Raw genomic sequence first — 56,226 nt, 5'->3', positions numbered from 1 at the left:
CATGCCCAGGGCTTCTTCGAAAACGCCGACGACATGTTCTTCCTGAACCGTCAGGAAGTGCGCGATGCGCTCTTCGACTACGGCAATGCCTGGGCAGTCGGCGGCGAACCCATCGGCCCGGTCTACTGGCCGGAGGTCATTGCCAAGCGCAAGGCGATCCTCGCCTCGCTTGCCACCCAGCCGCCGCAGCCGGCGCTGAACAATCCGCCGGAGGTCATCACCGAGCCCTTCACGATCATGCTCTGGGGCATCACGTCGGAATCCATCGCCCGCTGGCTCGATGGCGGCAGCGACAAGTCGAAGCTCACCGGCATGGCCGCCTCGCCGGGCATTGCGGAAGGACGCGCCCGCGTCATCCGCTCGGCGGACGAACTCGATCTGATCCAAGAGGGTGAAATCCTTGTCGCGCCGGTCACGGCTCCCTCCTGGGCGCCCGTCTTCGGCAAGATCAGGGCCACCGTCACCGATATCGGCGGCATGATGAGCCATGCCGCCATCGTCTGCCGCGAATACGGCCTGCCAGCCGTCACCGGCACCGGCAACGCCTCCTCGACGATCAAGAATGGACAGATGCTGCGCGTCGATGGCGCGACGGGCGAAGTCCGGATCATCGGCTGAGCCCGGACTGAACCATGGCGGGCCGGCCTCACGCTGGCCCGTCTCCGGATACGACTGCAAGGACGAGAACCGTGAACATTTCCTTGAAGACCGGCCGCTACGACGCCGTCTGGCGCGCTGCCGAGACCTATATGCGGGCGCGCAAGAATGACGTGCATATTCCGCTCTCCTATGCCTTCGCGCGCAAGCTGCTGGAGGTCTATCCGGAGGCTGATGAGGATATCGTGTCGCTGGCCATCCTGCTCCACGATATCGGCTGGTGGTCGATCGATGCGACCGACATTTTCGAAAAGGGTTTCGGCCCGAACATGATGCAGTCGGATGTCCGCTTCCTGCATGAAAGCGAAGGCGTCCGCCTCTCCCGCGAGGTGCTGGAACAGACCGGCTGGCCGGAACATGTCATTGCCGCCGTCGGCGAAATCATCGACGGGCATGATACGCGGCCCGAGCCGCGACACCTGAACGACCGGCTGGTGCGGGATGCCGACAAGCTCTGGCGCTTCACCGTCACCGGCGTGTCGGTCGCCTGCGATTGGTTCAAGATGAACCCGCATCAATATGCCGACCGGCTGGAAGCCACCGGCCTGCAACAGCTCGAAACCGACGCCGGCCTGAAAATGGCAACCGAGGAACTGGCGCTGACGCGACAGGCGCTCCTGCTTCACCTGATCTGAACGGATGTAACCCATGGACATGTTCATCGACGGCGCTTTTGTCCCGGCGCTCACCGGCGCGCGCCAGAGCGTTACCAATCCCGCCACCGGCGATGTCATCGACACCGTACCGACCGGGACGGCAGAGGACGCGGACCGCGCCATTGCCGCCGCCGAACGCGCCTTCGAGGCCTGGAAGCGTACACCCGTCGCCGAGCGCGCCCGCCTTCAGAAAGCCGCAGCAAAGCTGATGCGCGCCGAGGCGCAGGCCATCGGCCGCACACTGACGCTGGAGCTGGGCCGTCCGCTTGCCGCCGCGATCACGGAAATCGAGCGTTCCGCCGATCTTCTCGATGTCTACGCCGAGGAAGGGTTGCGGCTTACCGCCGAAATGCCGCTCACATCCGTCGCCGGCGAAAAGATGCTGGTGACGCGCGAGCCGGTGGGCGTCGTCTTGGCGATCACGCCTTTCAATTATCCAATCACGTTGCTCACGTTCAAGCTGGGTGCCGCACTCATTGCAGGCTGCACCATGGTGGCGAAACCCGCCGAAGATACGCCGCTTTCGACACTGATGCTCGCCGATCTCTTCCACCGCGCAGGCTTTCCGGCAGGCGTCTTCAACGTGGTGACCGGTCGCGGGACCGGCATCGGCAAGGCGATGATCGAGCATCCCGTGCCGCGCAAGATTGCCTTTACAGGGGGCACCGCTGCCGGCAAGGCAATTGCGGCCGCGGCCGTCCAGACCATGAAACGCCTCACGCTGGAGCTTGGCGGCCAGAGCCCGGCCATTGTCTGTTCCGATGCCGATCTCGATACCGCCGCCGCAGCGATTGCCCGCCACGGCTTCGCCAATTCCGGCCAGTTCTGCTATCGTGTCAACCGCTGCTATGTGGAACGCGCCGTCTACGAGGATTTCCTTGCCCGGCTGAAGGCCCATGTCGATAAACTCAAAGTCGGCGACGGGTTCGATGCGTCTTGCGCCATGGGACCACTGGTCAACGAGAAGATCTATCGCAATTCCGAGCGGCAGAGCGATGACGCCCGCGAAAAGGGCGCGCGCATCCTCACCGGCGGCCAGCGGCTGACCGGCGGGCTCTACGATGGCGGCTGGTTCTTCCCCCCGACGCTGATTGCGGATGCGGATCATTCCATGCTGGTCATGACCGAAGAGACCTTCGGCCCGGTCCTCGGCATCATGCCTTTCGAGGACCGCCGCGAAGCGCTGAAACTCGCCAACCAGACGCGCTACGGCCTTGCCGGCTTCGTCTTCTCGGAAAATCTGGCGACCGCGCTCACATTGGCCGAAGGGATCGAGGCGGGCTCTGTCTGGGTCAACAACATTCACCGCTCCAGCCACACCATGCCCTTCGGCGGCATGAAGGAAAGCGGCTTCGGCCGCGAAAAGGGCCGCTTCGGCATCGAAGCCTATCTCGAATACAAGAGCATTTACCTCTCCTACAAGGAGGGCCTCTGATGAGCGGCGCGCTTCTTGATCGCGACATTCCGACCTGGCTGGCCGCGCGGCCCTACCTCGATGTGCGCTCCAACGACGAGCATACGCTGATCTCCTATCAGCTCGCCCGCGCGCTGTTGAAGCTGCGCCCGGAAGTGGACGAGGCGACGGTGCTCACCGCCATCCTCTTTCACGACGTTGGCTGGAAGATGGTTCCGGTCGACAAGCTGGCCGACTCCGTCGGCCCGAAGCCGAAATATCCGGAGCTGCAGCGCGTGCATGAGGTCGAGGGCGTCGCGATTGCACGGCCGCATCTGCTCGCACTTGCCATCCCCGGCGTCGATGTCGAGACGGTGCTGTCGATTATCGACGGGCACGATACGCGCAAGCACGCCATTTCGCCGGAAGACGAGATCGTCAAGGAGGCCGACAAGCTCTGGCGCTTCACCAGCCACGGCGTGAAGACGATCTCCGGCTGGTTCGGCACGCCGCCGAAGGAGACGGTCGCGATGTTGGAAGATTTCGTCCTGCCGCAGATGCTGACGAAGGACGGTCGCGCCATGGCGGAAGCGCTGGTGGCGCAGGGGCAGGCGATGAACTGGCTCCAAGACATGATGAAACGGGAGGGCGCGTGATGAGCGGCGATACGTTCAAGAACAAGGTGGTCGTGGTGACCGGAGCCGGCGGTGGGCTGGGCCGTACCTTCGCGCTCGCCTTCGCTGCCGAAGGCGCGATGGTCGCCGCCGCCGATCTCAATGAGGCCGGCGCGAAAGAGACGGCAGATTTGATTGCCGCCGAGGGCGGAACCGCGCTGGGGCTGGGTGTCGATGTCACCAAGGCCGCCTCGCTCGATGCTCTTGTCAATGCGGTGAAAGACTGGCGCGGCCGCATCGATGCGCTGGTCAACAATGCTGCCATCTATGCCGGGCTGAAGCGCAAGGGTTTCGAGCAGATCGCCGAGGACGAGTGGGACCGCGTCATGGCGGTCAACGTCAAGGGCGCGTGGATGGCGACGAAGGCCGTCGCGCCCGTGATGCGGGCGCAGAAATCCGGCTCGATCGTCAATATCTCGTCGGCCACCGTCATGAGCGGATCGCCGGAATGGCTGCATTACGTTTCCTCCAAGGGGGCGATCATTGCCATGACCCGCGCACTTGCCCGCGAACTTGGCGGAGACAACATCACCGTCAACGCCATCGCCCCCGGCTTCACGCTCACCGAAGCGAGCCTCGGGCTGATGGAAAACGCCGCCGAATATGGCGTGACGCGTGGCGCGCTGAAGCGTGCCTCCACGCCGGAAGACATGGCGGGCGCCGCCCTCTTCCTCGCCTCTCCGCAGGCCGCTTTCATGACGGGCCAGACCCTGATCGTCGATGGCGGCAGACAGTTTCTTTAAAGGGACAGACAATGAGCCAGGTCACATTCATCGAGCGCGACGGAACGCGCCGCATCGTCGAGGTCGTCAACGGCGAAAGCCTGATGCAGGCCGGCACCCGCGCCGGCGTGGACGGCATTATCGGCGAATGCGGCGGTTCCTGCATGTGCGCCACCTGCCATGTCTATCTGACGGATGAGGATTTCGCCCGGCTCGATCCGCCCGACGCAATGGAACAGGACGCGCTGGAATTCACCGCCAGCCATCAGCGGCCGACCAGCCGCCTCGGCTGTCAGGTCAAGCTCTCGGCGGCAACCGACGGCCTCACTGTCACCGTGGCGGAGGCCTGAGCCATGCAGCGCGGCGTGGTCATCATCGGGGCGGGTCATGGCGGCAGCCAGATCGGGTTCAGCCTGCGCCAGGACGGTTATGACGGGCCGATCCATCTCGTCAGCGACGAGCCGGACCTGCCCTATCACAAGCCCCCCCTCTCCAAGGCATATCTGAAAGATGCAAGCCAGGACGTACAGATCCTGCGGGCCGAAAAGGCCTATGCGGATGCGCGGATCGAACTGGCGCTCGGCCGCAAGGTCGAAGCGATCGACCGGCAGGCACGCGCGATCCGTTTCGCCGATGGCGCGACGCTTAGCTATGACAGATTAGTCATCGCGACCGGTGCGACCAACCGCAAGCTGACTATCGCCGGCCACGATCTCGCCGGCCTGCATTCGATCCGGACGCGTGCCGATGCGGCGCATTTGCGCGAGGCCATGCAGACCGCTGGCGACATTGTCGTCATAGGTGGCGGCTTCATCGGGCTTGAGGCGGCCGCGACCTTCGCAGCCCTCGGCAAGCGCGTAACCGTCATCGAGCTTGCCCCCTTTATCCTCGGCCGCGCCGTCTCGCCCGTTGTCGCGGCGCATGTCGATGCGGAATATCGCAAGCTCGGCATCCGCGTGCTCACCGCCACCGGGATCGAGCGGCTGGAGGACGATGCGGGCAAGGTCAAGGCCGTGCGGCTGACCGATGGGACGACCGTCCTCGCCGATCTCGTTCTCGTCGGCATCGGCGCCGTGCCGAACGATGCGCTCGCCCGAGACGCCGGCCTTGCCTGCGACAACGGCATCGTAGTCGATGAGATGCTTGCGACGACCGATCCCGCCATCTTCGCCATCGGCGATGTCGCCAATTTCCCGCATGCCCATGCCGGCCGCCGCGTGCGGCTGGAATCGGTGCAGAACGCCTCGGATCAGGCCAAGCATGTCGCCAGGACCATCATGGGCAAGCTTGAGCCCTACCGCGAAACGCCGTGGTTCTGGTCCGATCAGGGACACATGAAGCTGCAGATGGCCGGTCTCTCCTTCGGGGCTGACCGGCATGTGCGCTCCGGCGCACTGGGCGAGCCCGCCTTCTCGGTTTATCACTATGCCGGCGACCGGCTTCTGGCCGTCGATAGCGTCAACCGACCCGGTGACCACATGGTTGCCCGACGGCTGATCGCCGCAGGCATTTCGCCAAGCGACACCGATCTGGCGGAAGGTCCCGACCGGCTGAAGAGCCTGATCGGCCGATAAGCATATTTCCCTCTAACGAAGAACGGCCGCGGCGGTTTCGCCCGGCCGTTCTCTGCGTTTATCCATTTGATAATCAATCGAAATACGGAAAATCTCCGCTTCTCTTGATTCTTTTCAAGAATGATCCCGAAACCAAAGGAAAACCAAAGATAGGCGTCTAAATTGGCCCTTAGTCGTACAAGATTGCCGGGCTGAACAACCTGCCACCGCGCTTACGGAGGAGTATTCGCGGAACGGAGAGCTGTGTCCAGATCACTCTCAAGGCGCGCCCGGCATCGACGCACATGAAACGCGGCCTCGTCCTGGGGCTGCACGCTCCGTGTAAGGAGCGGCACGGATCGAACTGGGAGGTGAATTCGATGCCTAAACTGCAACGTCACGATTATTACGATGTCGCGCGCGACATGAACTGGGCGTTCACTTATGTCACGGAACAGGAAGTGTTCCCCGAAGAACTGTCGAAGAGCTTCGGCATCGAAAATACCAAATGGTGGGGCTGGGACGAGCCCTACAAGCTGACCTACCGTGAATATGTGCATAATCAGGCGGGCAAGGATGCGGGCATCTATTCGATCCGCTCCACGATTGCCCGCTCCGACATGTATGACAAGCTGGACGAGGGCTGGAAGTCGGCGGTCAAGGCGCATTATGGCGCGATCCCGATCCCGGAATATCTCGCCTCCATCGGCGAGGCCCGCATGGCCCGCTTCGGCCGCGCCGCCGCGTGGCGCAACATGGCGAGCTTCGGCACGCTTGATGAAACCCGCCACGGTCAGGCGCAGATCTACTTCCCCTATTGTCTGACCGACAAGGACCCGCAGATGGACTGGGCCCACAAGACGGTCCACACCAATGAATGGGCCGCGATTGCCGCGCGCTCCCTGTTCGACGACATGTTCACCGCCAACGATGCCGTCTCGACCGCCATCCAGCTCACCTTCACCTTCGAGACCGGCTTCACCAATCTTCAGTTCCTCGGCATGTCGGCCGATGCGCTGCATGTCGGCGATATCGAATTCGGCGCGCTGATCTCCTCGATCCAGACGGACGAGGCGCGCCATTCGCAGCAGGGCGAGCCGACGCTGAAGATCCTGATCGAGAATGGCAAGAAGGCGGAAGCACAGAAGCTGGTCGACCAGATGTTCTGGCGCTCCTGGCGCATCTTCGGCCTGCTCACCGGCTTCTCGATGGACTATTACACCCCGCTCGAACACCGCACGATGAGCTTCAAGGAGTTCATGACCGAGTGGATCTGCCGTCAGTTCGTCGATCAGTTCAAGGATCTCGGCATGGACCTTCCCTGGTATTGGGAAGAGCATTTCCTGCCCGAGCTCGAATGGTATCACCATGCCCAGCATCTCGGCGTCTGGTTCTGGCGTCCGACCGTTTGGTGGAACCCGGATGCCGGCGTCTCCGCCGACGAGCGCGACTGGCTGGAAATGAAATATCCGGGCTGGAACGACCGCTTCGGCAAGTACTGGGACGTCATCACCGAAAACGTCCGCGTCGGGCGTATCGAGAAGACCTATCCGGAAACGCTGCCGATGGTGTGCAATTGCTGCCAGCTGCCGGTTACCGGCCGCTCGGTCGGGAAGAAGCCCTTCATGCTCAATTACAAGGGCCGCCGCGTCACCTTCTGTTCGGAAGGCTGTGAATGGGTCTGGAAGAGCCAGCCGGAACGTTACGACACGCATCTCTCGGTCGTCGACCGGTTCCTCGCCGGTCATATCCAGCCGCCGAACCTCGAAGGCGCACTGAAATACATGAGCATCACGCCCGAAGTCGCCGGCAATGACGCCGACAACTATGCCTGGGCGCGGCAGATGCGCATGGCGGCTGAGTAAGCCCGAGCTTCGCGATTGTCCCGCCGCGGGAGGCGGCGGGGCGGCTCGCCTATCAATTTCATGGGAGGAATTTTCCAATGGCAATGGTCCCCTTGCAGGCCGCCTTTCACGGCGATTTTCTGGTGCAGCTCATCCCTGTCGATGACGAGGACGACATGGCGACGGTCGCCGCCAAGATCGCCCATCACGCCGTCAACCTGCGGGTTGCCGGGCGCAACCTGCCGATGGCCGTCTGGTTCAACGACAAGCAGTTGCCCGCGTCGATGAAGTTCTCGGAAAGCGGCATCGGACCGATGGATTACGTTGAGGCCGGCTATGTCGAATGATCCATTGAAATGGGTGAAGGCCACCACGCTCGACGATCTGTGGGAGGGCGATTTCATCGACGCAGAGATCGAAGGCGAACAGGTCATCGTCATCCACATGCCGGGCGGCCGCATCCGCGCCTATCAGGGCATGTGTCCGCACCAGGAAATCCTGCTGGCCGACGGCAAGATCGATTTCGACGCCAGCACGATCACCTGCTCGGCCCATGAGTGGGAATTCAGCATGGAAACCGGCAAGGGCATCAACCCCTCCGGCTGCCGGCTCTACCACTACGACGTCCGGCTCGACGGCGACGACGTGCTGATCGGCGTGCCGACCGACGGGCGGCTGCGCCGCCTCCGCCACGAAGCAGAAGAACAGGTTTAGGGGAAGACCAATGTCTGAAGAACCAGCAATGAAGCTCGTCGGTCCGATCATCCGGGGTGTGGACGATGACATCATCAATGCCGTGATCGATGCGGCGGAAGCCGACAATCCGGACCGCGAAATCTTCGTCGAGGACCGCTCGGGCTATGTCCGGGTGCAGGCGGAGAAGGCATTCGTGCTGACCCAGCGCAGCATGGTCGAAAAGCTCGGCCGGCCGTTCCGCTTGTCGGAACTCGAACCGAGCCTCGTGTCCTTCGCCGGCCGGCTGACGACCATGGATGACAAATGGGAATGGGCGCTGAAGGGCTGATAGCTGCTTCGGATGTTTGAATTTCAGCATGCCATCCGCTGAAGGAAGCGCGCGCATGCGAACGGGAGGATTGAATTATGGCAGTCGCAAAATCGCAAGGCCGGCAGCGCAAGCAGCCCTGGAGCCTCTGGACAGAGAAGCGCGTGCCCTCGGAATACGAGGCCGTGACCTTCAAGTTCCACAACCACTTCCGCAATGAGCCGGCCCCGTTCGAGCTTTCGGAAGACTGGAGCATCAACGTCTTTTACCGCACCAACCGCGAGAACTCGCCCCTCGTCGCCTCGGTCGACGACTGGGAAGGCTATCGCGACGTGCGCGCCTATACCTATCGCCGCTTCGTCGAAGAGCAGAAGGACCGCGAGGTCTATTGCGACAACCTAATCGACGAGTTCGAGGCGCGCGGTCATTACGAGAAGCTGAGCCCGGCATGGCTCGATTTCCTGCGTGACTATTATCTTCCAGTCAGGTTCCCCGGACATGCGGCGCAGATGAGCGCCGTCTATCTCGGCCAGATGGCGCCCTCCGCTTTTGTCACGAATACCTTCTATTTCCAGATGGCGAACGAGATGCGCCGCGTGCAGCGGCAGGCCTATCTGGCGCAGGTCCTGGCCATGGACACCGGCCGGCCGGAACTGGCCGAAACCGAACGCGCCCGGTTAACCTGGACCGGGACGCCCGAATGGCAGGGGCTGCGCGAACTCGTCGAGAAGCAGCTGATCGCCTATGACTTCACCGAAGCCTTCGCCTCGCGCCAGCTCGTGCTGAGACCGATCTTCGATCATCTGTTCAACACGGAATTCGCGCAGATCGCAGAGCGCAACGGCGATGGGCTCCTCTCCATGCTGCATGCCGATTTCCGCACCTATGATCAGAGCTATGCGGCGGACAATACCAAGGGCCTCGTTGCCTATGCGGTCGGCAAGGCAGAGTCGAACCGCAGCCTTCTCAAGGATACGGCCGCTCGCTGGCAGGCACTCGGCGAGAAAGCGGCCAAGGGCATTGCCGAAGGCTTTGCCAAAGCATCGGGTGCCGGCTCGGCCACCGAGATTGCGCGGCGCACGATCGACGCGCAGCAGAAGTTGCTAGCCGATTGCGGCCTTTGACGAACAGTGGCCGGCGCGCGCCGCCGGCCCATCATCTCATCTCGGGTAGACCCATGGCATTTCAGGTGACGATAGAGCCGGATGGCCGGCGCTTCGAGGCATTAGCCGGCGAAACATTGCTGGAGGCGGCGCGTCGCAACGGCGTGACGCTGCCGCATGAATGCGGCTGGGGACATTGCGGCAGTTGCAAGATCACGGTCGTCGAAGGCGAAACGGACCTGATGTTTCCCGCAGCACCGGCGCTTGGGCCGCGGGACCAGAAACTCAACCGAACTGTCGCCTGTCAGGCCATGGCCTGCAGCGATCTCGTCATCAAGCTGGCTCCCGGCGAGCCTCAGCCACTCGTGATCGCCGCCCGCCTGCAGGAGGCGGAATTGACCGCGGTGGAGGAGCTTGCGCCCGAAATCCGCCGTTTTACCTTTCGTCCGGAAGGCGGGGCAGATTTCCTGCCCGGCCAATATGCGATCCTGCATCTCGGCGAGAGGCTCCGCCGCGCCTATTCCATGTGCAATCTTCCCGATGGCGAGACCCTGCAGGTCATCTCCAAGCGCTATCCCGGCGGCGCGGGCTCGAATGCGCTGGCAGACCTTCGCCCCGGCGACCGGCTGATGCTGGAAGCGCCCTTCGGCACCTGCACGCTGAAGCCGCGCCCCGGCCGCAAGGTCTTCATCGCCGGCGGGACCGGCATTTCGCCGATCCTCTCGCTGGTGCGGCAGGCGGCACGTGACGAGGTCGATTTTGCCGCCCCCGTCGATGTCGTCTATTGCGCCCGCCGCGCCGTCGATCTCGCCGCGGGCCACGAACTGGAAGAGGCGGTCGCGCGCGTTCCCGGCGCGATCTATATCCCTTGCGTCGAGGAAGAGACAAGCATGCCGGGCCATGCAATCGGTCGAGCGCTCGATGTTCTCGCCTCGCTCTCCTACGACCCGGCCGCAACGGAATTCTACGTCGCCGGTCCGCCAGTCATGGTCAATGCCGTGAAGGCGCATCTGAAGGAGGCGGGCGTTGCCATCACCCGCATTCACTATGACAGCTTTGGCTAGAAGCACCCCCGCCGACCTGCCCGTCTGGATGCTGGCGCCCAGCCTGCGCCGGCTCGCGCACAGGACTGCGCCACGGCCGCGGCTCTCTCCCAAATGGCCCTGCCTTCAGGAAGAGGCGCAGGCCACGTCCGAGATCGTCGACGCCATGGCCGATGCGCTCGGCAAACTCCCCGGCGTCATTCCGGCTGACACGCCGCTCAACGCGCCTGGCCTCGGCTTCGGGCTCGAGGAGGAGCTCGCACGCGGTCAGCCGGAAGCCTTCGTCAGTGCACCCTGCTGGGTCAATCTGCGTCCCGATGGATCGATGCATCTGGGCTTAAGGCCCGAATGGGCACAGAAGGTCGTCAATCACGGCTGGGCGACGATCCATCCCTTTGCCCGTTACATGGCCGGCGCCGTGCCGCCGCAAAGCCTCGTCGTCTTCGCCCCGCAAAGCCGCGCCGAACTCAGTATCGCGCTGCGCATTGCCGAGGCCGCGCATGGCTATGCCATGGGCCGCATTGGCGATGTCATTTTGCCCGATACGCGGTGGTAGCAATGGAAACGGAGAGCTGCGTTGCGAGGACCGACACCGAACGAGAACAGGCAGCAACTGCACAAATCTTCACGATCCGCCTTGAGCGCCCGGATGGATCATGGACCTTCGAGGCCCCCTCCGACGAATATCTTCTCTACACCCTGATCGATGCCGGTATCGAAACGCCCTTCATCTGCGAACAGGGCTGGTGCCTTGCCTGCGCAGCCAAACTCGTCTCCGGCAAGGTCGATGACAGCGCCGCGCTCACTCGCTATCCGGAAGACGGGCAGGCCGGCTTCCTGCTTCTTTGCTCCGCCCGCCCTCTGTCCGATCTCGTTCTCCGCCAAGACATTCACGAGACACGCCGCGAGATGACCCAGCATCGCATCGGCCTGAACCAACTCGCCCGCGCCTATCCGCCGGGCAAGCGAGCCGGCTTTCGGCGCGGCCGGCGAAGGACTGCCACTCCGGCGGAGTGAGCGGCGGGTTGCAAGCGTAGGAGGAAGATTTTGCTCCACGGCTTGAAATCCGCGAAGTCTGGCGTCGCCGCCCTCCGTCCCAAATCGGACATCCCAGGCTCGGGACCTATTAATTTCGGTTGAGAAGTTATTCACATTCTCCGATCAGCAGGGCGTGAGTCTTATACGCTGCTGCCCTGGCTGACCGCCCAGCAATTCGTCGAATTCGCCCTGCAGCCGGCGAGGCTTCCGCCCGGCCGATTGCCGCGATGTCGCGCGTCATCAGATGCAGGAGTTGCCGACGAACATCTGGGTGGACCGTCAGCTGACCGTTTTCTTCGTCACGCATGATGTCGAAGAGGCCGTTTGTCTTTCCGACCGGATCGTGTTCATGAGTATCAATCCCGGCGGCATCATCGCCACCTATCATGTGGGACCTGCCCGCCCACGTCATCTTGACACGATTTCCACGCCGAAATTCATCATGCTCCAGAAGCAGGTTCTCGCCTCCATCCGGGAGGGGTCGCGCGAGACGATCCATGCTGGATTGACGTAGGACAGTTGGCGTTCTCGCCTTGAAGGGACAAGAACAGTAAGCGACGGCTAGAGTATTCGGTGAAATCCGGATCACCTGTAACGCTCTATCCATTTGTCTTTTCGAAGTCAGGACGCAAAACCGCTGACGCACTTTTGGCTCGGACGTTCTCTAGATAGTTTTGCGCACGACCACGCCCGGCTTGATCAGGACATGCTGCGTCTTGCGCCGACCTGTCATTCTGGACAGAAGCAAGTCTGCAGCAACGCGGCCCATTTCCTCCGGGTTCTGATCCACGCTGGAAAGGCCGACCAGTGGGATGGCTGCGGGTGGCGAGTTATCGTAACCGATGACCGCAATATCTTCCGGCACCCGTATGCCTAGCGACTGACATGTGCTGAGAAAAGGGATGGCATCAAGGTCCGACCACACGAACATCGCGCGTGGCCTGTCCCTCGTCTGCAGAATGGCTTTCAACACTTGGCTCCGGTCCTCGCCCGGCGGCGGCAGGCGGAGGATTCGGGCCTGGCGTTCAAGCCCTGCCTCTTTCATGACATCCAGATAGCCGGCCTCGCGCTGACGCGCGACTTCGGTTGCTGCGGCGGCGCGGGAATCGTATCCCACCATGGCGATGTCGCGATAGCCGCGATCCAGCATTGCCCGGACAGCCAGGCGCGCACCCTCTCGGTCGTCCGAGTTGACAGTGTCGTAGGTCGTCGCGTTCGGTTCGTGATGGGCGATTGTGACGATCGGGATCTGTTGGGCAAAGGTTTCCAGAAATTTCCCCCCGATGCGCGGGGCAATCACGATGACGCCGTCCATGCGATTGTCGATCATCGCCTCGATCATCGACGCCTCGATCTGATCGACGGAATGCCCGACCCCGACCAGAGCCTTGTAACCATTGTCCGACAGGTGGCCGATGACGCTCTCGATCACGGGCGGAAGGAAGGGATTGGTCAGTTCGATGACGAGAATGCCGATTGTGTAGGTGCGTCCGCGCATGCCGCGAGCGGCAAATGACGGGCGGTAGTTCAGCTTCTCGATCGAGGCTTCAACCTTTTGCCGTAGCTGGTCGCTGACCCCATAGGCATTGCGCATCACCTTTGAGACAGCAGCGACGGAAACCCCAGCATCCTTTGCGACGTGCCGTATGGTGACGCGTTCACCTGAGCCACCAACCCCTTGTTCTGTCATTTAAAAAATCCGATCTGCCGGTTCTCTGCAATACTATTCAAAAAACGGTTGCGCGGCAATCCGTTTTGTAGAATGATATACATAGAACGTTATACACAATCGGGTTTCGGGAGTGAGACCTGGGAGGCAAGACAGCATGAACATGTTTGAGGGGCGCAGCACGGCTGCGGCCGGTGAGGTTTCACACGGCGGATTTTCGCCGAAGGCCCGGATGATCGCTCCCGCCTGTGACGGTGGGCAGGGTACGGCCGGAACTTTCGTCTCGCGGGAATTCAGCGTCGAGGAGGTTTCCTCGCCGGTGCGCTTGACCATCTCGGCGCTTGGTCTCTATCGTGCCTTCATCAATGGCAAGCGCGTCGGCAACGATCTTCTGACGCCCGGCTGGACCTGCTACGACGACCGTATCGCCTTTCAGAGCTACGACGTTTCGGGCCTTCTTCAGGAGGGTGAAAACAGGATCGAAATCTGGCTCGGCGACGGCTGGTATCGCAGCCAGATCCTCTGGGCCTCCAACCCCATCTTCAATTGCTGGGGCGACAGGATTGCTGCCATTGCCGAACTGTCGACCGAAGACGGCAGCCTGCTTGCGACCGACGAGACATGGCGCAGCGGCTTCACGCCCGTCGTCCGAAGCGGCATCTATTACGGTGAGGATTTCGACGCACGGATCGTGCCGGAAGACAGTGCCGGCGTTGAAGTCCTGGAGTTCGACAAGACCCTGCTCGTTCCACATGAAGTCGAACCCGTCAAAGAACTTACTCCGTTTTCGCCGAAGGACAGCTGGACCGAGGACGATGGCAGGCAGGTCTTCGATTTCGGCCAGAATGCAGCGGCCTATATCCGCATCTGCGTCAAAGGGAGGGCCGGCGCCTCCGTTCGTGTCGAGCATTCGGAAGTTCTCGGGCCAGACCGCTTCTTCGATAACCGCAACTATCGTTCCGCCCGCGCTGAACTCATCTATACGCTGAAGGGTGACGGTGAGGAAATCCATGCCCCGCTCTTCAGCTTCATGGGCTTCCGCTATGCCCGCGTCACGCTGCCGGACGGCGTTGAGCTTGTCTCAATCCAGTCAGTTCCGATCAGCTCCGTTCCGGTGCAGGCCGGCGGTTTCACCTCCGGCGTCCCCGCAGTCAACCGGCTGGTCGAGAACTCGATCTGGTCGCAGCGCTCGAACTTCATCGAAATTCCGACCGATTGCCCGCAGCGCGACGAGCGCCTGGGCTGGACCGGCGACGCGCAGGTCTTTGCCGGCACCGCCTGCTGGTTTGCCGACAGTCAGCGTTTCCTGACCAAATATCTGCGCGACGTCATGCACGACCAGCGCCCAAATGGGGCTGTGCCGCACTTTTCGCCCGACCCGACGCGCCTGCACCCGATCGATGCGCGCGGCGATTGGGCCGGTTCTACCGGCTGGGGCGATGCCATCGTCATCATCCCCTGGCAGGTTTATCTGCACTATGGCGATGACGCGGTGCTGCGCGAATGCTTCCCCGCCATGCAGCGTTGGCTGGACTATCTCTGGGGCATCTCCGACGGCCCCGTCATCCGCCCGCCGGCCGTCTGGGGAGAGCATGGCTTCACCTTCGGCGATTGGCTGCAGCCGGTCGGCGACAACCGCAAGCCACGGCCGACGATCGCCGACGATTGCGCCGCCACGCTCTACCATTTCATCTCGACCGATCTCGCAAGCCGCATCGCCGGCATCATCGGCGATGAGGCAGCGGCGAGCCGCCTGGCGGCGCGGGCGGAGCAGATCCGCACTGCCTTCCGCCACGAGTTCTTCAGTCCGTCCGGCCGCATCGCCCACAACGACCAGACATCCTGGGCGCTGGCTTTCCTCTACGGCCTCGTTCCGTCGGAATATGCCGAGGCGGCGAAATCCTATTTCCGCCGCGTGGTGGAAGAGACCGATGGCGTCATCGGCACCGGCTTTATCGGCACCCCCGCCCTGCTTCCTGCATTGACGGAACTCGGCATGCTCGATCTTGCCGAGAAGATCTTCCTCAATCGCAAGGTTCCAGGCTGGCTCTATCAGGTCGAGCGCGGTGCCACCTCGATCTGGGAGCGCTGGGATGCGATGGCCGAGGACGGCTCGATCTACGATCCGGACATGAACAGCTACAATCACTATGCCTATGGTGCCGTCTGCCAGTGGCTCTTTGAATATGTCGCGGGCATCAAGCCAGTCGCCTCGGCTCCGGGCTTCCGCGAAATCGATCTCGATCCCGCGATCCTGCCGCAGCTTTCCCCGGTTTCAGCCTGGCACGATACGCGGCTGGGCCGCGTCGAAGCCGGCTGGTCGCTGGAGGGGAATTCGGCCACCTATCGTGTCGTACTCCCGGAAGGCGCAACGGGACGGATCGCCGCGACGGACGCCCGCAAGAATCTCTCGATTGACGGACAAGCAGTTCCCGGAGGCGAAAGCGCACGCCTTTCCGCCGGCGAACATATCATACGCTTCACGATCTGACATGAAGGCTCCGGGGAGGACACCACGCCGGAGCTCAGGTTTGAATATGGTCTTTTACAAGGAGGAAATGGCCATGAAATTTGCAAAAGGAAGTATTCTGGCAGCGGCACTTGTTGCCCTGTCATCCAGCATTGCCCATGCGGGCGTAACACTCAGCGTCCTGATCGACACCAATCCGGAGTCTATCGCGTCGCTGGATGTTCTGACCAAGGCGTACAAGGCGAAGAACCCGGATGTGTCTTTCGACGTCGAACAGCGCGCCGGAGGCTCCGAGGGCGACAATATCGTCAAGACACGCCTGGCAACCGGCGAAATGGCTGATGTCTTCGAGTATAATTCCGGCTCCCTCTTCCAGGCGCTGAAGCCGGAAAAGACGCTCGCCGACTTCTCCGACCTGAAGAGCGAAGCCAATGTTCGCGATATCTTCCGCAAGGTCGTGACCGGTTCGGATGGGAAGGTGCGCGGCATGCCCTTCGGCCCGGCCATGGGCGGCGGCATTTTCTATAACCGCAAGATCTACGCGGACCTCGGCCTCAAGGTGCCGAAGACCTGGGCCGAGTTCATGGCCAATAACGAGAAGATCAAGACCGCCGGCAAGGTGGCGGTTGCCCAGACCTACGGAGATACCTGGACCTCGCAGCTCTTCGTTCTCGCCGACTTTTACAACGTGCAGGCTCAGGTGCCGAACTTCGCCGCAGACTATACGGCTAACAAGGCGAAATATGCGACCACGCCGGCCGCCCAGCGCGGCTTCGAACATCTGGAAGAGGTGTTCAAGGCAAAGGTTTCCAATGCGGATTTTGGCGCGGCCAAGTTCAATGACGGCCTGCGCATGGTCGCCACGGGCGAGGCCGGGCACTATCCGATGCTGACCTTCGGCATCGGCACGATCCAGCAGAACTATCCCGACAACTTGAAGGACCTGGGTTTCTTCGCCCAGCCCGGCGAGGATGCCGCCAAGAACGGCCTGACCATCTGGATGCCGGCAGCGCTCTATGTTCCTGCCAAAAGCAAGAATGTCGCCGAGGCGAAGAAGTTCGTCGACTGGGTCGGCTCGAAGGAGGCCTGCGAACTGATGGCGAAAGCTGTCCCGTCGGGCCCGTATCTGATCAAGGATTGCAACCTGCCGAAGGACATTCCGCAGGCGGTTGCCGACATGCTGCCCTATTTCGACAAGGATGGCGGCACGGCTCCGGCGCTGGAATTCCTGTCGCCGATCAAGGGACCGGCGCTTGAGCAGATCACGGTCGAAGTCGGCTCCGGCATTCGCTCTGCCAAGGACGCAGCAGCACTTTACGATCAGGATGTTCAAAAGCAGGCCAAGCAGCTTGGCTTGCCAAACTGGTAACCTCCCGCCAGTGAACCCCGCCCGAAGATTGCTCCGGGCGGGGCATCAATCCGGAGCCGCAACATGTCTCGCACCAAATCACCCTATCCCTACTGGTTCATACTGCCGGCAGCCGTGATCTTCACGGTCCTGTTCCTGGTGCCGACGCTTGCCTCGTTTTGGTTCAGTCTGACGCGCTGGGACCTGTTTTCCGTCGAGTTCATCGGCATCGAGAACTATCGCCAGTTCTTCCGCGAACCGTTCCTGATCCAGGGCCTGTTCAACACCGTCGTCTATGCCGTGATGACGTCAGCCACGAAGACAGTGCTGGGTCTGCTGCTCGCGGTTCTGCTGACATCCGGGCTCTGGGGACAGGGCTTCCTCAGAACGGTCATGTTCTTTCCGGTCCTCGTCTCCACCATCGGCGTCGGCATCACCTTCACCGTGCTCATGCATCCGACGCGCGGGATCATCAATGTGGCGCTGGCGGCCATCGGCATTCACGGCCCCGGATGGCTGACCGATCCGACGCTGGCGCTCTATTCCGTCGTGCTCGTCGATGTCTGGAAGGGGATCGGGCTTGCCACGGTCATCTACATTGCCGGCCTCGCCTCGATCAGCCCGGAATATTATGAGGCCGCCCGCATCGATGGCGCAACCCGGACGCAACTTTTCTTCCGCGTCACCGTCCCGCTCGTGAAGCCGGCCACCATCACGGTCGTGACCCTCTCGCTCATCGGCGGCCTGCGCAGCTTCGATCTCATCTGGGCGATGACACGCGGCGGACCGGGCTTTTCTTCCGACGTTCTGGCGAGCGTCATCTACAAACAATATCAGGCGGGTTTCTACGGCCTCTCGACCGCCGGCAACGTCATCCTCTTCGCGCTGATCGCGGCGATCATCCTGCCGCTGACCCTGTGGTTCAACCGCAAGGAGGTCGAGCTATGAACAGCCGCCGCCAGCTCTATACGGGCCTTGCCGCCCTTGCGGCGACCCTCGTCATCTTCGTCCTGCCGTTCCTGTTCGTCTTCCTGACGGCGGCGAAGACCAAGCAGGACGCCTCGCTGCTGACCTTCACGCTGCCGCAGAAATGGCAGCTCTGGCAGAACTTCATGGACGTGGTTTCGGCACGCGACTACATGCTGCTGCTCGCCTATTTCAATTCGACCGTGATCACTGTCGCGGCGGTTGCGCTCCTTGTCCTTTTCGGTGCCATGGTAGGCTATGTCCTGCAGCGGCGCCCCTCGCGCTGGAACACTCTGATCTTTGCCTGCGTTATGATCGGCCTCATGGTGCCCCCCGCCGTTGTGCCCACCATCTGGGTGCTGCAATGGCTGGATCTGTTCAAGACGCGGACCGGCATGGTGCTGATCCAGGTCGCCTACGGCCTCGCCTTCGCCGTGCTTCTGTTTCGCAGCTTCATCGCAACAATCCCGCGCGATCTCGACGAAGCGGCAATTATCGACGGAGCGAAGCCGTGGCAGATCTTCTTCCGCGTGATCCTGCCACTCCTCAAGCCCGTGACGGTGACGGTCATCGTCGTGCAGTCGATTGCCATCTTCAACGATTTCACCAACCCGCTCTACTATCTGCCGGGCCGGGAGAACGTGACCGTCCAGCTCACGCTCTACAATTTCCAGAGCCAGTTCGGGACCGAATTCAATCTTCTCTTCATGAACATCCTGTTGGTGACGATACCGCCGCTCATCGTTTTCGTCTTCTTCAACAGGCAGATCGTTGCAGGCATGACCGCCGGCGCGGTGAAAGGATAAGCCATGGCGCGCGTCGTCTTAGAAAACATCTGCAAGAGCTTCGGCAGCGTCGACATCATGAAGGGCGTCAGCCTCACCGTCGAAGACGGCGAATTCTGCGTCTTCGTCGGACCGTCCGGCTGCGGCAAGTCCACGCTTCTGCGCATGATCTCGGGTCTCGAAACCGTTTCCTCGGGCCGCGTGCTCATCGACGGGGAGGACGTCACATATGCCGAACCCTCCCGGCGCGGCATCGCCATGGTGTTCCAATCCTATGCGCTCTACCCGCATCTGACCGTGCGCGAAAATATCGGCTTCGGCCTGTCGCTCGCCCGGCGTCCCAAGGCCGAGATCGAGGAAAAGGTCCGCAAGGTCGCCGAGACGCTGCAGCTGTCGCACCTGCTCGACCGCAAGCCCAAGGCACTTTCGGGCGGGCAGCGCCAGCGCGTCGCCATCGGCCGCGCCATCATCCGCGATCCAAAGGTGTTTCTCTTCGACGAACCGCTTTCGAACCTCGACGCAGCGCTGCGCTCGCAGATGCGCATGGAACTGACCGACCTGCATGGCAAGCTCAAGGCGACCATGATTTATGTGACGCACGATCAGGTTGAGGCCATGACCATGGCGGACAAGATCGTGGTGCTGAACGGCGGACGCATCGAACAGGTCGGCGCCCCGATGACGCTCTACAACGAGCCCGCCAGCCCCTTCGTCGCAGGCTTCATCGGATCGCCTAAGATGAACCTTTATGACGGCGAGATCGCCGCGCGCGAAGGCTGCAAGGTCTACGGCATCCGGCCGGAGCATCTTTCCCTCTCGGCAACGGACGGAAAATGGCGCGGCGCCGTCCGCCATATCGAACGGCTGGGCGCGGACACGATTGCGCATCTGAATGTCGAAGGATTGGGAAATCTCGTGGCCCGCTGCCCCGGCGACATGCCGATCGCGATTGGTGAAACACTCTTTGCGACGCCTCTTGCCAGCAAGGAGCACAAATTCACGACGGGTTCACTTGTCTAGGGCATTTCCGAACGGAAACCGCCACGGTACACGACAGTCAGGGTGAGAACGGAGTGATATGCTGTAACTGAAGATTCTTCGCCAAAGGGATCTTCATGATGACGTCATTTCACGCTGCTCTTGTCAGCACGCTATCTGGCTCCTTTTCCGGTTGCCTCAACAATCTCGAAGACAACCGCATCCGCTCTCATGAAAAGCTCTCTTGCCTGCTGGTCGTCATCACACTCGCCATGTCTGGGCCTATCGCTGCGCAACAAAAACCATGGACATGAAAGCCGTCAATCGAAAGACCCATGGGCGGCGCGAGAAATCATGGTTCCGCATCGGCATTGACGCGCTCAGAAACTGGATCGCAAACGAACAACAAAGAAGCAATTCTGGCATGGGCTGAAAAAATGCCCAAAACGACCGGGCTTGCCAATAAACCAAATATGAGTCGGTACCGTGCGGAAACCCGCTTGCACTTTTCCCTACGCACTCTGGGAAAATCCGCCTTCCTCTATCGTCACCGAAATCGGACACGATCCCGCTGCAGCAGAGGCGGTTTCGATGGCCTGAAGGTGGCGATAGTCACGCAGGCAGAGTGTGTCAGGTCCATCGAAATCCCGCTGCGTTCCAATTCTGACGGGATAGGCGCCGGATGCGATCACCGCCTCGATACCTGATCGTGTGTCCTCGAAAGCCAGGCATCGATTGATATCGACTCCCATGAGACCAGCCGCCCGTCGATAACCTTCCGGATGCGGCTTTCCGACGGCAACGTGTTCCGAGGCCACCAAAATATCCGGCATGGGCAGCCCGGCAGTTTCGAGGCGTCGCCGGGCGAGTGCAGAATTTGCCGATGTGACGATCGCCCAGCGGTGGGCGGGGAGGCTGGACAGCAGGCGTCTCGCATCGGGAATTTCTTTCACGCCTTCCTGATCTTCGTGCTCCCTGGCGTCGAGCCAGGCCACCTCCTTTTCGATGTCGGCGGTCGGCGGCGAGAAATGTGCGATCGTATCGACCGCCCTGCGGCCATGCATGTAATGCAGGACGTCATCGACGGGCGCACCAATCCTCCTTGCCCATGCGCTCCATGCCCTTTCGACCGCACCGATGGAGGTCAGAAGAGTGCCGTCCATGTCGAAAAGCAGGGCTTCGAAAGGGCCGAGGATCACGTTGTTTCCCTTCATCGGAGGCAAAGTTCTCACCCGGCCATCTGCACTTTCATGCTGGCACGAATGCCCCCTGCCTGAAACGTCTTCACGGTATCCGCAATCGCCAGCCGATGGCTGACAATTCCTGAAAGGGACGGACCTATGCGCTGGATGGCCGCAAGAGCGTCGGGCAGATTATGGTTGAGAGAATGGGTGCCGTAGACCGTCAACTGGCGCCGGAAGAGTTCGAAAGGTTCGAACGTGACGCCGACGCCCTGTTTGCAGACACCGAAAAGCAGGGCGCTTCCACCGCTCGCCATAAAGTGGGTGAGCTTTGAAACAACCTCAGCCTTGCCTGTCGCATCGACCACGAAATCGAAGCCGTGCCGCGCCTGTGCCAGGTCGTTCGACTGTGCGTGAAGCGCCGTGTGCCCCGCGGCGCTTGCGAAAGCCAGCCGATCCGCATCCACATCGGCCACGCTCACCGCCACGCCGCGCGTCTTGGCCAGGAGTTCGGCGATGATCATGCCCATCGGTCCCGCGCCGAAGACAAGCGCGTTTTCGATATGTCTGTGCTTGACCGGTTCAAGCCCATTCAGCGCGCAGCCCACCGGTTCAGCCAAAGCGGCGAGGTCATAAGCCATGTCTCCGATGGGGCGGACTGCGGCAGCATCGACGGCGCAATATTCCGCGAAGCCGCCATTTTTGGTGACCCCATAGGCGCCGAGCTTCTCACACAGATGAGCCATTTGCCTTCGGCAGGCGCGACAGTGACCGCATTCGAGATTGGGATCGACTACAACGCGATCGCCAAGAGAAAGACCCTTCACGCCATCTGCAAGGCCGACGATCTCGCCGACGAATTCGTGACCGGGAACGACGGGAAAGGCGCCGTCGCCATAGTTCCCGCGAAGGATTTCGAAATCGGTGTGACAGATGCCGCTGGCCTTCACCGAAATCAGGACCTCCCCACTCCTGGGAACGGGGTCCGGCAGTTCGGTCAGTTCAACGACGCCCTTGGCGGGAAACAGAATAGCCTTCATGCCCATTCACCGTTCAGGCCGTGAGGAACTGGCGGATCGAGCCATCGACCCCTTGTGCCCACACGGCCGTCAGGGCCTCATGAAAGGTGGTGCGGAAGTCCTCGTTCTCTGCCAGATCGCCATAGACACTCTCCATCCTGATCCAGGCGTCGGGATTGACGCGTGCCGCCCGCGCCAGGGCGGTCAACTGTGCCCAGTTCGGATCGTTGGGCGCAATCGTCTGGCCGTTTTCATCCTCGCCGTAGCAGTACCGGCACCAGAAGGCGCTGAGAAGAATGAGCCCTTTAGGCAGTCGTCCCTGGACCAGATTGTCCCGAATGGTGGGGACGATGAATTTCGGCTGGCGGTTCGATCCGTCGAGGCAAAGCCGTCTCTCCGTGTCGGCGATTTCCGGATTGGAGAACCGCGCGACGATGAGGTCTTTATAGGCGTCGAGATCCTGCCCTGGGACAGGCGGCACGATCGGCAATATCTCGTCTGTCTCGATGCGTTCGAGAAATGCACGGATATTCGGATCGGCCATGGCCTGATGGACGAATTCGATGCCCTTCAGCCCTCCCGGATAGGCGATGATCGCGTGACCGCCGTTGAGGATGCGGATTTTCATGACTTCGAAGGCATGAACATGGTCGGAGAAGGTCACGCCCACATTTTCGAACGGCGGACGCCCTGCCGGAAACCGGTCTTCGATCACCCATTGCCTGAACGGCTCGCAGGTCACCGGGACGCGATCCTCGATACCCAGTTCCGCAGCAATCCCGCGCTCGCGATCTCCTGTGGCAGGCGTGATGCGATCCACCATGGCATTCGGAAAGGCGACTTGCGCGTCGATCCAGCCGGCAAGATCCCGGTCGGACAGGGCGGCGAGCCCGACGACAGCGCTTCTGGTCACCTGGCCGTTGCCGGGAAGGTTGTCGCAGGACATGACCGTAAACGGCGCGTAGCCCGCGGCCCGGCGGTTGCGCAGCGCTGCAACGATCGCCCCGAACGCGGTGACGGGCGCGGAAGGATTTTGGGCGTCGTGCCGGATTTCTGCCTCGTCCGGGTCGAACCGGCCCGTTGCGGGGTCGATGAAATATCCACCCTCCGTGACCGTCAGCGAAACGATGCGGATTTCAGGGCGCGACATCGCCGCGATGAGCGGCGCATTGCCCTCCGAAACCTCCACGAAATCGATCATCGAGCCGATCTTTCGCGCGCGCTTGCCGGAAGGGTCGAGTTCGATCACGGTTGAAAGATAGCCTTGCGCCTTCAATGCCTCCCGCATGGCCGCATCCGCAGGGCGGACGCCCGCCCCGACGATCCCCCAATCCATTGCGAGCCCCATGGACATGAGGTCGTCCACATACACCGCAAGATGGGCGCGGTGGAAATTGCCGACGCCGATATGGACGATACCCGGCGTCACCAGATCGCGATTGTAAGGGGTATTCATCGTGTTCGACATATCAGGCCAACCAGTTTCCGCCATCGACGCCATAGGTCTGAGCAACGACATAATTCGCGTCGGAACTCGCGAGGAAGATCGCCATGCCCGTGAGATCGGCAGCCGTCGCCATCCGTCCGATCGGAACCGACTGGCCGACGACGCGCTTCTTTTCGCCCAGCGGACGATTTTCATATTTGGCAAAATGCGCGTCGACGACATCCCAGTGCTCGCCGTCAACGACGCCGGGCGCAATGGCATTCACGTTGATGCCGTGCTTGATGAGGTCGAGGCCGGCACTCTGCGTGAGCGAGATGACGGCGGCCTTGGATGCACAATAGACAGCCACAAGTCCCTCGCCGCGACGCCCAGCCTGGCTCGCCATGTTGATGATCTTGCCGCCCTTGCCCTGGGCGATCATCTGGCGCGCTGCAGCCTGCAGGCAGAACATCGTGCCCGCAAAATTGACCGCCATGACCCGGTCGAAATCCTCGCGCTTGATCTCGACGATCGGCGCAGCGGTAAAGAGGGCCGCGTTGTTGATGAGGATATCGAGTGAACCGAAGTGTTTGACAGCGCGTGCAATTCCTGCGTCGATACTGTCCTGCCGCGTCACATCCATCTGGAGGCCGAGCGCCTTCGGGCCGAGACTGTCGGCGGCCTTTCCAACGGCCTCCGCATTGATGTCCGCAAGAACCACGTTCGCGCCTTCGGCAATGTAAGCCCTGGCAAATTCAAGGCCTATGCCGCGCGCCGCGCCGGTGATGATTGCTGTCTTGCCCTGAAGTCTCATTGCATTGCCTTTCCGTCTTCCGAGAATCGATAGATATTGTGCTGGCGGGGAGAGATGCTCACCCGGTCTCCGTGTGTGAGGCCGCGCTCGCCTGGAACGCGAACGGTCAGAGTGCCGGCAGCTTCGGTCTTGACCCGCAGGAACGTGTCGGAGCCGAGATGCTCTGCAAGCGCCACGACACCGTCCCAGCCGCCTTCGCTGACTACATCGAGATGCTCGGGGCGTATGCCGATGGTCGCTGCGCCCCTGCTTGCGGCCTCATGGCCGGTGATGAAATTCATGCGCGGACTGCCGATGAAACCGGCGACAAAGAGGTTTGCCGGCCTTGAATAAAGATCTATCGGCGAGCCGACCTGCTCGATCTGTCCCGCATTCAGGACCACGATCCTGTCGGCCATCGTCATGGCTTCGATCTGGTCGTGAGTCACGTAGATCATGGTGGTCTTGAGGTTCTGGTGCAGCTCGATGATTTCCTGCCGCATGGTGACCCGAAGCGCCGCATCGAGGTTGGACAGCGGCTCGTCGAACAGAAAGGCCGTCGGCTCGCGAACAATGGCTCGGCCGATGGCAACACGCTGGCGCTGCCCGCCGGAAAGCTGTCCCGGACGCCGATCCAGATAGGAGGTCAGATTGAGAATTTTCGCCGCTGCCTGAACCTTGCTCTCCTGTTCGTCCGGGCTCAAGCCGGCCATCTTGAGCGGGAATGCAATGTTCTTGCGCACGCTCATATGCGGATAAAGTGCGTAGGACTGAAACACCATCGCGAGCTTGCGTTCGGACGGAGCGGCATCCGAAACGTCTCGTCCGTCGATCAGTATCTGCCCGGATGTGACGTCCTCCAGGCCGGCGATGAGCCGGAGCAATGTGGACTTTCCGCAGCCGGAAGGGCCGACGAAGACGATGAATTCGCCGTCATCGATTTCGAGATTGGCGCCCGGGACGATAACGAATTCGCCAAAGGCCTTGCGGACATTCTTGAGGGCAATCTTTCCCATTTTTACTTCACTGCTCCGAATGTGAGACCGCGCACAAGCTGGCGCTGCGAGAACCACCCGATGACCAGGATAGGCGTGATCGCCATGATGGACGCCGCCGAGAGCTTGGCCCAGAACTGGCCCTGCGGGTTTGAATATTCCGAGATCAGGAAGGCGACCGGCGCGGCAAATTTGGTGGTGAGGTTGAGCGTCCAGAACGCTTCGTTCCAGGCGAGGATGACGCTGAGAAGCGCGGTCGAGGCAATGCCCGGCACCGCCATCGGCGTCAGCACCAGCACGAGTTCGTTCCAGAGATTTGCCCCGTCCATCCGCGCGGCTTCGAGAATTTCGCCCGGAATTTCCTTGAAATAGGTGTAGAGCATCCAGATCATGATGGGCAGGTTCAGCAGCATCATCAGGGGGACCATGCCCCAGAAACTGTCGAAAATGTTGTAATCGCTCAGATCGAGGCCGTTGCCCCAGTCTTTGAAGACGAGGCCGTTGCGGCCGAAAATCAGGAATATCGGGATGAGCGCACCGGCAGGCGGCATCATTTTCGTCGACAGGATCCAGAGGAGCGAGTCCTTGGTGTTCCGCGTCCAGACCCAGATGGAAGGCGGGATGCATACAAAAAGGAGGAGCCCAATTCCCAGCCAGGGAGAGGTCACGACCCAGCCCTGTGCGTAAAGGATCGCAAACGCGACGGCGATGACGCCGAAGACGATCCCCGCCCAGGTAATGCCGTTGAGCCGGCTCGACGTTTCGCCCTTGGCTGCAAAGGCCATGGACCATGCAGCCGGAATGGCAAATGCCAGGCCAAGCACCGTCGATAAGCCTGCGATGATCACCGTGTTGCGCAGATAGGCTACGACGTCGGAACGGCTCTGCACCTCCGCAAAATTATCGAGGATCCAGGGCGTCCTGAACATGGTTTGCGGCATCGCATAGGCATCGGCCTCCGATTTGAAGGCCGCAAGCGCAGTCCACAGAATGGGGAAGAACATGAGCAGGCCGATGCTCCACGCCAGAATGGCGATTGTCCACTTCCTGCGATTGGAAATTCTCCGAGCCATCTCAGTTCTCCAGATTCTTGCCCATCAGGCGCACAAGGACGAGGGAGACAAGGTTTGCGAGAATGATGGCGATGATGCCACCGGCCGCCGCCGCGCCGACGTCGTTGTCGTTTTGCAGTCGGGAAAACACCAGATATGTCAGGTTTCCGGCAAAGCCGCCCACCGACGTCACCTTGATTTCGGCGAAGACGTTCATCAGGAAAATCGTCTCGATCAGCACGACAACCGTGATCGGGCGCGCCAGATGCGGCAGGACGATGTACCGGAAATAGGCCCATGGCTTTGCACCGTCCATGGCGGCGGCGTCCTTTTGCTCCTCATCCAGCGACTGCAGGGCCGTCAGCAGGATCAGTGCGGCAAAGGGGAGCCACTGCCAGGCCACGATCAGCCCGACGGAAAACAGGGGTAGCTTGCCGAACCAGTCGAACGTCTGCGTCACCCCGAACCAGCGCTGGATCTCGGCAAACAGCCCGAAGACCGGATGCATCAGCAGGTTCTTCCACACCATGGAAGAGACCGTCGGCAGAATGAAAAAGGGCGATATCATCAAAACGCGGACAAAGCCGCGGCCCCAGAACTCCTGATCGAAGAGAAGGGCCAAACCCAACCCGCCCACGACAGTCGTGAGCAGAACCCCACCGACAAGCAGCAGCGTGTTGAAGAGATTCTTCACGAAATACGGGTCTTTCATGAAGTAATAGAAGTTCTTCCAGCCAAACCAGAACACGCGGTCGGGATCCTGGATATTGTAGCGCAGGAAGGCGAAATAGAATGCCAGTGCCAGAGGCACGAAAGCAAAGCTCGACAAGACGGTGACAGACGGCAACAGCGCCCATCTCGCCAATCTTTGTCCCTGCCGGGTTGCCATCGATATATCCTCCCTGAATAAGCGCTCGCCTGGACATTCTTGATTTCGGCAGAACTGGCTGCCGTCCATCGCGAAACAGAGATTTCCCGACATGCAGACAAGGCCGCCTCACGCCGGCCGGCGGCGCGTCTCGGCCCTGTCCGCATACTCGGGAGGTTATCCCTTGATGTGCTCCCTCGCGAAAGGGCGAGGAAGCACAGAAGCCGTTACTTGATGTAGCCGCCCTTGGTCATTTCGTCGGTTGCGTATTCCTGCGACTTTGCAAGCGCATCGTCGGCAGAAATCTGGCCGGCCAGTGCCGCCGAGAAAAGCTCGCCGACCTTGGTCGCGATGCCGGCGAATTCCGGAATGGCCGCAAACTGTACCCCGACATAGGGAACCGGCTTGACGGTCGGCTTGGCCGGATCGGCGGCGTTCATCGATGCCAGGGTCTCTGCGGCAAACGGAACCTTCTTGTATTCGGCATTGGCGTAGAGCGACTGACGCGTGCCCGGAGGTACGTTGGCCCAGCCCTCCTTGGAGGCGACCAGCTCAAGATAATGCTTGGAGGTTGCCCAGGAGATGAACTTCTGAGCGGCTTCCGTCTTCTTGGAACCTGCCGGAATCGCGAGGGCCCAGGACCAGAGCCAGTTCGCGCGCTTCCCCAAGCCCTTGTCCGGAGCCAGAGCAAAGCCGACCTTGTCGGCGACCTTCGAAACCTTCGGATCGATGGTGAACGAGGCGGCCGTCGTCGCATCCACCCACATGCCGCACTTGCCGGACTGGAAAAGCGCTAGATTTTCGGAGAAGCCGTTGCCGGAAGCGCCTTCCGGACCCGCATCCTTCATCAGCTTGAGATATGTCTTGAGCGTGTCCTTCCATTCGGCAGTGTCGAACTGCGGCTTCCAGTTCTCGTCGAACCAGCGCGCGCCGAAGGAGTTGGACATGGCGGTGATGAAGGCCATGTTCTCGCCCCATCCTGCCTTGCCGCGAAGGCAGATGCCGTTCACGCCCGAGGCGCGGTCGGTCATCTTGTTGGCAGCGTCGATGATGAAGTCCCAGGTCGGGGCGTCGGGCATCTTCAGACCGGCCTTTTCCATCAGATCCTTCCGGTACATGACGAAGGAGCTTTCGGCGTTGAACGGTGAGGCGAACAGCTTGCCCTTGGCGGACAGGCCGTTGACGATGGACGGCATGAGGTCGGACGGGTCGTCGAGGCCCTTCAGTTCGACCAGCCAGCCCTTGCTCCCCCAGATCGGCGCTTCGTACATCCCGATCGTCATGATGTCGAACTGGCCGCCCTTGGTGGAGATATCGGTCGTCACCTTCTGGCGGAGATCGTTTTCTTCCAGCGTCACCCAGTTCAGCTTGATGTCAGGATTGGATTTCGTGAAGTCGTCAGTCAGCTTTTGCATGCGGACCATGTCGCCGTTGTTGACGGTGGCAATCGTAAGCTGCTCGGCAGCGGCTGCGCCGGCGAAAACGGCGACAAGCGCCGTGGCAGCCAGCATGGACTTAATCTGTTTCATCCCAAGTTCCTCCCTTTGGATTGGATCACATCCAGGGTGAAAACTAGGGGATAAAACGAATTCGTGTCAATGTTAATTTTTACGCGCGGCAAAGTTTTTTTGCGGATTCGGCCACTTAGGCTGAAATTCGCATGATCAGCTTTCCCTCCAGCCGGACCTGGGATGAGGGAATGTGGGCATCGTTATGTTCGATCGCATCGAAGAGGATGTGCAGGCTGCGGTCGGCGATCGCCGTATAATCCTGTGAAACGGTTGTCAGCGGAGGGCATGTGAAGCGCGACAAAGGATGATCGTCGTGACCGGCAATGCGAATTGCCGAACCCGGACCGCGACCGACCCTGAGCCCCTTTTCATAGGCGGCGGCCAGCATGCCGATGGCAATTCGATCGTTGGCGCAAAGAATGGTGTTGGAAGGAAGCTCGCGCGACGCGATCAGTCTCAAGCCCTGCTCGTATCCCAACCGCTCGAAGTCCCATCCTTCCCCGACGATGGGGATTATCTTTGGATCGAGGCCCAGTCGCTCCATCGACCTGACGTAGGCGTCTTTGCGTTCATAGGCATTTGCATTCACCGGCGGCATTTCCACAAAACATGGCGGATCGCCGGCTCTTGAAAGATAATCGACAATAAGATCAATTGTTTGGAAGTTATCGGTTCCCACGAAGACGCCGACCCCGTCCAATCGGGAGTCGCAAAGAACGGTTGGAACCTCGGAAGCGAACTGATGGATCAACTCCTCGTCGGAGGCCTGTCCGAGCGGCGCGATAATGGCACCGGCCACCTTCAGCGAGCGCAACATGTCGAGCGCGTTGGCCTCCAGCTCGGCTTGGCCGTGGGAGGACAAGACGATGGCCCAATAGCCCGCTTCGATGCATCGGGTTTCGATGTGCCGGACGATCTCGGCGAAAAACGGATCCACGATGTGCGGAACGACGATCCCGATATTCCGGGTCAGCTTCCGGTTCTGATTGATCGCAAACAGATTGGGGCGATAGTCGTATTTCTTGATCGCCTGCTCGATACGGTCCCTCGTCGAGGACCTGACGCTCGAAGGGTCGTTGAAATATTTCGAAATTGTCGGCCGCGAGATGCCGCTGACTTCCGAAAACTCTTCCATGTTCCGAATTTTGCGGTCATCCGCCATGGCCCAGCGCAACCCCTTTTTCAACGTCTCAACGATCCGATTTATGGCGCCTGCGTAGCCAGCGAATTTTCAAAATGCAAGCTCGCAGATTTCCAATAATTTTACGCGCGACAAATTTAAGTTGACACTAACTGCAGAAAATGCCACTCGTCAAGCCAACCCTAAAAAGGATCGCGGCGCAGATGAGAGCCTCACTCTGCGCGGTAAAAGCGGGAGGAATGCTTGGAAGCGCTCAGGAAGATCGTTGTGATCGGTGAAATCCTGGTGGAGATCATGGCCGACGACCGCGGTGAGGGTTTCCTGACGCCGATCGCGCTGACCGGCCCCTTTCCATCCGGCGCCCCGGCGATTTTTGTCGATCAATGCGCCCGCCTCGGCCAGCCCGCAGCCATTGTTTCCGCCATCGGCAACGACGATTTCGGCAGACTAAATCTGGAACGGCTGAAGGCTGACGGTGTCGACACATCGGCAATTTACATCGACGACGACCGGCCGACCGGCACGGCGTTTGTCCGCTATAGACACGACGGCCGGCGCGATTTCGTCTTCAATATCGCCCACGCGGCCTGCGGAAAGCTTCACCGGGGCGATGCGACAGACAGGGTTCTGGCCTCTGCGGACCATATCCACGTCATGGGGTCGTCGCTTTCGAGCCCGGAATTCTCAGGCTTCGTCGTTTCGTCCGCCCAGTCGGTCAAAAAGCGGGGCGGCACGGTTTCCTTCGATCCCAACATGCGCAAGGAAATCCTCAACGCGAATGGGATCAAGGAGGCGATGGCCTCCGTTCTCGCGGTCACCGATCTCTATCTTCCGAGCGACGAGGAACTGTTTTTGCTCGGCGACAGTTCAGACATTGACGCCGCCGTCACGCAATTGCTGTCCGGCGGCATAAGCGCCGTCGTTCACAAACGCGGCGTCAAGGGCGCAACCTATTATGACAGCAATCGAAGCCACACTGTGTCCGCCTATCCGGTCGTCGAGGTGGACCCAACCGGAGCTGGAGACTGTTTCGGGGCAACATTTGCAACGATGTGGCTGCGTGGAACCGATCCCGAGACTGCCCTGCGCCTTGCCGCCGCCGCCGGCGCGCTTGCTGTAACACGGCGCGGGCCCATGGAAGGCGCTTCTGATATGAGCGCACTCACAGATCTCATCAACACCTCAAAAAGTGCAAGCTGATGCTTCATCCCCTCAAGAAAATGGCCGAAGAGTTTCACCGCGGAACCCGGCGCGGAATCACCTCTGTCTGTTCTGCCCATCCCGTCGTCATCGCTGCAGCCCTCGAGTTCGCGCGCGACCGGGATCGCCTCGCCCTGATCGAGGCGACCTGCAATCAGGTCAATCAGGATGGCGGCTACACGGGCATGACCCCGGAAGATTTCCGCAGGTTCGTCTTCGATATCGCGGATGAGGTCGGTTTCGCGAGAGAGAAGATTGTCCTTGGAGGCGACCACTTAGGCCCCAATCCATGGAAAAACGAGCCCGCCGAAATTGCCATGCGAAAAGCGGAGGATATGATCGCGGCCTTTGCGCGAGCGGGTTTCAGCAAACTGCATCTGGATACGTCGATGGGCTGCATGGGCGAGCCGGCGGCTCTTCCGGATAACACAACCGCCGACCGGGCAGCACGTCTGGCTGCTGTGGCGGAGAAATCCTGCGGCGAAGCCAAGCCGGTTTATGTCATCGGCACGGAGGTTCCCGTGCCGGGCGGCGCGCTGGAAGCGCTCGACCATATGCAGATCACCGCGGCGGACTCCGTGGCCACGACCTTCGACGTTCACAAGAGGGCCTTCCGTGCATCCGGTCTCGAAGAGGCTTTCGAGCGCGTGATCGCTCTCGTTGTCCAGCCGGGTATCGAGTTCGGCCATGACGGCGTCATTCAGTACCAGCCGGAAAAGGCGGCCGAACTGACAGCAGCCCTGAGCAACCTCCCCGGCCTCCTCTACGAAGCACATTCGACGGATTACCAGCACGGCGAAAATCTCTCCGAGCTGGTATCGAGCGGCTTCGCAATTCTGAAGGTCGGCCCATGGCTAACCTTTGCGCTTCGCGAAGCCCTTTACGCACTCGATGATATTGCCGACATTCTGGACGGACATCTTCCGAGGTCCGGATTGATGCAAACCATGGAAGAGATCATGGTCGCCGATCCCATCTATTGGGGAAAATATTACGAAGGCCCGCAGACGTTTCAGTTCATCCAGCGGCATTTCAGCTTCTCGGATCGCATCCGTTATTACTGGCCCACCGAGAAAGCGCGCGAGGCGGTCGCCGTCCTGGAGCAGCGCCTGTCGGGCAAGCGCATCCCCGCCACGCTGCTCAGCCAGTATCTGCCTCGGCTCGAGGCCGATGCGCTGCTGGCCGGCGGCGCCACAGACGGCCGGTCGATTGCAAAACTTGCGATCAAACAGGTCCTGGGGCTCTACGACTCGGCATGCGGTGCCGAATGAATGCGCGAAAAGCGTAGTCGCGCATCTTGTATAGCCTTTCCCGGCGGTCGCAGACGGCAGATCATCTTCCACGACTGTCCAACGACCGACGTGGGGCGTTCGGCAATCCGCGGGGCGACGTTCCCTGGACCATCCGTGGAGCATAGGCCGCCATACGTGAATGCGGTACCCCTTCGCCGGCAGTGCTCCAATTGCTTGTGCTGTCGAAGAGAGCCAAGTCTCTGCCGGCAAGTGCCTCGAAAATATGTTGAAGACGCCCAATTCGCTCCATCAGATGAAACGGTTGTAAAGTGTCTTGTGCGGGCCATATTCCTTCGGCGCGTCTCTCCACTGAAGTCCATGTTTCAAAACGTAAATAATGGCACTGACAACACCCTTGTCATCGACGCGGGGAATGCCGCTGCATGCCCGCGACTAACTTTCACGTATCGCGACCTTTGACGGCCCAGGCGCGCGCCAATATGAGATCGGCCGGAACAAGGCCGTGGCCGGCAGGGACCGAGCGTGTTTCTAGCTTGGCGCCGCATCGCAGCAGCCATTCATCGAGCGCAGCCCCGTGCGGCGCGAACGGATCGTCGCGACCCGTCAATGTCAGCACGTCCATATCCGAGAGATCGACCACCTCCGGTGCCTCCAGCACGAGCATCGGGCGGATCAGAATCGCCCGCCTGAAAGTATCGGGATAGAGTGCCGTGACCGCGGCGGCGAAATTGGCTCCGTTCGAGAGACCGAGGACGGTCGTTCGGTCCCGGTCGAGACCGTAAACGCCACGTGCCTCGCGCCAGAACTCATCGAACGCTTCCGCCTCGAAGCGAATGTCCTGCTGGTCGAATTCGAGCTGAGACCGGCGCCGGAACCAGCGCGCATGCCCCTCCTCCGTCGAACGTCCCCGGACGCCCATCAGCGTCGCGCGTGGCAACAGGCGATGGGCAAAGGGCATCAGGTCCGCCTCATGCCCGCCGCTTCCGTGCAGCAGCAGGACGGTCGAGCCGTCTGGATCTTCCGGGACGAAGAAGCGATGCACGAAGGGCAGGTCGCGCAACACGATCCGCTCCTCGCCGGGTCGGGCGAATTGCGGCAGCATGACGCGCAGGTCCTGCGCCCGTTCGGCGTCCTGCTCGGGAACAAAGAGCCTTTCGCCGAGATGGGCGGGAGGCTCGTCCACCGCGAAACCCGGCGTATCGGTGGCATATTCCGTCAGGATGCCGGAGGAGTCGCGGGCATACAGCGAACGGAAATATTTGCGGTCATGAACATTGGTCGGCGACCAGCGCATAAGCTCCCGCTGCATCGCCTCGACGGCATCGAAATCGGGCGCGCGCAACGCGACATGGTCGAAAATGCCCGTGCCCGGAATGCCTTCGTAAAAACCCGTGGCATCGCGCACATCGATCGCATCCGTATCGGAGAAAAGCCGCCGGATATTGCCTTCCGATGTCCCGGACCGGTAGCCGTAATAGGCGAGAAAGGCCGCCGTCCCCTCCGCCTTGTCGGTGAGCAGCGTGACGGCCCGCACTCGCCTCGGTGCATCCGCATCGGCAAGCGGCGCTTGCGCCGGCATGTCCACGCCGACCAGCTTGACGATCACGCCATCGGGGTCCTTCAGACGCAGCACGGGTTCGCCGAACTCGCGCGTCGGACCGGAAACCGGCACCTGCGCGGTAATCGCCCGCGTCAGCCACTGCCCGAGGCTCTGGGGCGGGACGGCAAAGGCGATTTCGCTAATCTGCCCGCGCCCCACACGGCCCGGCGCACCATCTTCCCAGACGAGGAAGGTGACGACGGAACCGGGACTGCCCATGGCATCGCCATAGAAGAGATGCAACTGCTCCGCATCTTCGAACCCGCCCGTCTGCTTGACCAGCCGGAGACCGAGAAAGCCGGCATAGAAATCGACATTCGCCTGCACCTTGCGCGTGATCAGCGTCACGTGATGAATGCCTGTGGTCATCCTGCGTCTCCGGATTCGTCGTTCGATCCCGTCCTAACATCTAATGAACCGCTTCGGATCAAAACTTCCCGTGATATCCGCTCAGACCGGGCGAACTTGGGTGACATAACGCTCGAAGAAATCCGAAAACCTGGCAACCCGCATCGGCAGCCGCTCGTAAGGCGGATAATAGAGCGTGAGCCACAGCGACGTCGGTTCCCAATCGGGCAGAACGGGCACCAGATTTCCGCTCGTCAGCAAATCCTCGACGATGAAATGGGGCAGCAGCGCAATCCCCTCGCCGTTTTCGGCAAGCCGCGCCGAGACCTCGCCATTGTTGGTCGCCAGCACCCTGCCCGCCTGTACCTTCCGTGTCCGACCGGCGCTCGTGAGTTCCCACTCCTCGGAGCGGGCCTCTTCGTCAAAGGCGATGCAATCGGCACCCTTCAGGTCTTCGGGCTCTTTGGGTACGCCTTTCAAGGCCAGATAGCCGGGCGAGGCGACGAGCAGACGGCGCACCGGGCGGATCTTGCGCCAGATCGTCGACTTTTCCTGCGGGGCGCGCGAAACGCGGATGGCGAGGTCGAAATCGCCCGACACGATATCGATGAAATGATCGGTCAGCGACAGCGACACCGTGATATCCGGGTTTTCGACACGCAGGCCGGAGACGACGTCCGGCAGGATGCGCTGGCCCAGCGACAGCGGCGCGTTGAGGCGGATATGCCCCGAGGCGTGATCGGTTTGAGCGCGAACCTCGTCGGCCGCCGCCTCGAACTGGTCGAGCAAAGGCGAAATGCGGGCCGCATAGACAGCGCCCGCCGACGTCAGCGACACCTGCCGCGTCGTGCGCAGCAGAAGCTGAACGCCAAGTTCGGTCTCCAGCGCGCTCACCGCGCGGGTCACGGTTGGCGCCGTCATCGACAGTTGCCGCGCGGCCGCAACGAAGCTGCGCTGCCGGGCGACTGAGAGAAAGATGCGGATCGAATTCAAATCGCTCATGCGGATAATTTCATATTTTGCAATAATATTGTCAAATTTATTTCTATTCACAAAGGAGCGGGTTGGGGCCATTTTCTGCCCATCGAAGGACGCAAACACGGCGTCCCAGCAGAAAGGACCAAGGCTATGCTTACTCAGATCAAGGGATTGCACCATGTGACCTCCATGGCCGCAGATGCGCAGGTCAACAGCGATTTCTTCACCAAGACGCTGGGTCTGCGACGCGTCAAGAAGACCGTCAACTTTGACGCTCCGGAGGTCTACCACCTCTATTACGGCGACGAAGTCGGTACGCCCGGCTCGGTCATGACCTATTTCCCCTTCCCCCACATCGCCGCCGGCAAGGCAGGCGTTGGCGAAGTCGGCGAAACCTATTTCGCCGTTCCCAAGGGTTCGCTCGGCTACTGGCGCGAACGCCTTTCGAAGCTTGGCGTGCAGGGTCTTGCCGAGACGGAAGCCTTCGGTGAAAAGCGCCTGCGGTTTGCCGGCCCCGACAATGACGGCTTCTCGCTGATCGAAGTCGATGGCGACGAGCGGACCGGCTGGCTGCAGGACGAAATCGGCGCCGCCGAGGCGATCAAGGGTTTTCACGGTGCGAGCATGCGCCTGAAGGATGCCGGCGCCACCCGCGAACTTCTCGGCTTCATGGGCTACCAGAAGGTCGACGAAAAGAACGAGTGGTCGCGCTACGCCATTCCCGGCGGCAACGGTGCCGATTTCATCGACATCGAAACGCTGCCCGGCGCAGGCTTTGCCCGTCAGGGCGCCGGCTCGGTGCATCACATCGCCTTTGCCGTCGAAGACAGGGCGGCCCAGCTGGAAGTCCGCAAGGCACTTCTCGACACCGGCTACCACGTGACCCCCGTCATCGACCGCGATTACTTCTGGGCGATCTACTTCCGCACCCCTGGTGGCGTCCTATTCGAGATCGCCACCAACGAGCCGGGCTTCGACCGCGACGAGGATACGGCCCATCTCGGGCAGGCTCTTAAGCTGCCGACCCGCTATGAGCCGCATCGCCAGCAGATCGAAGGCCTGCTGCAGCCGATCGTCGACTAAGGCCGAGTTTCACCAGAAAGACAGCGGGACTGGAAACAGTCCCGCCTGTCGGAGATGATCACATGACACACGCATATCATGCATTCACGAAGGCGCCCGCCCCCGGCGCTCCACTGATCTTCGCCTTCCATGGCACGGGCGGTAACGAATTCCAGTTCAATGAACTGATCGGAGAGATCCGGCCGGATGCCGGCATCGTTGCACCGCGCGGTGATGTCAGCGAATACGGCGCGCTCCGCTTTTTCCGCCGCACCGGCGAAGGCGTCTATGATATGGACGACCTGACACTTCGCACCGAACGGATGGCAGCCTATATCGCCGCGCAGAAGGCAGCGCATCCCGGCCATCCGGTCTACGGCCTCGGCTATTCGAACGGCGCCAACATTCTGGCTTCGGTGATGTTCGAACACCCGGACCTGTTTGAAAAAGCCGCGCTGCTCCATCCTCTGATCCCATGGGAACCGAAGGCAAACGAAGACCTGAAAGGCAAGACGATCCTGATCACCGCCGGCGAACGGGACCCCATCTGCCCACTCCCGCTCACGAAGCGGCTGATCTCGTATTTTGCCCAACAGGGAAGCCGGGTGGAAACCGCCTTTCATTCCGGCGGGCACGAGATCCGGCAGGGCGAATTGCAGGCGCTGGCACAATTCTTCAGCACCGCAAGCAAGGATGCTTTGACGTAACCGGCAACCACAAAAGCGGAGGGAGGCGGGTTACAGCGGCATGCGCCTCCCCACAATGCCGGGGCCGCTTTCGTTACTCATTTTCACGCAGTTTCTGACCCGAAACCGGTTCCCACTTTCGCTGGAATTGCTCTGGCGCTCAGCGCACCGTCGGCGGAACGAAAAAGCATCGCCCGCGCCTCTGCGGGCGTGGCGATATCGCGGCCCTCCTTGCGGGCGGTCGAGACGAGGGCTTCAATGAGATCGCCATTGCCCCTCGCCCGCGCCCCATCGGGCAGGTAGAACGTGTCCTCCAGCCCCGTGCGCAGCATGCCGCCGAGGCGGGCGGCGGCGGCATGGACTGGCCAGATCTCCTCCCGGCCAATCAGCGTCGCCTGCCAGCGTGCCCCCTCCTGCAGATAGTCCTTCAGGATCGGGAGCAGGCGCGCATCGACCGGCATGCCTGAAGCCACGCCCATCACGAGATTATATTGCGCCCGCGCGAGCATGCCGTTGGCGATATACATGGCCACCGAGCGGACGATGCCGGTGTCGAAGCACTCCATTTCCGGCAGCGTGCCCGTCTCTCCCATCACGTCGAGAAAGTCCTGCACCTTGGAGGGCGGATTGTCGAAGACCATGGGCGGCCAGGCCCATTCGCCATTGGAGCGGATCTTGAGATAATTCAGGGTGCCGGCATTGCAGGCTGCGATTTCGGGCTTCAGAGCGCGCACGACATTCAGCGGGCCCTGATAATCCGGGCCGACCACGCCCGTCGTGGCATTGATGATGATGCCGGGACAGGCGGCGCGGATCGCCTCCACGATCTCCCCGGCCACCGCCGGCTCCCAGGAAGGCAGATGCCCCTTGCCCGGCTCCTGCCGGCGGAAATGGATATGGATGATCGCCGCGCCCGCATCATAGGCCTCGCGCGCCGAGGCTGCGCATTGCGCCGGCGTCACGGCGATATTGTGCAGGCTCGGGTCGGTCAGGACGCCATTCAGCGCACAGGTGACGATCGCTTTTTCGGGTGCAGTCATCTCACGATCCAATCTTAGTTCACAGCGGTGCGGTGTCGCGAACCGGCCACGGGCGGCTTTTCCGGCGGACCGGCAAAGCATTGCGCATGGTCCATCCATGTCCGCGCCACATCCCCTTCGATGACGAGGGCGGTATCGGCGACTGCACGCGTCTGCGTGACGACGGCGGCAAAATCCACCGCCGGGCCGGAAATGCGGCCCGCGCTCGCCTCGCCGAAGGTCCAGACCTCGCCGGACGGCGCCATCAGCTGCAGTTCCGGCATGGTTTCCGGAACCGACAGACGATTGACCTGATGCGACCAGCCGAATGTGTTGACGCCCAGCACGACGAGGTTGCGGATGCGGTCGCTCTCCGGCCGGACGCGGCCGAGCAGATCGAAGACCTCGAAACCATGCGCCCAGGTCTCCATCTGCCGCGCCGTGATGGCTGAGCGCGCCGACATGCTGGGGCCGACCCACGGGATGCGCTGTTTGGGATCGATGTCTGCAAAGCGCGTGGCGATATCCTCCGCCGTGTCCTTCCAGAGCGTGAAGAGCGCGCGGCCGCGCTCCGGGATCGTCCCGTTTTCGTAAACCCGGAGCCCGCCTTTACTCAGCGCGGCCATCAGCGGCTCCAGCATTGCCTTGAAGGCTGCCTCGTCGGTGGCGGCGAGATCGACGGCCTTGTTCCAGAAGTGCAGGTGGACGAGCACATCGTTGATCGTCCAGCCCTTGAACTGCGTGGGCTTCGAGAAGGTGGCCTCACTCTCCCCTTCGAGAAGGGCGGCTAGCGTGCGGCTTTCAGCACGAAAATCTGCGGCTTCTTTCAGACTCATGCGGCGTCCTCCTCGATTGAAACCATCAGCGCACCGGCGGCAAGCTGCTGGCCCTTGGCGATGCGGACTTCGGCGATCGTTCCGCGCGCGGTGGCCTTCAGCGTATGTTGCATCTTCATCGCCTCAAGCACGGCCAGCGGCGCACCGGCCTCGACCGTCTGGCCCGGCTCGACCAGAACAGAAACGACAAGACCCGGCATCGGGGCAACGACGCGGCCGGAGCCTGCGGCTGCCGCTGCATCCTCCCACGGCCGATGCGGCTTGAGTGTGAAGCGGCGCGGACCGATGGCCAACAGCAGTTCGCCATCGTGGCGCTCGCTCCAGTGCATGGTCTGGCGCTTGCCACCGGCCAGCAGTACGGCCTCATGTCCCTCGATGCGGACGACCTCGATCCTGTGCTGCCAATCGCCACCTTCTGCAATCGTCCAGGCCTTGCCGGCGCAGAGGCCGGAGAGGCGGCGGAGCTTGCCGGCAAGCGTCACGTCGAGACGGGATGAGAGAGGTGCTGCGGACTGGAAGCCGATCAGGCACTCATCCGGCAGGGTCGAGGCGGCGAGCGCCTTGCGGCTTTCGAGCGTGAGCTTCAGCGCCGCTCCCATGGCGAGGCTGAGACTGTCGATCTCGGTTTCCTTCACACCGCCGGGGTAGTTCTCCCCAATAAAGGCGGTCGTGGCGCGGCCTTCAACAAAGTCGGGGCGCTCCAGAATATCGATCAAGAACTCGGCATTCGTGGAAAGCCCAAGCACGGCCGTTTCTTTCAACGCTCCAACGAGCCGCCGCCTCGCAATATCGCGCGTCGGACCATGGGCGATCACCTTGGCCAGCATGGGATCGTAGAAGGGCGACACCGTCTGGCCGGTCACGATACCTGCATCGACCCGCACGCCGAGCCCGCTCGCGGGCTGCCAGAGCGCGATATCGCCCGTCACGGGCAGGAAGCCGGCAGCCGGGTCTTCGGCGTAAAGCCGCACCTCGATGGCGTGGCCGTCGAGCCTCAGCGCGTCCTGGTCCAGAGGCAGCGGCTCACCTTGTGCGACGGCGATCTGCATGGCGACGAGATCGAGGCCCGTCACCATTTCCGTCACGGGATGCTCGACCTGAAGCCGCGTGTTCATTTCGAGGAAATAGAACTCCCCGTGATCATCCAGCAGGAATTCGACCGTCCCCGCACCGCGATAATCCACCGCGCGTGCTGCCTCCACGGCTGCCCGCCCCATGCGGGAGCGAAGTTCGGGCGAGACGACCGGTGACGGGGCCTCCTCGACCACCTTCTGATGCCGGCGCTGCACCGAGCAGTCGCGTTCGCCGAGATGGATCACATGGCCATGCGCATCGGCAAAGACCTGAATTTCGACGTGGCGCGGCCGGCGCACGGCCTTTTCGAGAATGAGATCGCCGGAGCCGAAGGCGCTCAGCGCTTCCGCCCGCGCCCGTGTCAGGGCATCCGCCAGCTCGGCGGGCTCTTCGACCAACCGCATACCGCGCCCGCCGCCGCCGGCCGAGGCCTTGACCATCACCGGAAAGCCGATGCGCTCCGCCTCGGCGATAAATGTCGCGTCTTTCTGGTCGAGCCCTTCATAGCCCGGAACGCAGGGCACGCCCGCGGCGATCATGGCGCGCTTGGCGCCCGCCTTGTCGCCCATGACCCGGATCGCCTCGACCGGCGGGCCGATGAAGATGAGACCAGCAGCGGCGACCGCTTCGGCAAAGCCGGCGTTTTCGGAGAGGAAGCCATAGCCTGGATGGATGGACTCGGCACCGCTGACCCGCGCGGCTTCGATGATTTTTTCCGGCCGGAGATAGCTTTCGCCCACTGGACCGGCACCGATCAGCACGGCCTCGTCGGCGAGCGCCACATGCGGCGCGCCGTGATCGGCTTCGGAATAGACGGCGATGGTGCGCAAGCCCAGCGCCCGCGCCGAACGGATGACGCGGCAGGCGATTTCTCCGCGATTGGCGATCAGGATTGATGAAAAGCGGGACATAGTCATGGGCGTGCGACCCCGAAGCTGTTGGGCCGAGGGCTGCGCTGGCGCGCCTCAAGGCAGGTGAGCAGGCAGAAGGCAATGACGCTGCGGCTGTCGCGCGGGTCGATCAGTCCATGGTCGAGCACCCGGCCGGATGTGTAGAAGGGCGAGGACTGCCGATCGAACAGAGCTTTGATCGCCGCCTCCTGCGCCGCCAGCTTCTCCTCGTCCAGTGCGTCGCCGCGCCGCGCGGCGCCGGCACGCGCCACGGCGGACATGGTCCGCGCCGCCTGCTCGCCGCCCATCACGCCGCTCTGGCTGCTCGGCCAGGCAAAGAGGAAATCCGGCTCGAAGGCGATGCCGGCCATGCCGTAATTGCCCGCGCCGAAACTCGCACCGACATAGAGCGTAATCTTCGGCACCTTCGCATTGGCGACCGCCTGGATCATCTTGGATCCATGCTTGATCATGCCGGCCTGTTCATAGGCCGTGCCGACCATGTAGCCGGTCGTGTTGTTGAGGAAGACGAGCGCGGTCCCGGCCTGTTCACAGGCCTGGATGAAATGTGTTGCCTTGGTGGCACCCGCAGGATCGATCGGGCCGTTATTGCCTAGAATGCCGACCGCGACTCCGTGGATGGAGGCCTGAAGGCAGACCGTCTGCGGGCCATAGCCGGGCTTGAATTCGGTAAATTCAGAGCCGTCCACCAGCCGTGCGACAAGCTCCCGCACATCATAGGGCACCTTCATGTCGAGCGGCACCAGTCCTGCGATCTCGTCGCTGGCGAGACGCGGCGGGGCAAACGTCCGGGGAACCGGCCTCATGTCGCGGTTCCAGTCGAGCCGGGCCATGACGTCGCGGGCCAACGCAATGGCGTGGACATCGTCCTCGGCGAGATATTCGACGAGGCCGGAGACGGTGGCGTGCATTTCGGCCCCGCCCAGTTCGTCCTCCTTCGCCTTCTCGCCGGTCGCGGCGTAGACGAGCGCGGCACCCGCAAGCGCTGCCATGCCGTTCTTGCGCACACCGATCACATAGTCGGACATACCGGGCATATAGGCACCGCCGGCGGTCGAGGGACCGTGCAGGACGGCAATGGTCGGCAGACCCGCGGCCGAGAGGCGGGCGAGATTGCGAAACACCGCACCGCCGCGGGCCCAGTCATCCACGACGTAGTTCATCAGGTTCGCGCCGGCACTTTCGACCAGATGGATGAAAGGCAGCTTCTGGCGCAGCGCAATCTCCTGCATGGAGAGCATGGCCTGTAGCGCAAAGGGACTGAGCGCGCCGGCATTGATGCCGCTGTCGTCCACAACGATCATGGCCCGCACGCCGGACACGAACCCGATGCCACCGATGAAGGTGGAGCCGGGAACCGAGGCCGCCTCATCCTTCGCATCCGCCATGTAGCCGGCAAGGCTGTGCAGCCTGAGATACGGCAGGCCGGGATCGAGTAGCCGCGCCAGCCGCTCTCGCGGCGTGATCTGGCCGCGCTCCTCGAAACGGGCGCGGCGCTTTTCCGATGCCGTTTCGGCCCGCGCCTCCAGCGCGCGAAGCTGCCTCACGGTTTCGAGCATGCCGTCCCTGTTTGCGATGAATTCCGGCGCCCCGGCATCGACCTGCGTTTGAAATGCCACGTCTTTCCTCCCTGTCCGGCCTGCACAACCGCCAGGCTTGCTGGCGAAGCGCTCCTCGGGCTTCGCCGGCCTGGCTCCAGAACCGGCCTTCAGCGAACTCTTTTTCATCCGCTCTGTCGAGCACTTGAAAACAAACCGTTCGTACGGTATGTTTGCCACAAGCTGGATGAAGACGTCAAGTCATCCATTGCAAAGACGCGCAGGAGGAGTGAGCCGATGACCGCATTCGAAGAGACGGAAAGGGGACCCCGCAAGCAGGCGGACCGGGTGCGCGACATGCAGGACCGGCTGATTGCCGCCACCGTCGTCTGCCTCGACCGCTATGGCTATTCCGGCACCTCGATTTCGGCGATCCAGGATGCGGCGGGCGTCTCACGCGGCGCGATCCTGCATCACTACCCTTCGCGGCAGGAGCTGATTGCCGCCACCGCCGCCCGCCTCCTCGACGCGGCACTGCGCCCGACGCAGGAAGGCCGGCCGGGACGTGGCGATGGCGCGAAGAATCTCGAGGAGCTGCTGCTCTTCTACTGGCGGCAGGTCATGAATGTGCCGGAAGGCCGGGCCTTTATCGAGATCCTCGTCGCCTGCCGTACCGACGAGGCGCTGGAATCGGCACTCTCCGACCTCTTCACCACTTGGGATGCGAAGGTCGCCGAAAGCGCCCGCCATCGCTTTGCCGCCTTCACCGACGATCCGGAAGATGCCGCTCTTCTCTGGTCGATCGCCCGCACTTTCCTGCGCGGCCTGATTATCCATTCCCGCTTCGTGGACGATCCCGCGCATCTGGAAAACATGGTCTGCCGCTTCGCAGCGCTGATCTCGCCGCAACTGTCCCTCAAGACCCGGGCGCATTGATGATGACAGACACACTCCAGGGCAAGACCCTTTTCATCACCGGCGGCAGCCGGGGCATCGGGCGCGAGATCGCGCTGCGGGCCGCCGCCAACGGGGCGAATGTCGTCATTGCCGCCAAGACCTCAGAGCCGCATCCTAAACTTCCCGGAACGATCCATTCCACCGTCGCCGAGATCGAGGCGGCCGGTGGGCAGGGTCTTGCACTGATGCTGGATGTGCGCGATGCGGACGCGGTGGAGGCGGCGGTCGCGCAGGCAGCCGGTCATTTCGGCGGCATCGACGCGGTGGTCAACAATGCCGGGGCGATCAGCCTCACCCCGCTTGCCGAGACCGGCGTCAAGCGCTTCGACCTGATGATGCAGATCAACGTGCGCGCGGTGTTCGTTACGGCCAAAGCCGCCCTACCATACCTGAGAAAATCGGCTAACCCGCATATTCTCAGTCTCTCCCCGCCGTTGAATTTCGGGACCCCGTGGCTGAAGCCCTACATTCCCTACACGGTCACGAAATACGCCATGACGATCCTGTCGCTCGGTCTCGCTGAGGAGTTGCGCGCCGACGGCATCGCCGTCAACACGCTGTGGCCGAAGACGACGATTGCCACAGCCGCCGTCGAGCACGAGGTGGATGCGAGCCTCATCGCCCGATCGCGCCATCCCGCGATCATGGCGGACGCGGCCCATGCCATCCTGACATCCCCGGCGGACACGTTCACCGGCCAGACGACGATCGACGAGGACGTTTTGCGCGCCCGCGGCGTCACCGACTTTTCTGCATATTGCATCGACCCGCAAGTGGAGGACCTTGCGCTCGACCTTTACGTGGACCCCTGACCACCATCGACATGTGAGCACATCACCATGGGAGGAGAGACATGCTCAACTATAGCGTCATTCTGGAGGACGCAGCGCGCACGCTGCCCGACAAGACCGCTTTCATCTTCGGCGAAAAGCGCTGGAGCTTCCGGGAACTGGATCAGGCGGCCGCCCGCATAGCGAGCGGGCTGAAGGCGCTCGGCGTTGAACCCGGCGACCGGGTCGCCGTCAGTTGCCCGAATGTGCCCTATATTCCTATGATCATGTTCGGCGTGCTGAAGGCCGGCGCGATCTATGTACCACTCAATATCCTCCTGAAGACGGAGGAGATCGCCTATCATTTGCGCGACTGCCGGGCGAAGGCCTTTCTCTGCTTCGAGGGAACGGAGGCGCTGCCGATGGGCACCTGGGGCCGTGCCGCTTTCGAGATGGTGCCAGGCTGCGACATGCTGATTGCCATCACCGCCGATCCCGCAGCGCCCTCGCCCTTCGAAGGTTGCCCGACACTTAGCCAGATCATGGCCGCCGCCGCGCCGGCCAAGGAAGCGGCACCGACCAATCCTGACGACACCGCCATCATCATCTACACATCCGGGACGACCGGCGACCCGAAGGGCGCGGAACTCACCCATTCCAACGTGATGATGAACACGTTCCTGCTGCGTGATCTGATGCACTACCAGCCGAGCGACGTGTCGCTGCTCGTCCTGCCGCTCTTCCATGTGTTCGGCCTGATCGTGCAGATGTCGTCCGGCATTCTGGCCGGCATCACACATGTCATCCAGCCACGCTTCGACCCCGAAACGGTCTTGCAGGCCATGGCTAAGGAGAATGTCAGTGTCTTCTGCGGCACGCCGACCATGTATTGGGCGCTGCTGCATCACGACAGTCCGACGGCACCGGACCCTGTCAGCATCGGCCGGCATCTGCGCTGCTGCATCTCCTCCGGCCAGTCCATGCCGGGGCCGACCCTGAAGGCCTTCGAGGAGAAGTTCTCGACCACGATCATCGAAGGCTACGGCATGTCGGAAGCCTCGCCCGGCATCACCTTCAATCGGCTGGAAATGCCACGCAAGATCGGATCGGTGGGGACGCCCTTCTGGGGTATCAACGTGCGCATTGTCGATACGGATGACCGCGACGTGGCGCAGGGCGAGACCGGCGAAATCATCTGCCGCGGTCACAATGTCATGAAGGGCTATTTCAACGCGCCGGACAAGACCGCCGCCGCACTTCGCGGCGGCTGGCTGCACACGGGCGATATCGGCCGCTTCGACGAGGACGGCTATCTTTATATCGTCGACCGGCTGAAGGAGATGATCATTCGCGGCGGCGAGAATGTCTATCCGACCGAGGTCGAGAAGATGCTGGCAGAACATCCCGCCATCTCGCTCGTCGCCGTCATCGGCACGCCGGACGAGAAATATGGCCAGGAGATCAAGGCTTGTGCCGTATTGAAGGTTGGCGCAAGCCTGACGGAGGAAGACTTCATCGCCTGGGCGAAAAACCGGATGGCAGCGACGAAGTATCCGCGCAAGGTGGAATTCATGCCGCAACTGCCGATGACGGCGACGGGCAAGATCCTCAAGAAGGAACTGGCGCGGCGCGAGCTTGCCAGATGCCTGCCGGAGCCGGCGTGAGCGAAGGCTGAAAGGAGAGATGATGCACGAGTATGAAACCCTGACGCTCACAGTGGACGGGCGCGGTGTTGCCATATGCACGCTGAACCGGCCGGAAAAGCGCAACGCGATGACCGACCGGATGCTGGCGGAACTGATCGACATGGCCGGCCGCATGTCCGCCGATCCCGACGTGCGTGCCGTCATCCTGACGGGTGCTGGCGACTTCTTCTGTGCCGGCGGCGATCTCTCCTGGATGAAACAGCAGATCGAGGCGGATCGCGCCACCCGCATGAAGCAGGCGCGCGGGCTGGCTGATGCGCTCTTCGTCCTGAATACAATGGAGAAGCCACTGATCGGCCGCATCAACGGCAGCGCCTTCGGCGGCGGCCTCGGCCTCATCAGTGTCTGCGATGTGGCGATAGCGCCGGCGACCGCGCAATTCGGCTTCACCGAAACGCGGCTCGGGCTCATCCCGGCCACCATCAGCCCTTACGTTCTGGCACGCATGGGCGAGGGCAAGGCACGGCGCGTGTTCATGTCCGCGCGGCTGTTTCCGGCCCATGAGGCGGTGGCGCTCGACCTTCTGGCGCGCGCTGTCCATACCGAAGACCTCGATGCCGCCATCGAGGCGGAAGTGGCACCCTACCTGACCGTCGCCTCGGGTGCCGTCGCCGCATCCAAGCGGCTGGCTCGCTCGCTCGGACCCCGCATCGAGCCAGAGGTCATCGAAGCCACGATCAAAGCCCTCGCTGACACTTGGGAATCGGAAGAGGCGCGTCATGGCATCGAGGCATTTCTGACCAAAACCCCGCCGCGCTGGGTGCGCTAAGGCAACTCAGGTGTCGAAACAGGACAATGAAGCTTCATAAGCCGGATATTGCCTGGGAGCAGCTTTTCGCCCACGCAGCACAGGATTATCGACACCGTGACAGGCTTGCGGAAAGGTCCTTCGGCCCAGGGTCTCAAAGGCCCATGGCTTTCAGTTCCTGCAAGGGCGGGATCGTATCGAACATGTGCTGGTCGAGACGATCCCATATGATCCCGCAGGTTGGCTTGTGGGGATTGTGGACTTCGATCGTGCGGGTCGGCGTGAAGATGATGTCGACTACGGTATCATAGACGTCCGGCGTTAGCTTTTCGACCAGGACCTGGCAATCATGGACGACGGCGGCGCAGGGGGTCGCAACGGATATACGACCGATCTGGTAAAGCATGCCCCATTCGGAATCGAAGAAACCGTGACCCTTGCCGAAACGGACGCCTTCATGGTTGATCGCACCCGTGCCCGTGACCATGTAGTCGACATTCGGAAGTGTCGCCTGAATTTCCGCAAGCGTCAGATGCTGGCCGACCCGCTCCATGCCATCTAACGTCGAGGCATAGAGATAGTGATCCGGCGCGATCTTGGCCGGATCGAGCAGCCAGAAGCCCCGCTTGATCGAATAGGTGGTCATCAGCACCACCTTGCCGTCCTGCAACGCCCGCAGTCGCAGACGGTCGAGGCAATTGTCGGGGGTAATGAAGATGAGCTCCGCATCGCGATAGAAGCTGTGATCGATCAGGCGATGAACAGCCTCCTCCCCGCCTTCAAAATCGGCAATGAATTCGCCGAAGTCGAAGTGGAAGCGGCTGTCGGCGACTGCGACCTTACGCAATTCGGTCCAGACGCGCTCGCGGACGGAGGACTTGTGGTCGGCGATTTCAGCGGCTGTAGACATAAATGCTCCTCTCATGGAATTAGCTCGCCGGCTGCATGCCGCGCTTCCGCAGCACGCGCCGTTCGATGACGATGACGATCTGATAGAACAGGACGGAGATGAGGACCGACACGACAGCGACCGTCCAGATCATGCCGTAGTCGAGATAGCCGCGGGACTGGTTTAGGAGATTGCCGAGCCCGGTGCCGGTCGCCAGCCATTCGGCGATCATGACCCCGAGCAACGCGCGCGGGACCGCGAGCCGCATGGCTGCAAAGAGATAGGGAAGCGAAGCCGGGATCGAGACGAGGCGCAGTTGCGTGAGCGGGCTTGCGCCATAGGCCCGCACCACATCGAGCGCGCCACGCGATACCATGCCGAGCCCCTGGGCCAGCGTCACGAAAGCTGGAAAGAACGTCACCGAAACTGTGATCCACAGAATGACCGAAGGCCCGCGGCCCAGCAGCAGGACCAGCAATGGCGTCAAAGCGACAAGCGGCATGGTCTGCGTGACCAGAGCAACCGGCATGAAGGAACGTACGATGCCCGGCCGCATGACGGAGGCGAGCGCCAGCGCAAAGGCGAAAGCAAGGCCCGCCGCCATGCCGAAAAGCGTCAGCGGCAACGTCTGCATCAGCGCGGACACGAGCCGGAGCTGTGCGGTCTCCGCAGAGGGCGCGATGAAGAGATAGTCGAACACCCCGAGCGGCGTCTTTGCGATCATCAGCGGCGTGCCGAGAATTTTCAGGAGCCCCCACCAGACGCTGAAAGGCAACGCGATCGAGGCAACCGTGAGGACGATACCGGCGAACCGGCCGGTTGCAAGCAGAGCACTCGGCGGCGGCGCTGCCACAGTAACGGCGCGGGTGGTATGGGTGATCTTCGCTTCGATGAGCGCGAAAAGCACATAGGCGATCAGCGCCATGCCGGTGGCGGCCAGGCCAATGCCCCAGAGCCGTGCGGGCTCTGCGCGCCCCAGCGAGCCGATGAGATAGACGCCGAGCCCGTAGCGCCCGCCACCGCCGAATTCGGCCAGAACCGAACCGAGGACCGCCGCCGGTGCTGCAACCCTGAGCCCTGCAAGGATGGCCGGCAGGGCCGAGCGGAACTCCACGAGACGAAGCAGCGACGCCCGTCCGCCGCCATAGGCGCGCACAACATCCAAAATGCGCCGGTCCGTCTGGCTGATACCGGTGACAGTGGCGCTCATTGTGACGAAATAGCACCCGAGGGCGGCAAGCACGATGCGCGGCGTCATCCCGGAAAAGGTCAATACGAGGATCGGCGAAATGGCGATGGGCGGGAGGGCGAAGATTGCGACATTCAGGCCACGTCCAATTCGAGCCGCAACGGGGGACACGGCAAAGAGAATGCCTGCGGCAATTGCCAAGAAATTGCCGATGACAAAGCCAGCTGCCGCACCTTCGAACGTTGCCAGAATGTGCAGCGGATAGTCGCTTCTATCCTGCCAGAATCGGGCGAGAACGGCGCTTGGAGCCGGCAGCGCGCCGCTTGCGACCAGCTGGAACCGGCCCAGAAGCTCCCAGACGGCAAACAGGATAACGGCATTACGCCATGCCGCCAGGCGTCTGCCTGTACGGGCTCCCGTCTCAGCGGCGACGTCAGTGGCCATCCAGCGCCTCCGTGATCTCGTCTTCGAGCGCGTGAAAGGCTTCCGTGGTGAACACATCCGGAAGGCGCGGACGCGGCAGCGGAATATCCACGATCTTGCCGATCCGCCCCGGCCGGCTCTGCATGACGACAACCCTGTCGGCAAGAAAGACAGCCTCGTCGATCCCGTGGGTGACGAGCAGCGTCGTGGCCCGGCCTTCCATCCAGATACGCTGCAATTCGACATTCATCTGCCGGCGCAGGATCTGGTCGAGTGCGCCGAAAGGCTCATCGAGAAACAGAACCTCGGGCTCGGTGACGAGCGCGCGGGCAATCGCCACCCGCTGGCGCATCCCGCCGGAGAGTTCGCCGGGCAGGGCCTTCTCAAATCCCTTTAGGCCGACAAGCTCGATCAGCCCGGCGATCTTGCCAAGGTAGCCGGCACGGTTTCGGCCAAGCACATCGAGAGGCAGCGCGATATTGTCCTCAACGCTGCGCCAGGGCATGAGTGCCGCGTCCTGAAAGGCAATGCCGGTGAGCCCAGCCTTGGCAGCAGCCTGTGGCGACTGCCCGGAAACCGAAATCGTGCCGCCTGAAGGAGCGTCGAGCCCGAGCGCGAGCCGCAGCATGGTGGACTTGCCGCATCCCGATGGCCCGATCAGCGCAGTGAACGAACCAGCCGGACAGTCCAGCGAAACGCGGTCGAGTGCCTGCACGACGGTCTCGCGCCCGGCAAAGGAGCGCGAGACGTCTTTGAGCGTAATGCCTGCGTCCTGCGCCATCAGACTTCTGCGAGAACTGTCGTGTCGAAATGGTCTCGCTTGGCCTTGATGCCGACCGCAGCAAGAGACTCGATATTGGCAGCGATCGCTTCCTCGCTCATCGAGAAAATGCCCTTCGGGCTTTCGATCAGCGGCTTCTGCGCGGTGTTGAAATAGACCTCGTTTTCGATCGAGCGGCCGGTCCCCTTGTACCAGGTGTCAGCCAACTGTTTGGGATAGGCGGCCGGGTCCTTCAGGTTTTCCTCCCAGCCCTTGCGGCTTGCCTTGAGGAAGGCGACGATCTCCTTGCGCTTCGTCTTGAGCGTCTCTTCGGTGACGACGACGGTGTCATTGAATATCTTGAATCCGTAATCGTAGAGCAGGAAGGACACTGCCTCCTCGCCCGCCTGCTTGATGGTGAAAGGCACATTGGTGGTGAAGTCGAGCGACGCATCGATTTCGCCCTTGATGAGCGGGGTCGGATCATAGGCATAGGGCACGATATTGACCTTGGACCGGTCGATCCCGGAGATCTTGAGCATGGCCTCGACAGAGACGACATTGACGGGCGGGACGGCCAGCGTCTTGCCGATCAGGTCCTTCGGTTCCTTGATCGGCTTCTTTGCGAGCGACACGATGCCGATGGGGTTCTTCTGATATTGCGCGCCGATGATCTTGAAGGGCGCACCCTGCTCGACAATCGCCTTGATCGTGGTGTCGGGTGTCGTCAGGGTCAAATCGGCCTTGCCGGCAATGATCGTGCTTTCCGGAATGACATCCGGCCCACCCGATATGTAGTTCAGATCAAGTCCGGCCTCCTTGTAGAAGCCCTTGTCGGCGGCAACGAAATAGCCGGTGAATTCCGCATCGTTGATCCACGACGCCTGAAAATTGAACGGTGAGGCAGCGGCCGCATAGCGCGTCAGAAGCGGCGTCGCCGCGGCAGCGCCCATGAGACCCATGAAATGTCTGCGGTTGAGGGTAAGATGCATTGGACTATGGCTCCTGTTCTCTGGTGAGGCTTTTTATGATTTGCGTCAGACGATCCCGCGCATGCGCGCGAGTTCCTTCAGTGGCGGTGTGACGAGGATTTCCTCGCGCGTCAGCCGCTCCCATTTGATCCCGCGCGGCCTGCGACCACCGCGCTCGATGGTCGAGAGCCTTGAAGGTGTAGCGATGTAATCGGCCTGAATGTCGGTTTCGCTGGCATTCATCTGCTCATCGACGACCTGGACGTCATGCACGACCGTGACAACCGGCGTCGCCTCATCGACAAGGCCAAGATCGGTGAACATGCCCCATTCGAGATCGAAATAGGTGTGCCCCTTGCCGAAGCGGATACCATCCTTCGTCACGGCAGATGCCCCGGTCGCCAGAAAATCGAAACGGCCGATATGTGTCAGTTCGGCCAGATTGATCGGCCGCGCGAAGTGCTCCATGCCATCGAGCCAGGCGGCGAAAAGAGCCATCTCCGGCGCCACCTTGCCCGGCTCCATGTAGAGAAAACCGCGCTGCATGTTGTAGGTCGACATGACGAAGGGCTTGCGCTCGACAATCAGGCGGCGGCGCACCTCCGTCATGGAATTGTCAGGCGTCACAAAGGCCAGGCGGCAATCTTTCCAGGCCTCCAGACCCGTCACACGATCGACGGCCTGCTCCACACCATCGAAGTCGGGAATGAACTCGCTGAACCCGAGATGAAACCGCGTATCGGGGCGGGCGACGGCCTTGAGGCTATCCCAGACCTTCTGCCGGAAAACACGCGGTTGCGCCATACGGACCTCCGTTTCAATGTTTCATAACTGTGAAACAACAGTTTCATTATTGCAAGAGGGGTGATAATCTTTTTATGCAGTTCGGCAACCCGGAGGAAAAATGGCTTCTCGTCTTGTCTTGCGCATTCAGGAACGCTACGCGCGGCTCACCAGCGGCGAGCAGAAGCTTGCGCAACTCATTCTCGACCGGCAGGACGATATCCTCACCCATTCGGCGACGGAGATCGCCGAGATGGCCGGCGTGTCGAAGGCCACCGCTGCGCGCTTCTTTCAGCATCTCGGTTACGCCGATTTCAACGAGGTGAGACAGCAGGCGCGCGAGGAGCGCAACCGAACGGAGCCCTATGGCTATTCCGTGACACAGTCCGAGCAGGTCGCGCTGGGCAGGACGATCGGCGCGCACCTGGAGCTGGAACTGAAAAACCTCACCAAGACCTTCGAGGAAATGCGCTCGGACAAGGTGCGCGAGGCGGCCGAATTGATCGGCGCGGCGCCGAAGGTCTGGGTGCTGGGTCTGGGAACCGAGGAAGGCGTGGCGCGTTATGCTCGGCTTCTCTTCTCACGGCTCCGGCACGATGTGATGATCCTTGGCATCAATCAGGGATCATGGGCGGAAGACCTTGCGATGACGGGCCCGAAGGACGCGCTGATCCTCATCACACTGCCGCCGCAACAGCCGATCCTGAAACCCATTCTCAGTCATGCAGCCACAAGCCGCCTCAATGTCATCACGATCACAGACCGGACGTCCATGCTGGAAGCGCAGCGCTATTCCAGCGTGGTCCTGCCCTGCCATGTGGCGAGCTTCGCGCTCGGCCCGTCGCACACGACCGTTCTGAGCACCGTGCGATTGCTGGCGCTGACCTTTGCCGCGCATGCCGGCCGCTCAGCGCAGCAGCGCGCCGAGATCATCGCCGCCATTCACGAAGAAATCGGGGGGCACGAATAAGGATATGTGGCGATCCGGGAGGGCATACCCGTCTTGAGGCGCCTTCGCCCTGATGTCGATGGAAAGTCGTTAGCTTTGCCCGCAGGAATCCACTGCAGCACGCTTTCAATACCGAACGTGCGGATCTGACGAACCGACATGATATCGGCATCGGCTTCCGTCGGACGGGGCGGTTTCGATCATCTTGAAATTCAACCGGTCAAGCTGATCTTTGCGTCAGCGCTTCAGATGTGGCGCACGCTCATCTCTTCGCGTTCGCCACGACAATCCTGAACCCATTCCCACGCCAGAAGCCATCCGGCTCCAGGCTTCCGCGATAGGTGCAGCAGGCTTTTTGCCGACCGCTGCTGAAACAGCCGCCGCGAAGCACCCGACGAACCTCACGCCCCGCATTCGCAGCTTCACGTCCATCGTTGCCATAGGGATAAAGGAAGCTCGGGGTTGCCATATCCTCGCCCCAAAGGGTCGTGCACCACTCCCAAACCTGACCGGTCATGTCGTAGCATCCATAAGGAGAGCGCCCCTTTGGAAAAAGGCCGACGGTACAGGTGTTGTTGAAGCCGATCTCCTCGGAGTTCGACGCATCGTCCTGCCAGAAGGTTCCCCAAGGATAAACGTTCGCGGTTCCGGCGTCGGCCTGGTCGCCTCGTGCGGCTCGTTCCCATTCGGGTTCCGTCGGAAGCCGCACGATTTCGGTATCGGCAAGACGTCCATCCTGCCGCCACCGTTCGGTGAGCCAGGCGCAATATGCATTGGCGTCGTGCCAGGTAACATCCGTTGCCGGCGCACTTCGCCGTTCGGGCACCAGGCCATCGGGACTGACCCAGACCCGGTTCGTGGCCTTCACAAATTCGGCATAGAGGCCGTTGGTGACTGGGTAAATCCCTATCCGGAACGGTTCGATGGTAACGCTGTGCGGCGGCGCAGAATTGGGGTGGGTCGTCGAACCCATCGTGAACGTTCCGCCCGGCACCGTCGCAAGCGCTCCAAGATCACGCGGGTCGCCCCATGTAGCAAGCCATCGCCCGGCCTGCTCGCGCTCGGCGGGTGTCAGCGCACCGTATTCTACGATGTGAAAAAGCCTCTCAGCCAATCGCCGGGCCGATGCGGGATCGACCGCAAATTCGGATGCCAGCAGCGCACCTCGAAGGGAGGCCTCGCCATCGCCGGTCATCAGACTTTCGACAAGACCGCCAGTTTCAGACGCGCCTTTTTGCCGTGCCGCCAGACTGCGGATCACTGGAGCCCAAAGCGGCGGATCGCTGTGGAATGGCCCAGCGGCCGATGCGGAAGGCATTTCCACAAGATGACAGGCCGCCAGCAGCTGGCGCACACGCCTGACCGGCAAGACCTCGGCATCGACGACCGTCCCCTGCAGACAATCATAGGCCAGACTGGCGAGAAACCGCGATGTTTGCGGGTCCCCCGCCACGCGCAAGAGCCAAGCATCGACAATTTCCTCTGCCGAATGCCCGTGCGAGGCAGCACGAAGCGCCATGGCGAATTGCGCCGGATTGCCGGCTGCAAGCCCCAGCCCGACGCCGCTCTGCCTGATATCGAGATCGGCAATCTTGCGGGCGGCATCAACCCTTTGGGCCTCAAGAAAGGGCAGAAGCGAGAAGCGGGCGAAGGGCTGCGGGGGCACAAGACCCTTCGTCGCCTCTTGTTCCGCCAGCGCCAGGAGCCGCACGCGTGGATGCTCGTTCTGAAAGCGCAAGGCTTCACCCAGCAGGTTCGCCGCATCGTCCCCGGCAGCGTCCAGTCTGTCGAGAACTATATGGAGCATCCAGGATGAAGCAGCCCAGGCTTCCGAGGTCAAAACAGAGGCAAGGTCTGGCACCGCCGCATCCACCAGCGCATCAAAGTCCTGACCGCAACATGCCTCGATATAGAGCGGAATCGCCGGACCGGCGTCCCAGATCTCGTCACGATACACGCCGGATTCATTGCGCACGACCGCGCGGGGATGATCGTCCTGTCGCGCCAGCTTGCCACTGAGATAACGTGCAAAGGTTGTCTTGCCGCTGCCGGTTTCTCCGACCAGCAGCAAAGCCGGATGATCGCGCGCCATCTCCATTGCGGAAAAGTAGACAGGCGGCTCGGGCTCGACGCGATCCTGCAACTTGCGCAGCCCCTTGGCAGCCTTGTCCTCTTCGGTAAAGTTGACCAGCAGTGGAATGTAGCCCTCTTCCAGCGAGATGGGATGGCCATCGGGATGCGCCATCAGAGGCATTTGCCCATGGGCGAGTGCTCGCTCGATAAGGTGCTTGCGCAGACTGTCGACAGAAATGCTCATCCGTCGCCTCATCAGAATAGCGCCGCCACGTCGGGATTGTGAAAGCGCTGGATCTCGATGGCATAGCCTGCCGGGTCCTCGAAGAAGAAATGCTCGCAGAACCGGCCGCGGAGCATGTCGGACAAGCCGGGCACGCCTGCGGCCTTCAATCTTCCATGCCAGCCCTCGACATCCTGCGAAACGATAGTGAGGAGAACGGCACTTTTTTCCTGATGCTTGAGGTGACCGCGATTGCCATCGACGATGCCGAAATAGCATTTGCCGGCGATCCGGTAGATGCGGGCGAGACCCTGATCGAGAACCAGCTCAAACCCCAGGACCTGCTCGTAGAACGGCACCACCGCGTGGATGTCGTCGTAGTAGAAAAACGTAATCGAATAGTCGCGGTCCATGATGAAGGCTCCCTAAAGCAATTCCGAGCCGAAAGTGGAAAGCGGTTTCGCGTCCGGAATTGCGTGAAAACAAAATGGTCTAGAGGATGTTCAGCGTGCCCTTGTGATCGATTGCAAGGCACCTGATGTTCGGTTTTGCGGCATAGACGTCGATGGGATGGACGATGTAGAGCCAGGGTGGATTTGCCTGCAGGCGTCTGAGGCAGTGTGCATAGGCATTCTCCCGCTCGAAATCATCGACCGCGTCATTGGCCGTGGCGATGAGCGCTTCGGCCTCGGCATCTTCATAGCCCTGCCACCAGACAGCCCGCGGCCCGCTGGAAATCTTGTCGTTCAGGACCCGATAGGTGCTTTGCGGAGAGGAATCGAACAGGGCCATGTCGCCCATTTCCTTGCGCCCGATCTGTCGGGCATATTCCGGCCGGTCTGCTTCCGTCTCCACGGCCACGTTGAGGCCGATGGCTTCCAGCGATGCGGCAACGAAATGGCTGACCTCTGGCGCCCGCTCCGGCATGAAGGTCGGTGTGCGCAGGCGCACAAGATTGTCGCCCCCTTCGACCGTATCGAGCAGCCGGCGCGCGCGATCGGGATCAAAGGGAATCGGCCGGAGATCGGCCTTGGCCGCGCCCAGATGAAACGGGCTGACGATGGTCGATGATGGCACGGCCAGCCCGTGATAGATGTCGGCGGCAATGGCTGCCCTGTCGACGGCATGGTTCACCGCCAGACGCGCCGCGGGCGACTGGAAAAGACCGTTCTGACAGTTCAGATAATACATAACGGACAGGGTGTTGACTGCTTTACCCCACTGGAATTGCGGATTGAAATCAAGCCGGTGCTCCACGCGCTCCAGATTGAGCGCTGCATCCACCTCCCCCGCTTTCAGCAGATCGTAGCGGGCCTCCGCGCGCTTGCAGGCGGTCGCGATGATATGCTCCGGACCCTGCAGCCCTGGCATCTTTTCGAGCACGGCCTTCTG

54 protein-coding genes and 2 pseudogenes (2 of these 56 running past the window's edge) are annotated in these 56,226 nt (G+C 61.7%); 31 read left to right on the top strand and 25 right to left on the bottom strand.

The window, feature by feature from the left end:
- The 16 genes and pseudogenes from ABID16_RS19705 to ABID16_RS19630 form a co-directional block, all read left to right on the top strand.
- On the top strand, window positions 1–618 hold the 3' portion of the coding sequence (locus ABID16_RS19705) for a PEP-utilizing enzyme (protein ID WP_354558070.1). Its footprint begins 1,191 nt before the window's first position; the window shows 618 of its 1,809 coding nt (coding positions 1,192–1,809); the start codon falls outside the window, past its left edge; its stop codon occupies window positions 616–618.
- A gap of 71 nt (window positions 619–689) precedes the next feature.
- A complete protein-coding gene (locus tag ABID16_RS19700; protein WP_354558069.1) occupies window positions 690–1,292 on the top strand; it encodes an HD domain-containing protein in 603 nt (200 codons plus the stop codon).
- 13 nt (window positions 1,293–1,305) lie between these two features.
- Window positions 1,306–2,748 carry an aldehyde dehydrogenase family protein gene (locus tag ABID16_RS19695; RefSeq protein ID WP_354558068.1) on the top strand — a complete coding sequence of 481 codons (1,443 nt, stop codon included), beginning with the start codon at window positions 1,306–1,308 and terminating at the stop codon, window positions 2,746–2,748.
- A complete protein-coding gene (locus tag ABID16_RS19690; protein WP_354558067.1) occupies window positions 2,748–3,362 on the top strand; it encodes an HD domain-containing protein in 615 nt (204 codons plus the stop codon). Before ABID16_RS19695 ends, ABID16_RS19690 begins: the two co-directional genes overlap by 1 nt.
- Window positions 3,362–4,123 (top strand): SDR family NAD(P)-dependent oxidoreductase, encoded by a 762-nt coding sequence (locus ABID16_RS19685; RefSeq protein ID WP_354558066.1) that lies wholly within the window; start codon window positions 3,362–3,364, stop codon window positions 4,121–4,123. Before ABID16_RS19690 ends, ABID16_RS19685 begins: the two co-directional genes overlap by 1 nt.
- An 11-nt stretch (window positions 4,124–4,134) precedes the next feature.
- Complete coding sequence (locus ABID16_RS19680) at window positions 4,135–4,452, top strand: 2Fe-2S iron-sulfur cluster-binding protein (RefSeq protein ID WP_354558065.1); 318 nt, start codon at window positions 4,135–4,137, stop codon at window positions 4,450–4,452.
- A gap of 3 nt (window positions 4,453–4,455) precedes the next feature.
- Window positions 4,456–5,676, top strand: a complete 1,221-nt coding sequence (locus ABID16_RS19675) for an NAD(P)/FAD-dependent oxidoreductase (protein WP_354558064.1) — start codon at window positions 4,456–4,458, stop codon at window positions 5,674–5,676.
- Between the two features lie 359 nt (window positions 5,677–6,035).
- Window positions 6,036–7,520, top strand: a complete 1,485-nt coding sequence (locus ABID16_RS19670; protein ID WP_354558063.1) for an aromatic/alkene/methane monooxygenase hydroxylase/oxygenase subunit alpha — start codon at window positions 6,036–6,038, stop codon at window positions 7,518–7,520.
- Between the two features lie 77 nt (window positions 7,521–7,597).
- Complete coding sequence (locus ABID16_RS19665; protein WP_354558062.1) at window positions 7,598–7,846, top strand: toluene-4-monooxygenase system B family protein; 249 nt, start codon at window positions 7,598–7,600, stop codon at window positions 7,844–7,846.
- On the top strand, window positions 7,836–8,213 hold the full coding sequence (locus tag ABID16_RS19660; RefSeq protein ID WP_354558061.1) for a monooxygenase system ferredoxin subunit: 378 nt from the start codon (window positions 7,836–7,838) through the stop codon (window positions 8,211–8,213). Before ABID16_RS19665 ends, ABID16_RS19660 begins: the two co-directional genes overlap by 11 nt.
- Window positions 8,214–8,223: 10 nt before the next feature.
- On the top strand, window positions 8,224–8,523 hold the full coding sequence (locus ABID16_RS19655) for an MmoB/DmpM family protein (RefSeq protein WP_112629057.1): 300 nt from the start codon (window positions 8,224–8,226) through the stop codon (window positions 8,521–8,523).
- A gap of 77 nt (window positions 8,524–8,600) precedes the next feature.
- Window positions 8,601–9,626, top strand: coding sequence for a ferritin family protein (locus ABID16_RS19650; RefSeq protein ID WP_354558060.1), 1,026 nt, complete (start codon window positions 8,601–8,603; stop codon window positions 9,624–9,626).
- A gap of 53 nt (window positions 9,627–9,679) precedes the next feature.
- Window positions 9,680–10,669 carry a 2Fe-2S iron-sulfur cluster binding domain-containing protein gene (locus ABID16_RS19645; protein ID WP_354558059.1) on the top strand — a complete coding sequence of 330 codons (990 nt, stop codon included), beginning with the start codon at window positions 9,680–9,682 and terminating at the stop codon, window positions 10,667–10,669.
- Window positions 10,662–11,204: a luciferase domain-containing protein gene (locus tag ABID16_RS19640; RefSeq protein ID WP_354558058.1), complete on the top strand. Its 543-nt coding sequence runs from the start codon at window positions 10,662–10,664 to the stop codon at window positions 11,202–11,204. The genes ABID16_RS19645 and ABID16_RS19640 overlap by 8 nt, the downstream gene beginning before the upstream one ends.
- A gap of 2 nt (window positions 11,205–11,206) precedes the next feature.
- Window positions 11,207–11,665, top strand: a complete 459-nt coding sequence (locus ABID16_RS19635) for a 2Fe-2S iron-sulfur cluster binding domain-containing protein (RefSeq protein WP_354558057.1) — start codon at window positions 11,207–11,209, stop codon at window positions 11,663–11,665.
- Between the two features lie 156 nt (window positions 11,666–11,821).
- Window positions 11,822–12,200, top strand: a pseudogene (locus tag ABID16_RS19630) (hypothetical protein); the annotation flags it as partial.
- A gap of 150 nt (window positions 12,201–12,350) precedes the next feature.
- On the opposite strand, the gene ABID16_RS19625 reads toward ABID16_RS19630, so the two are convergent.
- Window positions 12,351–13,376 (bottom strand): LacI family DNA-binding transcriptional regulator, encoded by a 1,026-nt coding sequence (locus tag ABID16_RS19625; protein WP_354558056.1) that lies wholly within the window; start codon window positions 13,374–13,376, stop codon window positions 12,351–12,353.
- A gap of 211 nt (window positions 13,377–13,587) precedes the next feature.
- On the opposite strand from ABID16_RS19625, the gene ABID16_RS19620 reads away from it, so the two are divergent.
- The 6 genes from ABID16_RS19620 (at window position 13,588) to ABID16_RS19595 (ending at window position 20,216) form a co-directional block, all read left to right on the top strand.
- Entirely contained in the window at window positions 13,588–15,846 is a 2,259-nt protein-coding gene (locus tag ABID16_RS19620) for a family 78 glycoside hydrolase catalytic domain (RefSeq protein ID WP_354558160.1), read from the top strand.
- Between the two features lie 73 nt (window positions 15,847–15,919).
- A complete protein-coding gene (locus ABID16_RS19615; RefSeq protein ID WP_354558055.1) occupies window positions 15,920–17,194 on the top strand; it encodes an ABC transporter substrate-binding protein in 1,275 nt (424 codons plus the stop codon).
- 63 nt (window positions 17,195–17,257) lie between these two features.
- On the top strand, window positions 17,258–18,121 hold the full coding sequence (locus ABID16_RS19610; RefSeq protein ID WP_354558054.1) for a carbohydrate ABC transporter permease: 864 nt from the start codon (window positions 17,258–17,260) through the stop codon (window positions 18,119–18,121).
- Window positions 18,118–18,945, top strand: a complete 828-nt coding sequence (locus ABID16_RS19605) for a carbohydrate ABC transporter permease (RefSeq protein ID WP_354558053.1) — start codon at window positions 18,118–18,120, stop codon at window positions 18,943–18,945. Before ABID16_RS19610 ends, ABID16_RS19605 begins: the two co-directional genes overlap by 4 nt.
- A gap of 3 nt (window positions 18,946–18,948) precedes the next feature.
- A complete protein-coding gene (locus ABID16_RS19600; RefSeq protein ID WP_354558052.1) occupies window positions 18,949–19,944 on the top strand; it encodes an ABC transporter ATP-binding protein in 996 nt (331 codons plus the stop codon).
- Between the two features lie 95 nt (window positions 19,945–20,039).
- Window positions 20,040–20,216, top strand: a complete 177-nt coding sequence (locus ABID16_RS19595) for a hypothetical protein (protein WP_354558051.1) — start codon at window positions 20,040–20,042, stop codon at window positions 20,214–20,216.
- 198 nt (window positions 20,217–20,414) lie between these two features.
- Here ABID16_RS19595 and ABID16_RS19590 read toward each other — a convergent pair whose 3' ends face one another.
- The 9 genes from ABID16_RS19590 to ABID16_RS19550 form a co-directional block, all read right to left on the bottom strand.
- Window positions 20,415–21,116 carry an HAD-IA family hydrolase gene (locus tag ABID16_RS19590; protein ID WP_354558050.1) on the bottom strand — a complete coding sequence of 234 codons (702 nt, stop codon included), beginning with the start codon at window positions 21,114–21,116 and terminating at the stop codon, window positions 20,415–20,417.
- 14 nt (window positions 21,117–21,130) lie between these two features.
- Window positions 21,131–22,123, bottom strand: a complete 993-nt coding sequence (locus ABID16_RS19585) for an alcohol dehydrogenase catalytic domain-containing protein (protein WP_354558049.1) — start codon at window positions 22,121–22,123, stop codon at window positions 21,131–21,133.
- Between the two features lie 13 nt (window positions 22,124–22,136).
- The gene (locus ABID16_RS19580; RefSeq protein WP_354558048.1) at window positions 22,137–23,570 is read right to left on the bottom strand and encodes a mannitol dehydrogenase family protein; all 1,434 of its coding nucleotides are present in this window, start codon (window positions 23,568–23,570) and stop codon (window positions 22,137–22,139) included.
- A gap of 1 nt (window position 23,571) precedes the next feature.
- On the bottom strand, window positions 23,572–24,342 hold the full coding sequence (locus tag ABID16_RS19575; RefSeq protein ID WP_354558047.1) for an L-iditol 2-dehydrogenase: 771 nt from the start codon (window positions 24,340–24,342) through the stop codon (window positions 23,572–23,574).
- The gene (locus tag ABID16_RS19570) at window positions 24,339–25,337 is read right to left on the bottom strand and encodes an ABC transporter ATP-binding protein (RefSeq protein WP_354558046.1); all 999 of its coding nucleotides are present in this window, start codon (window positions 25,335–25,337) and stop codon (window positions 24,339–24,341) included. Before ABID16_RS19570 ends, ABID16_RS19575 begins: the two co-directional genes overlap by 4 nt.
- Window positions 25,338–25,339: 2 nt before the next feature.
- Window positions 25,340–26,389 carry a carbohydrate ABC transporter permease gene (locus ABID16_RS19565; RefSeq protein WP_354558045.1) on the bottom strand — a complete coding sequence of 350 codons (1,050 nt, stop codon included), beginning with the start codon at window positions 26,387–26,389 and terminating at the stop codon, window positions 25,340–25,342.
- A gap of 1 nt (window position 26,390) precedes the next feature.
- Entirely contained in the window at window positions 26,391–27,257 is an 867-nt protein-coding gene (locus tag ABID16_RS19560; RefSeq protein ID WP_354558044.1) for a carbohydrate ABC transporter permease, read from the bottom strand.
- 206 nt (window positions 27,258–27,463) lie between these two features.
- Window positions 27,464–28,747, bottom strand: coding sequence for an ABC transporter substrate-binding protein (locus ABID16_RS19555; protein WP_354558159.1), 1,284 nt, complete (start codon window positions 28,745–28,747; stop codon window positions 27,464–27,466).
- A 133-nt stretch (window positions 28,748–28,880) separates the two neighbouring features.
- Window positions 28,881–29,882: a LacI family DNA-binding transcriptional regulator gene (locus ABID16_RS19550; protein ID WP_354558158.1), complete on the bottom strand. Its 1,002-nt coding sequence runs from the start codon at window positions 29,880–29,882 to the stop codon at window positions 28,881–28,883.
- Between the two features lie 300 nt (window positions 29,883–30,182).
- On the opposite strand from ABID16_RS19550, the gene ABID16_RS19545 reads away from it, so the two are divergent.
- Together ABID16_RS19545 and ABID16_RS19540 are read left to right on the top strand one after the other, a co-directional pair.
- Complete coding sequence (locus ABID16_RS19545; RefSeq protein WP_435532452.1) at window positions 30,183–31,088, top strand: sugar kinase; 906 nt, start codon at window positions 30,183–30,185, stop codon at window positions 31,086–31,088.
- On the top strand, window positions 31,088–32,359 hold the full coding sequence (locus ABID16_RS19540; protein ID WP_354558042.1) for a D-tagatose-bisphosphate aldolase, class II, non-catalytic subunit: 1,272 nt from the start codon (window positions 31,088–31,090) through the stop codon (window positions 32,357–32,359). The genes ABID16_RS19545 and ABID16_RS19540 overlap by 1 nt, the downstream gene beginning before the upstream one ends.
- A 273-nt stretch (window positions 32,360–32,632) precedes the next feature.
- Here ABID16_RS19540 and ABID16_RS19535 read toward each other — a convergent pair.
- The 3 genes and pseudogenes from ABID16_RS19535 to ABID16_RS19525 form a co-directional block, all read right to left on the bottom strand.
- Window positions 32,633–32,758: pseudogene (locus ABID16_RS19535) on the bottom strand (transposase); the annotation flags it as partial.
- Between the two features lie 22 nt (window positions 32,759–32,780).
- Entirely contained in the window at window positions 32,781–34,310 is a 1,530-nt protein-coding gene (locus ABID16_RS19530; protein WP_354558041.1) for a VOC family protein, read from the bottom strand.
- A gap of 81 nt (window positions 34,311–34,391) precedes the next feature.
- Window positions 34,392–35,291 (bottom strand): LysR family transcriptional regulator, encoded by a 900-nt coding sequence (locus ABID16_RS19525; protein ID WP_354558040.1) that lies wholly within the window; start codon window positions 35,289–35,291, stop codon window positions 34,392–34,394.
- A gap of 126 nt (window positions 35,292–35,417) precedes the next feature.
- Here ABID16_RS19525 and ABID16_RS19520 point away from each other — a divergent pair, with 126 nt between their 5' ends.
- Together ABID16_RS19520 and ABID16_RS19515 are read left to right on the top strand one after the other, a co-directional pair.
- On the top strand, window positions 35,418–36,350 hold the full coding sequence (locus tag ABID16_RS19520; RefSeq protein ID WP_354558039.1) for a VOC family protein: 933 nt from the start codon (window positions 35,418–35,420) through the stop codon (window positions 36,348–36,350).
- Window positions 36,351–36,412: 62 nt separating this feature from the next.
- On the top strand, window positions 36,413–37,036 hold the full coding sequence (locus ABID16_RS19515) for an alpha/beta hydrolase (RefSeq protein WP_354558038.1): 624 nt from the start codon (window positions 36,413–36,415) through the stop codon (window positions 37,034–37,036).
- An 83-nt stretch (window positions 37,037–37,119) separates the two neighbouring features.
- Here the strand turns inward: ABID16_RS19515 and ABID16_RS19510 are convergent, their stop codons facing one another.
- Genes ABID16_RS19510 through ABID16_RS19495 form a run of 4 tightly spaced genes read right to left on the bottom strand, consistent with a single transcriptional unit; the run spans window position 37,120 to window position 42,414 of the window.
- Entirely contained in the window at window positions 37,120–38,055 is a 936-nt protein-coding gene (locus ABID16_RS19510; RefSeq protein WP_354558037.1) for a beta-keto acid cleavage family enzyme, read from the bottom strand.
- Window positions 38,056–38,069: 14 nt separating this feature from the next.
- Window positions 38,070–38,870: a TIGR03084 family metal-binding protein gene (locus tag ABID16_RS19505; RefSeq protein WP_354558036.1), complete on the bottom strand. Its 801-nt coding sequence runs from the start codon at window positions 38,868–38,870 to the stop codon at window positions 38,070–38,072.
- Window positions 38,867–40,861, bottom strand: a complete 1,995-nt coding sequence (locus tag ABID16_RS19500; RefSeq protein WP_354558035.1) for an acetyl/propionyl/methylcrotonyl-CoA carboxylase subunit alpha — start codon at window positions 40,859–40,861, stop codon at window positions 38,867–38,869. The genes ABID16_RS19505 and ABID16_RS19500 overlap by 4 nt, the downstream gene beginning before the upstream one ends.
- Window positions 40,858–42,414 (bottom strand): acyl-CoA carboxylase subunit beta, encoded by a 1,557-nt coding sequence (locus ABID16_RS19495; protein WP_354558157.1) that lies wholly within the window; start codon window positions 42,412–42,414, stop codon window positions 40,858–40,860. Before ABID16_RS19495 ends, ABID16_RS19500 begins: the two co-directional genes overlap by 4 nt.
- A 276-nt stretch (window positions 42,415–42,690) precedes the next feature.
- Between ABID16_RS19495 and ABID16_RS19490 the strand changes: the two genes are divergently transcribed.
- From ABID16_RS19490 to ABID16_RS19475, 4 genes are read left to right on the top strand one after another with little or no spacing between them, the layout of a single operon-like run.
- Window positions 42,691–43,329: a TetR/AcrR family transcriptional regulator gene (locus tag ABID16_RS19490; RefSeq protein ID WP_354558034.1), complete on the top strand. Its 639-nt coding sequence runs from the start codon at window positions 42,691–42,693 to the stop codon at window positions 43,327–43,329.
- Entirely contained in the window at window positions 43,329–44,162 is an 834-nt protein-coding gene (locus ABID16_RS19485; RefSeq protein ID WP_354558033.1) for an SDR family oxidoreductase, read from the top strand. Before ABID16_RS19490 ends, ABID16_RS19485 begins: the two co-directional genes overlap by 1 nt.
- A 41-nt stretch (window positions 44,163–44,203) precedes the next feature.
- Window positions 44,204–45,784 carry a long-chain-fatty-acid--CoA ligase gene (locus tag ABID16_RS19480; RefSeq protein WP_354558032.1) on the top strand — a complete coding sequence of 527 codons (1,581 nt, stop codon included), beginning with the start codon at window positions 44,204–44,206 and terminating at the stop codon, window positions 45,782–45,784.
- Between the two features lie 22 nt (window positions 45,785–45,806).
- Entirely contained in the window at window positions 45,807–46,595 is a 789-nt protein-coding gene (locus tag ABID16_RS19475; protein WP_354558031.1) for a crotonase/enoyl-CoA hydratase family protein, read from the top strand.
- Window positions 46,596–46,728: 133 nt separating this feature from the next.
- On the opposite strand, the gene ABID16_RS19470 is transcribed toward ABID16_RS19475, so the two are convergent.
- Genes ABID16_RS19470 through ABID16_RS19450 form a run of 5 tightly spaced genes read right to left on the bottom strand, consistent with a single transcriptional unit; the run spans window position 46,729 to window position 51,610 of the window.
- Window positions 46,729–47,484, bottom strand: coding sequence for a 5-formyltetrahydrofolate cyclo-ligase (locus tag ABID16_RS19470; protein ID WP_354558030.1), 756 nt, complete (start codon window positions 47,482–47,484; stop codon window positions 46,729–46,731).
- 19 nt (window positions 47,485–47,503) lie between these two features.
- The gene (locus ABID16_RS19465; RefSeq protein ID WP_354558029.1) at window positions 47,504–49,096 is read right to left on the bottom strand and encodes an ABC transporter permease; all 1,593 of its coding nucleotides are present in this window, start codon (window positions 49,094–49,096) and stop codon (window positions 47,504–47,506) included.
- Window positions 49,086–49,856, bottom strand: coding sequence for an ABC transporter ATP-binding protein (locus tag ABID16_RS19460; protein ID WP_354558028.1), 771 nt, complete (start codon window positions 49,854–49,856; stop codon window positions 49,086–49,088). The genes ABID16_RS19465 and ABID16_RS19460 overlap by 11 nt, the downstream gene beginning before the upstream one ends.
- On the bottom strand, window positions 49,856–50,827 hold the full coding sequence (locus ABID16_RS19455) for an ABC transporter substrate-binding protein (protein WP_354558027.1): 972 nt from the start codon (window positions 50,825–50,827) through the stop codon (window positions 49,856–49,858). Before ABID16_RS19455 ends, ABID16_RS19460 begins: the two co-directional genes overlap by 1 nt.
- Window positions 50,828–50,872: 45 nt before the next feature.
- Window positions 50,873–51,610, bottom strand: coding sequence for a 5-formyltetrahydrofolate cyclo-ligase (locus tag ABID16_RS19450; RefSeq protein ID WP_354558026.1), 738 nt, complete (start codon window positions 51,608–51,610; stop codon window positions 50,873–50,875).
- A 100-nt stretch (window positions 51,611–51,710) separates the two neighbouring features.
- On the opposite strand from ABID16_RS19450, the gene ABID16_RS19445 reads away from it, so the two are divergent.
- On the top strand, window positions 51,711–52,559 hold the full coding sequence (locus tag ABID16_RS19445) for a MurR/RpiR family transcriptional regulator (protein WP_354558025.1): 849 nt from the start codon (window positions 51,711–51,713) through the stop codon (window positions 52,557–52,559).
- Window positions 52,560–52,800: 241 nt separating this feature from the next.
- On the opposite strand, the gene ABID16_RS19440 is transcribed toward ABID16_RS19445, so the two are convergent.
- The 3 genes from ABID16_RS19440 to ABID16_RS19430 form a co-directional block, all read right to left on the bottom strand.
- Window positions 52,801–54,855 carry an SUMF1/EgtB/PvdO family nonheme iron enzyme gene (locus tag ABID16_RS19440; protein WP_354558024.1) on the bottom strand — a complete coding sequence of 685 codons (2,055 nt, stop codon included), beginning with the start codon at window positions 54,853–54,855 and terminating at the stop codon, window positions 52,801–52,803.
- An 11-nt stretch (window positions 54,856–54,866) separates the two neighbouring features.
- Window positions 54,867–55,247 carry a VOC family protein gene (locus ABID16_RS19435; RefSeq protein ID WP_354558023.1) on the bottom strand — a complete coding sequence of 127 codons (381 nt, stop codon included), beginning with the start codon at window positions 55,245–55,247 and terminating at the stop codon, window positions 54,867–54,869.
- 79 nt (window positions 55,248–55,326) lie between these two features.
- Window positions 55,327–56,226, bottom strand: partial view of an ABC transporter substrate-binding protein gene (locus tag ABID16_RS19430; RefSeq protein WP_354558022.1) — the 3' portion only. 489 nt of this gene lie beyond the right edge of the window; 900 of the gene's 1,389 nt are visible here — the last part of the coding sequence; its start codon lies off the right edge, out of view; it ends in the stop codon at window positions 55,327–55,329.

Source organism: Limnomicrobium aquaticum, from assembly GCF_040545545.1.
GTDB lineage: Bacteria > Pseudomonadota > Alphaproteobacteria > Rhizobiales > Rhizobiaceae > Ensifer_A > Ensifer_A aquaticum.
The sequence above is the reverse complement of the archived record's forward strand: the minus strand, read 5'-3'. Positions and strand labels throughout refer to the sequence as shown.

Bases quoted from the DNA above. Each gene is read 5' to 3' on its own strand.
- ABID16_RS19695 (WP_354558068.1), top strand. From the start codon at position 1,306: ATGGACATGTTCATCGACGGCGCTTTTGTCCCGGCGCTCACCGGCGCG.
- ABID16_RS19690 (WP_354558067.1), top strand. From the start codon at position 2,748: ATGAGCGGCGCGCTTCTTGATCGCGACATTCCGACCTGGCTGGCCGCG.
- ABID16_RS19685 (WP_354558066.1), top strand. From the start codon at position 3,362: ATGAGCGGCGATACGTTCAAGAACAAGGTGGTCGTGGTGACCGGAGCC.
- ABID16_RS19680 (WP_354558065.1), top strand. From the start codon at position 4,135: ATGAGCCAGGTCACATTCATCGAGCGCGACGGAACGCGCCGCATCGTC.
- ABID16_RS19675 (WP_354558064.1), top strand. From the start codon at position 4,456: ATGCAGCGCGGCGTGGTCATCATCGGGGCGGGTCATGGCGGCAGCCAG.
- ABID16_RS19670 (WP_354558063.1), top strand. From the start codon at position 6,036: ATGCCTAAACTGCAACGTCACGATTATTACGATGTCGCGCGCGACATG.
- ABID16_RS19665 (WP_354558062.1), top strand. From the start codon at position 7,598: ATGGCAATGGTCCCCTTGCAGGCCGCCTTTCACGGCGATTTTCTGGTG.
- ABID16_RS19660 (WP_354558061.1), top strand. From the start codon at position 7,836: ATGTCGAATGATCCATTGAAATGGGTGAAGGCCACCACGCTCGACGAT.
- ABID16_RS19655 (WP_112629057.1), top strand. From the start codon at position 8,224: ATGTCTGAAGAACCAGCAATGAAGCTCGTCGGTCCGATCATCCGGGGT.
- ABID16_RS19650 (WP_354558060.1), top strand. From the start codon at position 8,601: ATGGCAGTCGCAAAATCGCAAGGCCGGCAGCGCAAGCAGCCCTGGAGC.
- ABID16_RS19645 (WP_354558059.1), top strand. From the start codon at position 9,680: ATGGCATTTCAGGTGACGATAGAGCCGGATGGCCGGCGCTTCGAGGCA.
- ABID16_RS19635 (WP_354558057.1), top strand. From the start codon at position 11,207: ATGGAAACGGAGAGCTGCGTTGCGAGGACCGACACCGAACGAGAACAG.
- ABID16_RS19625 (WP_354558056.1), bottom strand. From the start codon at position 13,376: ATGACAGAACAAGGGGTTGGTGGCTCAGGTGAACGCGTCACCATACGG.
- ABID16_RS19620 (WP_354558160.1), top strand. From the start codon at position 13,588: ATGATCGCTCCCGCCTGTGACGGTGGGCAGGGTACGGCCGGAACTTTC.
- ABID16_RS19615 (WP_354558055.1), top strand. From the start codon at position 15,920: ATGAAATTTGCAAAAGGAAGTATTCTGGCAGCGGCACTTGTTGCCCTG.
- ABID16_RS19610 (WP_354558054.1), top strand. From the start codon at position 17,258: ATGTCTCGCACCAAATCACCCTATCCCTACTGGTTCATACTGCCGGCA.
- ABID16_RS19605 (WP_354558053.1), top strand. From the start codon at position 18,118: ATGAACAGCCGCCGCCAGCTCTATACGGGCCTTGCCGCCCTTGCGGCG.
- ABID16_RS19600 (WP_354558052.1), top strand. From the start codon at position 18,949: ATGGCGCGCGTCGTCTTAGAAAACATCTGCAAGAGCTTCGGCAGCGTC.
- ABID16_RS19595 (WP_354558051.1), top strand. From the start codon at position 20,040: ATGATGACGTCATTTCACGCTGCTCTTGTCAGCACGCTATCTGGCTCC.
- ABID16_RS19590 (WP_354558050.1), bottom strand. From the start codon at position 21,116: ATGAAGGGAAACAACGTGATCCTCGGCCCTTTCGAAGCCCTGCTTTTC.
- ABID16_RS19585 (WP_354558049.1), bottom strand. From the start codon at position 22,123: ATGAAGGCTATTCTGTTTCCCGCCAAGGGCGTCGTTGAACTGACCGAA.
- ABID16_RS19580 (WP_354558048.1), bottom strand. From the start codon at position 23,570: ATGTCGAACACGATGAATACCCCTTACAATCGCGATCTGGTGACGCCG.
- ABID16_RS19575 (WP_354558047.1), bottom strand. From the start codon at position 24,342: ATGAGACTTCAGGGCAAGACAGCAATCATCACCGGCGCGGCGCGCGGC.
- ABID16_RS19570 (WP_354558046.1), bottom strand. From the start codon at position 25,337: ATGGGAAAGATTGCCCTCAAGAATGTCCGCAAGGCCTTTGGCGAATTC.
- ABID16_RS19565 (WP_354558045.1), bottom strand. From the start codon at position 26,389: ATGGCTCGGAGAATTTCCAATCGCAGGAAGTGGACAATCGCCATTCTG.
- ABID16_RS19560 (WP_354558044.1), bottom strand. From the start codon at position 27,257: ATGGCAACCCGGCAGGGACAAAGATTGGCGAGATGGGCGCTGTTGCCG.
- ABID16_RS19555 (WP_354558159.1), bottom strand. From the start codon at position 28,747: ATGCTGGCTGCCACGGCGCTTGTCGCCGTTTTCGCCGGCGCAGCCGCT.
- ABID16_RS19550 (WP_354558158.1), bottom strand. From the start codon at position 29,882: ATGGAAGAGTTTTCGGAAGTCAGCGGCATCTCGCGGCCGACAATTTCG.
- ABID16_RS19545 (WP_435532452.1), top strand. From the start codon at position 30,183: ATGGCCGACGACCGCGGTGAGGGTTTCCTGACGCCGATCGCGCTGACC.
- ABID16_RS19540 (WP_354558042.1), top strand. From the start codon at position 31,088: ATGCTTCATCCCCTCAAGAAAATGGCCGAAGAGTTTCACCGCGGAACC.
- ABID16_RS19530 (WP_354558041.1), bottom strand. From the start codon at position 34,310: ATGACCACAGGCATTCATCACGTGACGCTGATCACGCGCAAGGTGCAG.
- ABID16_RS19525 (WP_354558040.1), bottom strand. From the start codon at position 35,291: ATGAGCGATTTGAATTCGATCCGCATCTTTCTCTCAGTCGCCCGGCAG.
- ABID16_RS19520 (WP_354558039.1), top strand. From the start codon at position 35,418: ATGCTTACTCAGATCAAGGGATTGCACCATGTGACCTCCATGGCCGCA.
- ABID16_RS19515 (WP_354558038.1), top strand. From the start codon at position 36,413: ATGACACACGCATATCATGCATTCACGAAGGCGCCCGCCCCCGGCGCT.
- ABID16_RS19510 (WP_354558037.1), bottom strand. From the start codon at position 38,055: ATGACTGCACCCGAAAAAGCGATCGTCACCTGTGCGCTGAATGGCGTC.
- ABID16_RS19505 (WP_354558036.1), bottom strand. From the start codon at position 38,870: ATGAGTCTGAAAGAAGCCGCAGATTTTCGTGCTGAAAGCCGCACGCTA.
- ABID16_RS19500 (WP_354558035.1), bottom strand. From the start codon at position 40,861: ATGACTATGTCCCGCTTTTCATCAATCCTGATCGCCAATCGCGGAGAA.
- ABID16_RS19495 (WP_354558157.1), bottom strand. From the start codon at position 42,414: ATGCTCGAAACCGTGAGGCAGCTTCGCGCGCTGGAGGCGCGGGCCGAA.
- ABID16_RS19490 (WP_354558034.1), top strand. From the start codon at position 42,691: ATGACCGCATTCGAAGAGACGGAAAGGGGACCCCGCAAGCAGGCGGAC.
- ABID16_RS19485 (WP_354558033.1), top strand. From the start codon at position 43,329: ATGATGACAGACACACTCCAGGGCAAGACCCTTTTCATCACCGGCGGC.
- ABID16_RS19480 (WP_354558032.1), top strand. From the start codon at position 44,204: ATGCTCAACTATAGCGTCATTCTGGAGGACGCAGCGCGCACGCTGCCC.
- ABID16_RS19475 (WP_354558031.1), top strand. From the start codon at position 45,807: ATGCACGAGTATGAAACCCTGACGCTCACAGTGGACGGGCGCGGTGTT.
- ABID16_RS19470 (WP_354558030.1), bottom strand. From the start codon at position 47,484: ATGTCTACAGCCGCTGAAATCGCCGACCACAAGTCCTCCGTCCGCGAG.
- ABID16_RS19465 (WP_354558029.1), bottom strand. From the start codon at position 49,096: ATGGCCACTGACGTCGCCGCTGAGACGGGAGCCCGTACAGGCAGACGC.
- ABID16_RS19460 (WP_354558028.1), bottom strand. From the start codon at position 49,856: ATGGCGCAGGACGCAGGCATTACGCTCAAAGACGTCTCGCGCTCCTTT.
- ABID16_RS19455 (WP_354558027.1), bottom strand. From the start codon at position 50,827: ATGCATCTTACCCTCAACCGCAGACATTTCATGGGTCTCATGGGCGCT.
- ABID16_RS19450 (WP_354558026.1), bottom strand. From the start codon at position 51,610: ATGGCGCAACCGCGTGTTTTCCGGCAGAAGGTCTGGGATAGCCTCAAG.
- ABID16_RS19445 (WP_354558025.1), top strand. From the start codon at position 51,711: ATGGCTTCTCGTCTTGTCTTGCGCATTCAGGAACGCTACGCGCGGCTC.
- ABID16_RS19440 (WP_354558024.1), bottom strand. From the start codon at position 54,855: ATGAGCATTTCTGTCGACAGTCTGCGCAAGCACCTTATCGAGCGAGCA.
- ABID16_RS19435 (WP_354558023.1), bottom strand. From the start codon at position 55,247: ATGGACCGCGACTATTCGATTACGTTTTTCTACTACGACGACATCCAC.